Raw genomic sequence first — 54323 nt, 5'->3', positions numbered from 1 at the left:
TCGGCGGCCCGTCGAACGGCAACCGCACCGCGGTGAAGGTGTGGGAGGCGCGCGCGTACCGCGACTACGACGATTCGGTCGAGATCGGCACGCGCAACATCAAGGTCGCGCTGCGGCGGCTGCGCCGCTTCGCGCGCGAAGGCGCCGCCGAGGAGCTCGACCTGCCCGGCACGATCCGCAGCACGGCCGCGAACGCAGGCTGGCTCGACCTGCGGATGGTGCCCGAGCGCCACAACAACGTGAAGGTGCTGATGCTGCTCGACGTCGGCGGCTCGATGGACGACCACATCAAGCGCACCGAAGAGCTGTTCTCGGCCGCGAAGGCCGAATTCAAGCACCTCGAATTCTTCTACTTCCACAACTGCGTGTACGACCACCTGTGGAAGAACAACCGCCGCCGCCACGCGGAACGCACGGCGACGTGGGACGTGCTGCACAAGTTCACGCCCGACTACAAGCTGATCTTCGTCGGCGACGCGACGATGAGCCCGTACGAAGTGCTGCAGCCCGGCGGCTCGGTCGAATACAACAATCCGGAAGCCGGCGCCGTGTGGCTGCGCCGGCTCGCCGACCAGTTCCCCCATCATGCCTGGCTGAACCCCGAGCCCGAGCGGCTATGGGAGTACCGGCAATCGATCGCGATCATTCGCGACGTGCTCGGCCAGCGCATGTATCCACTGACGCTCGCGGGCCTCGAAACCGCGATGCGCGCACTCAGCAAGTAACGACACCCACCCGCAGATACACAGGCCGCGTCCGAGCGGCCGCCCCGGAGATTGCATGAACCCTTCGCCCACCGCGAGCGCCGGCCGCGCCGGCGGCCGCCGCTTTTTCGCCGATACGTCCGTGTCCGCGCTCGTCGCCGGCTTCGTCGCGATGATGACCGGCTACACGAGTTCGCTCGTGCTGATGTTCCAGGCCGGCCGCGCCGCCCACCTCACCGATGCGCAGATCTCGTCGTGGATCTGGGCGCTGTCGATCGGCATGGCGCTGACGACCATCGGCCTGTCGCTGCGCTATCGCGCGCCCGTCGTGGTCGCGTGGTCGACGCCCGGCGCCGCGCTGCTGATCGCGTCGCTGCCCGGCGTGCCCTACCCCGAGGCGATCGGCGCGTTCGTCGTGTGCGCGCTGCTGCTGACGGCCGTCGGCGTAAGCGGGCTGTTCGACACGCTGATGAAGCGCATTCCGGCCGGCATCGCGGCGGCGCTGCTCGCGGGCATCCTGTTCGAGATCGGCATCGAGATCTTCCGCGCCGCGCAGTTCCAGACCGCGCTGGTGCTCGCGATGTTCTTCACCTACCTGATCGTCAAGCGCCTCGCGCCGCGCTATGCGATTCCGACGACGCTGATCGTCGGCACGGCCGTGGCCGGCGGCCTCGGCCTGCTCGATTTCAGCCGCTTCCACATCGCGCTCGCGCAACCCGTGTTGACGATGCCCGCGTTCTCGATCGCGTCGATCGTCAGCATCGGCATTCCGCTGTTCGTGGTCGCGATGGCGTCGCAGAACGTGCCGGGCATCGCGGTGCTGCGCGCGGACGGCTATCCGACGCCGTCATCGCCGCTGATCGCGACGACCGGCCTCGCGTCGCTGCTGCTCGCGCCGTTCGGCTCGCACGGCGTGAACCTCGCGGCGATCACGGCCGCGATCTGCACCGGCCCCGAAGCGCACGAGGATCACGCGAAGCGCTACACGGCCGCCGTGTGGTGCGGCACGTTCTACCTGATCGCCGGCATCTTCGGCGCGACGATCGCCGCGCTGTTCGCGGCGCTGCCGAAGGCGCTCGTCGTGTCGGTCGCGGCGCTCGCGCTGTTCGGCTCGATCATGAGCGGGCTCGCGAACGCGATGCAGGACGTGAAGCAGCGCGAGGCGGCGCTCGTCACGTTCATGGTGACCGCGTCGGGCCTCACGCTGCTGTCGATCGGCCCGGCGTTCTGGGGGCTCGTCGCGGGCGTCGTCACGCAGGTGATCCTGAACGCGCGGCGCCCCGCGTGACGCGGCTCGCCGGCCGCCGCGGCGCGTGCCCGGCACGCCAAAACGTGCTCGACACGAATCGGGCCTAAAATGATGGATCGGAGGCGGCGCCCGGCGCCGCTTCGCTTCGCCGCCGCGCTCGCGCGGCCCGTGAGAACCCGGCGCCCCGCGCGCTTCTTCCGAATCGCCATGACTACCGCACTCGACCAGCTGAAGCAGTACACGACCGTCGTCGCCGACACGGGCGACTTCCAGCAGCTTGCGCAATACAAGCCGCAGGACGCGACCACGAATCCGTCGCTGATCCTGAAGGCCGTCCAGAAGGATGCGTACAAGCCGATCCTCGAGAAAACCGTCCGCGATCATCGCAACGAAAGCACCGATTTCATCATCGACCGCCTGCTGATCGCATTCGGCACCGAAATCCTGAAGCTGATCCCGGGCCGCGTATCGACCGAGGTCGACGCGCGCCTGTCGTTCGACACGCAGCGCTCGATCGACAAGGGTCGCGAGCTCATCAAGCTGTACGAAGCAGCCGGCGTCGGCCGCGAACGCATCCTGATCAAGCTCGCGTCGACGTGGGAAGGCATCCGCGCGGCCGAGGTGCTGCAGAAGGAAGGGATCAAGTGCAACATGACCCTGCTTTTCTCGCTCGTGCAGGCCGCCGCGTGCGCGGAAGCCGGCGCGCAGCTGATCTCGCCGTTCGTCGGCCGCATCTACGACTGGTACAAGAAGCAGGCCGGCGCCGACTGGAATGAAGCGCGGGACGGCGGCGCGAACGATCCGGGCGTGCAATCGGTGCGCCGCATCTACACGTACTACAAGACCTTCGGCTACAAGACCGAAGTGATGGGCGCGAGCTTCCGCACGACCAGCCAGATCATCGAGCTCGCCGGCTGCGACCTGCTGACGATCAGTCCCGATTTGCTGCAGAAGCTGCAGGAGAGCAACGACACGGTCGCGCGCAAGCTGTCGCCCGACACGCTGCAGGACAAGCCGGCCGAGCGCGTCGCGATCGACGAGGCGTCGTTCCGCTTCCAGCTGAACGACGAAGCGATGGCCACCGAAAAGCTCGCCGAAGGCATCCGCGTGTTCGCCGCCGACGCGGTGAAGCTCGAGAAGCTGATCGACGCGCTGCGCTGAGCCATGCCGCGCGTCAGCGGCTGTCAGCAAGACTGACAACAGCCGTCAGCACTTGCTGCACACGGTCGCGAACGTGATGTTCGCGGCCGTTTTTATTTTTCATTCCATCGTCAAGCGCGCGCACTACAATCCACGTCACGGGTGCGACGGCCGCCTCCCGATGCACCCTTTCCCCCCAGTCAGTCTTGCACGACGCCGTGCCAGCGCCGCCGCGCCGGCACGGCTCATCCCAGGAGACAACGATGCAAGTTCAACCGTACCTGACGTTCTACGGTCGCGCCGACGAAGCCCTTCAGTTCTACGAAAAGGCACTCGGCGCGAAGACGATGTTCAAGATGCACTTCAAGGACGCCCCGCCGAATCCCGATTACCCGATGTCGCCGGAGATGGCCGACAAGGTCATGCACGCGAGCTTCACGATCGGCGACTCGATGATCATGTGCTCGGACGGCGATTGCAGCCAGCCGGCGGGCGCCGCGCATGCCGGCTATTCGCTGTCGCTGAACCCGGCGACGGTCGACGAAGGCCAGAAGCTGTTCAATGCGCTCGCCGACGGCGGCGAAGTGACGATGCCGTTCGGCAAGACGTTCTGGGCGCTCGGCTTCGGGATGGCGAAGGATCGTTTCGGCGTGCACTGGATGGTCAACGTCGAGGACCTGTCGCAGCGCGAGGATCTCGCGAAACGCGCGCAGGGCTGACGCAAAACGAACGCCCGCCACCTTGCGGTGGCGGGCGTTTTCGTTGCCGGGCAGCCACGTAATGCGTCGTGCGCGGCGAGCGGCCGTATCAGCCCTCGACGACGTCCAGATAATCCTCCGGCCGCGTGCGATCCTCCGCATGCGCCATGCCCATCACCCGCACCAGCACACTCACCGCCACCGATACCACCAGGTTCACGACCAGCGACCACACGGCCGCATAACCGGGGATCGCGAGACCGAACAGGTGGATCGTGAAGATCGAGCTGGCCAGCTTCAGCGAAATCGCCATCCACGTACCGCACACGATGCCGGCCGCCCAGCCGGCCAGCAAGCCGCGATGGTCGAGCACGCGCGTGTACAGGCCGAGCACGATCGCCGGCAGCGTCTGGATGATCCAGATCCCGCCGAGCAGTTGCAGCTGGATCGCGTAGGTCAGCGGCAGCCCGAGGATGAACGCGACCGCGCCGACCTTCACGATCAGCGACACGAGCTTCGCGACGTGCGTTTCCTGGTCGTGCGACATGTTGCGGTTCACGAATTCGCGGTGGATGTTGCGCGTGTACAGGTTCGCGGCCGCGATCGACATGATCGCCGCCGGCACCAGCGCGCCGATGCCGATCGCCGCGAACGCGACGCCGACGAACCACGACGGGAAATACTCGAGGAACAGCGCGGGCACCGCGAAGTTCGGGCCGAACGCCTTGAAGTACGGCGCGTACTGCGGCATGTCCTTCACGCCGGAGGCGAGCGCCATGTAGCCGAGCAGCGCGAGCAGGCCGAGCACGAACGAGTACGCGGGCAGCATCGCCATGTTGCGGCGGATCGAGTTGCCCGACGACGACGACAGGATCGCCGTGACCGAGTGCGGATACAGGAACAGCGCGAGCGCCGAGCCGATCGCGAGCGTCGCGTACGCGCTGTAGCCGTTCAGGCTCGTCGCGTCCGGCGCCTTCAGCAGCAGCTTCGCGGGCGGCACCGCGGAGAAGATGTGCCCGAAGCCGCCGAGCTTCGCGGGGATCACGATGACCGCGGCCGCGATCGTGACGTAGATCAGCACGTCCTTCACGATCGCGATCATCGCGGGCGCACGCAGCCCCGACGTGTACGTGTACGCGGCGAGGATCGCGAACGCGATGATCAGCGGCAGATCGCCGACGAACCCGGTCGTGTCGAAGCCGAGCGCGCCGATCACCACCTCGATGCCGACCAGTTGCAGCGCGATGTACGGCATCGTCGCGACGATGCCCGTCACCGCGATCGCAAGCGCCAACATCCGGCTGCCGTAGCGTGCGTTGACGAAATCGGCGGCCGTCACGTAGCCGTGCCGCTTCGCGATGCTCCACAGTTTCGGGAACACGACGAACGCGAACGGATAGATCAGGATCGTGTACGGCAGCGCGAAGAAGCCCATCGCGCCGGCGCCGAATACGAGCGCGGGCACCGCGACGAACGTGTAGGCCGTATAGAGGTCGCCGCCGAGCAGGAACCACGTGACGATCGTGCCGAAGCGGCGTCCGCCGAGGCCCCATTCGTCGAGATGAGCGAGATCGCCGCGCCGCCAGTTCGCGGCCAGGAAACCGATGATCGTGACGCCGATGAACAGCAGGACGAAGACGAAGGTCGCGCCGAGATTCATTGCGCACCTCCTTGCGTGCCGCTCGCCTTCCACGCGTTCTTGGTCTTGAAATACACGAACGCGGTGATCACCGCGCTGATGAAGACCCAAAGCAACTGGTACCAGTAGAAAAACGGAAAACCGAGCCATTGCGGTTCGATCTTGCTGTACGACGGCACCCAGACCATCGCGATCAGCGGCAGTACCAGCAGCCAGAGCCAGCGCTTGGCGGCCCGGTTGGCGTCGGCATCGTGAGCCATGACGTCTCCTCTTGTTTCCCGGTTATCGATCTTGTTGAGCGGGTACGGCACCGAGAGGAGCGGCAAAACGGGTAGGCTGCGGCTCCCCTGGCTTCGCGCCAGTATAGGAGCCGCGAGCACGCGGTCAAGCAGGGGCGAACCCGAGGTGATCCGCCCCTTGTCGCGGGTTGCACCGGCCTGCCGCCGGTGCATCCGGCGTCAGATCGCGAACGCGGTGTCGCGTGCGCCGGCCGTTGCTTTCAAAGCTTTCACCCACTTGCGCGCGGGCAGCTTCAGCGTGTCCTCGATCAGCTTCGCGCGGGCGTCGAGCTGCGCGAACGGCACGTCGAGCGCGGGGCCCGAAAACGCGATCGCGATGCGGTTGCCGTCGTGCACTTCGGGCAGCGCGATCACGCGGTGGTCGAACGCCGCGTTCAGGTGCTTCATGTTGCGCACGAAGCTCGGATGATCGCCGAACAGGTTGATCGTCGCGATGCCGGCATCGGCCAGGCAGCCGCGCACCGCGCGGTAGAACGCGACGCTGTCGAGCACGGGGCCGCGCGCGGTCGCGTCGTACAGGTCGATCTGGATCGCGCCGGTCGTGCCGCGGTTGGCCGGGTCGTTGACGAAGTCCCAGGCGTCGGCTTCGTGCACGACGAGGCGCGCGTCGTCGGGCGGCAGCGCGAACATCGTGCGCGCGGCGACGATCACGGCCGGGTTCAGCTCGACGGCCTCGACCTTCGCGTGCGGCAGGAAACGGTGCGAGAACTTGGTCAGCGCGCCGGTGCCGAGCCCGAGCTGGACGATCCGCTCGGGCGTTTCGAGGAACAGCAGCCACGCCATCATCTGCTGCGCGTATTCGAGCTCGATGTGCAGCGGCTTCGAGATCCGCATCGCGCCCTGCACCCACTCGGTGCCGAAGTGCAGGAAGCGCACGCCGCCTTCTTCGGAGAACGTAACGGGCGCGAAGCGCGGCTTGCGCGGCGCTTCGAGCACCGGCACGTCGTCGTGCTCGTCGATGTCCGGGCGGCGCTTCACGCGTGGCGGCTGGAGTTTTTCGGAGCCGTTGTAGGCGGACGCCTTGCGTTGCTTGAACGCGCGCGCCTCGGCGGACGCGCGCTTGATCAGTCGGGTCATGATGATTGAATCTCGCTGGGTGACGCTGGATGAGCGGACGAGAGGATAGCATTGGTGGGAGACGGAGGCCGCGACGAACGCGCGGCCCTGCGTGACGCCGAATCACGTCGGCGCTACGCTGCACTTGCGGATCACGGGAGCGCGCATGACCTCGAACGACAGGAAGATCTGGTTTCCAGCGAAGCGCTACGGCTGGGGATGGGGATTGCCGGTGGCGTGGCAGGGCTGGGTCGTGCTGCTGCTGTTCGCGTTCGGGATCGTCGCGAGCGCGTGGCTGCTGCCGCCGCAACGCTCGCCGGCCGCGTACGGCGCGTGCATCGTGGTGCTGGTCGCCCTGCTCACCGCGGTGTGCTGGATCAAGGGCGAGAGACCGCGGTGGCGCTGGGGCAACGACGATTGAGCGTCGCCGGCAACGGCGCGCGACGGGCGCCATGCGTGCCTGCGGCCGGTACGTGCCGATGTCCCAGTCCATTCGACTGCTGATACGACGACCGTCGAAATCCACGAACCCGCCAGCCTGATTCGCAGACGTGACCGGTCATTTACTTTCTTGCAATAAAAAGGCCGTTCGGTCGACCGAACCTATGCCAAACTGAAACGGCATTCGGGGAGGCTCATAGCGGCCATGACGCACACTGCGACGGACCACGCATCGCCAGATCGCCGGGGATGGCTCTCCCGAGAGCGGCTCGTGCTGTACAGCGCGGCCATCTTGCTGTTTCAGCTCGCGTTGCTGGGTATCTGGGCATTTTCGTGCTGGGTGCTGCATCTCCCCGGCGTGCCGCCTCCCGGCATCGACTTCCGGGTTTTCTGGAGCGCGTCCTTCGTGTCGCTCCACAGCGGGCCGCTCGCTGCCTTCGACCTTCATCAGATGTTCGCGGCGGAAGCCCGCTTGCTGCCGGATTGGCCGCCCGCGCGGATCGCCGCGCCGTGGGTTTATCCGCCGACCTTCCAGTTGCTGGTGTATCCGCTGGCGTTGCTGCCCTACGCCGCTTCGTACGGCCTGTTCGTCGGCATCGGCATCGCTGTCGCGCTGGCGGCGTGCACGCTCGCGATGAAGGATCGCCCGCTGCCGTGGATCGCGCTCATCGCGTTCCCCGGCATCTGGGTCGCGACGATCTGCGGCCAGAATTCATTGCTGACCCTGGCGTGCGCCGCCGGCGCGCTGGGATGGCTCGAACGACGTCCGGTCGCCGCCGGCGTATGCGCTGGCCTGCTCGTCATCAAGCCGCAGCTCGCGCTCCTGTTCCCGGTGCTGTTCCTCTGCGGCGGACATGTCCGCGCGGTTGGCGCGATGGCCGTCACGGCCGCGCTGTTCTGCGCGGTCAGCGCGCTGGTGCTCGGCGTGCCGCCGTGGATGCGTTTTTTCGACACGCTGTCGTGGTTCAGCCACTTGATCCTGGCGAACAACGCCGGCGGAATCTGGAACGCGATGCCGACGCCGTTCGCGATGTCGCGACGGTCGGGCGCCAGTCTGCCGACCGCCTTTGCCGTGCAGGCGGCCGTCGCGATACCGGCCGTCGTTGCGACCGCGGGTCTATGGGCGAGGAAGAAGCATGCCGACCTGTGCGCGGCGGCGGCGATCGTTGCGACGCTGCTGACGCAGCCGTACCTCGTCTACTACGATCTCGCGTGGCTGCTGCTCGCGATCATTTACATGTGCAGGTACGACCGGGCAACCCGCGCGCTCGGGCGGGTGGACCATGCGGTCATGGCGTTGGCGTGGGTCCTGCCGGGCCTTTCGTTTTTCTTCGTGTTCAAGCCCGCGATGGGACAACCGGGCGCCGTCCTGTTGCCGATTTTGCTGATCCTGATCGTCTACCGCGCCTTGCATCCGCGCGCGGCTGACGCGAGAACCTCGGTTGCCGTACGACAGTCGCCCGGCTAGCGCGGCGACGCTCCGACGCGACGCTATCGAACGGCGATCGCGCGCCACTGCGCGAGCTTCTGCTCGAACGACAGCATCGCATTCGCCGGGCTCGACGACGGCAACACGAGCGTCTCGTATCCGGCCTGGCCGATCACGTCCGCGAACCGCCCCGCCGTCTTGCCGTTGAAGCACACGCGCTTCAGCAACGGCGCATGCTCGCGCAGCGACGCGAAGTCGTTCGGCTTCGCATTGCGAATCGCGGAATCGAGACTGCCCTGACGATGGCACGCATCGAGCACATCCCAGATGCCGATGCCGTGCGACAGCACGCGCGCGAGCCGCGCGTCGTACGGCAGTTCATGCAGCGTCGGCTCGCCGAGCACCGCGCCGAGCAGCCGCCAGAACTGGTTGCGCGGATGCGCGTAGTACTGCGCGGCGTCGAGCGACGCCTCGCCCGGAAAGCTGCCGAGAATCATCGTGTGCGTATGCGGCGCGACGACCGGCGGAAAGCCCTGCAGCATCACGCGCCTCCGTGCGGCCCGACCGACCCCGGCCCGTCGCCGTGCGCGGCGAGATGGCGCCACAGCGCCGGCAGCATGCACTCGGTGACCATCAGCGGCTTGCCCTGACGCTGGAACACCGAGCGGCGCGCGGCAAACGCATGCGGCGCACGCGCGCCCTGCAATGCATGGCTCGCGAGCGCATACAGCGGATGACCGGCGATCACGCGCCGGCTCACGAGCGCCGAGCGCTCGACCTGCGGATCGCTGTACAGCAGCTCCGCGAGCGGCCGCGTGCGCAGCCGCCGCATGGCCTGCCACACGCCCTTGCTGGCCGCGAGCGGCGCAATGCTGTGCGCGGCGACGTACGGCGTGCCGTCGACCGACAGGATCACCTCGCGCACCCACATCGGCGCGCGCGGCGAACTGGCGAGCGCGTCCGGCTCGTCGAACCACGGCGAATCGACGGCCTCGCGCGTCACGCGCACGTTCACGCGGCCGAGCCGCGCGAGGTGCGCGGTCAGCGATCCGCCGCGCGTCAGCCAGTCGCGCTGGTCGAGCGTGCAGCCAGGCCGCGGCGTCTCGCGCCAGCCGGCCTGGGCGCCGTCGAATCGCATGCGCGCGTTCACGCGGCGCGCGACAGCAGCAGCGCGTTGGTCCGCTTCACGAAGCTCGCCGGATCGTCGAGCATGCCGCCTTCGGCCAGCAGCGCCTGATCGAACAGCAGATGGCACCAGTCGCCGAAATCGGCGCTGTCGGCGTTCAGTTGCTTCACGAGCGCGTGCTCAGGATTGATCTCGAGGATCGGCTGCATCGCCGGCGCGTTCTGGCCGGCCGCCTTCAGCATCCGCTGCAGATAGCCGCTCATGTCGTTGTCGTCCGCGACGAGGCACGACGGCGAATCGGTCAGGCGGAACGTGACGCGCACTTCCTTCACCTTGTCGCCGAGCGCTTCCTTCATCTTCTCGACGACCGGCTTGATCGCCTCGCCGGCCTGCTCCTGCGCCTTCTTCTCCTCGTCGTTCAGCTCGCCGAGATCGAGATCGCCGCGGGCCACGCTCGCGAGCGGCTTGCCGTCGAATTCGTGCAGGAACGACAGCATCCATTCGTCGACGCGGTCGGTCAGCAGCAGCACCTCGACACCCTTCTTGCGGAACACTTCGAGATGCGGGCTGTTCTTCGCGGCCTGCCAGGTATCGGCGGTCACGTAGTAGATCTTGCTCTGCTCGGGCTTCATGCGCGACACGTAGTCGGCGAGCGACACGTCCTGCGCGTCGGTGTCGCCGTGCGTCGACGCGAAGCGCAGCAGCTTCGCGATGCGCTCGCGGTTCGCGTGATCCTCGCCGAGGCCCTCCTTCAGCACCTGGCCGAACGCGCCCCAGAACGTCTTGTACTTCTCCTTGCCGGCATCCTCTTCCGCGTTCGCGAGTTCCTCGAGCATCGACAGCGCGCGCTTGGTCACGCCCTCGCGGATCGCCTTCACGTCGCGGCTTTCCTGCAGGATTTCACGCGACACGTTCAGCGGCAGGTCGGCCGAATCGACCACGCCCTTCACGAAGCGCAGGTATTGCGGCAGCAGTTGCTCGGCGTCGTCCATGATGAACACGCGCTTCACGTACAGCTTCAGGCCGCCGCGATAATCGCGGTTCCACAGGTCGAACGGCGCGTGCGCCGGCACGAACAGCAGCTGCGTGTATTCGCTGCGGCCCTCGACGCGGTTGTGCGTCCACGTGAGCGGATCCTGGTGATCGTGCGCGATGTGCTGGTAGAACTGCGTGTACTGCTCGTCGGTGACGTCGCTCTTCGAACGCGTCCACAGCGCGCTCGCCTGGTTGACGGTTTCGTCCTCGTCCTTCAGGACCATCTCGCCCTTTTCCTGATCCCACTCTTCCTTGCGCATCAGGATCGGCAGCGCGATGTGGTCGGAGTACTTCTGGATGATCGACTTCAGGCGGTGCGACGACAGCAGGTCGTCCTCGCCTTCGCGCAGGTGCAGCGTGATCGTCGTGCCGCGCTGCGCGCGCTCGATCGCGTCGATCGTGAAATCGCCCTCGCCGGCGCTTTCCCAGCGCACGGCCTGGTTCGCCGGCAGGCCCGCGCGGCGCGTCTCGACGGTGATCTTGTCGGCGACGATGAAGCCCGAGTAGAAGCCCACGCCGAACTGGCCGATCAGCGCCGCATCCTTCTGCTGGTCGCCCGACAGCTTCGTGAAGAATTCCTTGGTGCCCGACCGCGCGATCGTGCCGAGGTTCGCGATCGCCTCGTCGCGGCTCATGCCGATGCCGTTGTCGTCGATCGTGATCGTGCGCGCGGCCTTGTCGTAGCCGATGCGGATGCGCAGGTTCGGATCGTTCTCGTACAACGCGTTGTCCGCGAGCCCCTCGAAACGCAGCTTGTCGGCCGCGTCGGACGCGTTCGACACCAGTTCGCGCAGGAAGATTTCCTTGTTGCTGTAGAGCGAATGGATCATCAGGTGGAGGAGTTGCTTGACCTCTGCCTGAAAGCTCATCGTTTCGTGTGCCATGGATGCTGTTTCCTCTTACTAGAACTGAAAAGGGGTGACGCCGGCGCCCGGCGCGCGATGCCGGCGGCCCCGCGAAAGACGGCGCGTCCGGGACGGCCCGTGTGGGACGGCCCGTGTGGGACGACCGCCTGGCGCCGGCGGTTTGCGCGCGTATCTGGGGACGGCTCGGACAATTTCAAGAGCCGGCCTTGCCGCGCCGCGTCACGACGCGCGCCGCACCGCCGAGTCGATATAGCTCGCCAGCAGCCCCGGCAGCGCCGGATCGCCGCAGTTCGCGACGTTGAAGCGCATCCACGTGGACGGCGACTGCTGCGGCGAGAACAGGCTGCCCGGCGTCAGCAGGAAGCCGGCTTCGTGCGCGACCGCCGCGAGCGCGTCCGAATCGACGCCCGTGTCGGCCCACAGGAACATCCCGGCCGCGGGCATCGTGAAGAGCCCGAGCCCGGTGCGCTCGAGCATCCGCGCGGTCTTGTCGCGCACGCCGTCGAGCCGGGCGCGCAGCCGCTCGACGTGGCGCCGGTAATGCCCTTCGGTCAGGATCTTGTACAACACGCGCTCGTTGAGCTCGGGCGTGGTCATCCCGACCAGCATCTTCTGGTCGGTGATCGCTTTCGCGATCTCCGGCGCGCACGCGACGTAGCCGACCCGCAGGTTCGCCGCGAGCGTCTTCGAATAGCTGCCGAGATAGATCACGCGCTTCAGCTGGTCGAGGCTCGCGAGCCGCGTGGCCGGATAGCTGGGCGGGCACAGGTCGCCGTATATGTCGTCCTCGACGACCAGGAAATCGTAGGCCTCCGCGAGCTTGAGGATCCGGAACGCCTGCGCGGCCGACAGCGACGTGCCGGTCGGGTTCTGCAGCACCGAATTGATCACGAGCATCTTCGGCCGCCACATCTGCACCAGGGTTTCGAGCGCGTCGAGGTCGGGGCCGTCGGGCGTATACGGCATCCCGACGAGCTGCGCGCCCTGCGCCGCGAAACGGCCGAACATCTGGAACCACGCGGGATCGCCGACGATCACCGCATCGCCCGGGCGCATGTAGATCCGCGAGATCAGGTCGATCGCCTGCGTGATGCCCGACACCAGCACGATCTGTTCAGGCTTCGCGCCGATCTCGACTTCGGCGAGACGCGTCTGCAGTTGCTGGCGCAGCGGCAGGAAGCCCTGCGCGGTGCCGAAACCGAGCATCTGCGCGCCCGACTGGCGCCCGAGCGCGCGCAGCGCGCCGGTGATCAGCTCGCCGTCGAGCCAGCGCCCCGGCAGGTAGCCGAGGCCGGGACCCTTCTCCGGGCTGACGGTATGCAGCATGTTGCGCAGCAGCCAGACGACGTCGATCGTGTTGTGCACGGGCGCGGCCTCGGCCACCCGCGCGACGCTGTCGGCCGGCTGCGGGCCGGCGCCCGTGCGCTCGCGCACGTAGAAGCCGGAGCCGCGCCGCGAGTCGAGGTAACCCTGCGCGACGAGGCGCTCGTAGGCCTCGACGACGGTGAAGCGCGACACGCTCTTGTCGAGCGCGAGCTTGCGGATCGACGGCATGCGCATGCCGGGACGGAACACGCGTTCGTCGATACGCCGCCGCGCCCACTGGACCAACTGGTCGACGAGCGTGAGCGTGGCCGTGTCGTGCGGCGCGGGAATCTGGGCGAGTGGGACGGTGGACATGGGCGGCAGCTCCAACTGTACCGAAGGCTATCGCGCCGATTGTACCGTTACTGTGCCGGTAGCGACGATTACAGTTGACCGGAATGGCGATCGTGCGGCCGCCGTTGCGGCCCCGCCGCACCCGGCGCTGCGCCCGCCGGCCCGCTTCGCGGCCGGTGCGCCGGCCGGTCCGGCCCGCGCCCGGCCCGCCGTCCGCCTACCATGACACTTTCGCTTCCCGACCGACGCTCATGCCAGCCCGCTCCCTGACACTCGACCATCTCGTGATTGCCGCGCGCACCCTCGACGAAGGCGTGCGCCATGTCGCCGACGCACTCGGCATCGAGCCGGCCGGCGGCGGCCGCCATCCGCTGATGCGGACCCACAATGCGCTGTTCGGCGCGTGGGGCGGGCTCTACCTCGAAGTGATCGCGATCGACCCCGATGCGCCCGCGCCGGACGACGGCGCGAAGCCGCCGCGCGCGCGGCTGTTCGGGCTCGACGATCCGGCGCTCCAGGCGCGGCTCGCGCAGGGCCCGTTTCTCGCGCACTGGGTGGCGCGCGTCGACCGCCCGCGCCAGCTTGCGTTGTGGCAGCGCCAGTACCCGGCGCGCATCGCGCCCGTCGTCGCGATGCGGCGCGGCGACCTGAGCTGGGGCCTCACGGTGCCCGACGACGGCAGCTTCCCCGCATGGCAAGGCGCCGGCGACGGCCTCGTGCCGTCGCTGATCCAGTGGGACAGCCCGCGTCATCCGGCCGAATCGCTGCCGGCCGACGGCGTCGCGCTGAAGGCGCTCAAGGGCGCCCACCCGCACGCGGATACGGTCCGCGAGCAACTCGACTGGCTCGGCGCCGCGCACCTGCTCGACCTCGAATCGACCGACGGTCCGCCGGCGCTGATCGCCGAATTCGACACGCCGCACGGCGCACGCACGCTGCGCTGACCGCCCCGCCGCTTTCCCGACGACAACGACCTGCACGACGGAGACACCCACGACATGAATTCGCGCGAAACCCGGGGCATGCTGCTCGGCCTCATCGGCGTGATGATCTTCAGCCTGACGCTGCCGATGACGCGCATCGTCGTATCCGAGCTCAATCCGCTGCTCAACGGGCTCGGCCGCGCGCTCGCCGCCGCCGTGCCGGCCGGCCTGCTGCTGTGGTGGCGCCGCGAGCCGCTGCCGAGCCGCGCGCAACTGAAAAGCCTCGCGATCACGTCGGCCGGCGTGATCATCGCGTATCCGGTGTTCTCGGCCTGGGCGATGAAATCGGTGCCCGCCTCGCACGGCGCGGTGGTCAACGGCTTGCAGCCGCTGTTCGTCGCGCTGTATGCGGCCTGGCTGTCGCACGAACGGCCGTCGAAGGCGTTCTGGGCCAGCGCGGTGGCCGGCAGCGCGCTCGTGATCGCGTTCGCGCTGCGCGACGGCGGCGGCACCGTGCAGGCCGGCGACGCGCTGATGCTCGTCGCGGTCGGCATCGGCGCGCTCGGCTATGCGGAAGGCGCGCGCCTCGCGCGCCAGATCGGCGGCTGGCAGGTGATCTGCTGGGCGCTCGTCGTGTCGGCGCCGTTCCTCGTGCTGCCGGTCGGCTGGCTCGCGTGGATGCAGCACGCCGCGCATCCGGGCCCGCTCGCGCTGCGCACGTGGCTCGCGTTCGGCTACGTGACCCTCTTTTCGCAATTCATCGGCTTTTTCGCGTGGTATGCGGGGCTCGCGATGGGCGGCATCGCGCGGGTCGGCCAGGTGCAACTGCTGCAGATTTTCTTGACGATCGCCTTTTCCGCGCTGCTGTTCGGCGAAACGGTCACGTCGTCGACGTGGCTGTTCGCGGCCGCCGTGATCGCGACCGTGGTGCTCGGGCGCCGCTCGGCGGTCGCCACGGCCCCGCGTCCCGCTCGCGCCGGCTGAACAGCTGCGCCATAATGGACGTTTTGCCTGATCGGTTTGCCCACCCGGCCGCGAAGGCTTCATCGCGTTCGCGCTCGCCCACCCGGCGGCGTCGAAGCGATTCGCCCGAACGACCTTTCTTGACTGACCACGATATCCGAACGAGGAGACTATGAATCCGAGCGACCTGCATCCGCCGCACTGGCAGCTTTCCGAACGCGCCCGCAAGCTGACGAGCTCTGCGATCCGCGAGATCCTGAAGGTCACGGAACGCCCCGAGGTCATCTCGTTCGCCGGCGGCCTGCCCGCCCCCGCGACGTTCCCGGCGGAACGCATGCGCGCCGCCGCCGACCGCGTGCTGCGCGACGCGCCGGCCGCCGCGCTCCAGTACAGCGCGACCGAAGGCTACCTGCCGCTGCGCGAATGGATCGCCGAGCGCTACAGCGTGCGCGTGTCGCAGGTGCTGATCACGACCGGCTCGCAGCAAGCGCTCGACCTGCTCGGCAAGGCGCTGATCGACCCGAACAGCCCGATCCTCGTCGAAACGCCGACCTACCTCGGCGCGCTGCAATCGTTCTCGCTGTACGAGCCGCGCTACGTGCAGGTGCCGACCGACGAGCAGGGCCTGCTGCCGGAAGGCCTCACGCCCGGACTCACACAAGGCGCGCGCCTGCTGTACGCGCAGCCGAACTTCCAGAACCCGACCGGCCGCCGCCTGCCCGTCGAGCGCCGCCGCGCGCTCGCCGCGTTCGCGCAGACGAGCCCGTTCCCGGTGCTCGAGGACGATCCGTACGGCGCGCTGAACTACCAGGGCGAGCCGCTGCCGACGATGCTGTCGATGGCGCCCGACCACGTCGTGCACCTCGGCACGTTCTCGAAGGTGCTCGCGCCGGGCCTGCGGATCGGCTACATCATCGCGCCCGAGGAACTCCACTTCAAGCTCGTGCAGGCCAAGCAGGCCACCGACCTGCACACGCCGACGCTCACGCAGCGCATCGCGCACGAAGTGATCAAGGACGGCTTCCTCGACGAGCACATCCCGACGATCCGCGCGCTCTACAGCGCGCAATGCGACGCGATGCTCGGCGCGCTCGCGCGCCACATGCCGGAAGGCGTCACGTGGAACCGCCCGGAAGGCGGGATGTTCATCTGGGTGAACCTGCCCGCGCAGATCGACAGCATGAAGCTGCTCGCCGCGGCCGTCGACAACCACGTCGCCTTCGTGCCGGGCGCGCCGTTCTTCGCGGAGAACGCGCAGCAGAACACGCTGCGCCTGTCGTTCGTGACGGTGCCGCCCGAGAAGATCGAGGAAGGCGTCGCGCGCCTCGGCAAGCTGCTGCGCGAGCGCCTCTGATCCCCTTTTTCCTGTCACGACTCTCTACGAGGAATCGAACACATGGCAAACGTCTACGACAAACTGAAATCGCTCGGCATCGAACTCCCGACCGCCGGCGCCCCGGCTGCCGCCTACGTGATGAGCGCGCAAAGCGGCAATACGGTCTACCTGTCGGGCCACATCGCGAAGAAGGACGGCAAGGTCTGGGCCGGCAAGCTCGGCGCGGATCTGCAAACGGAAGACGGCAAGGCCGCCGCCCGCTCGATCGCGATCGACCTGCTCGCGACGCTGCACGCGCACACCGGCGACCTGAACAAGGTCACGCGCATCGTCAAGCTGATGAGCCTCGTCAACTCGACGCTCGACTTCACCGAACAGCACGTCGTGACGAACGGCGCGTCGGAGCTGATCGCGGAAGTGTTCGGCGACGCGGGCAAGCATGCGCGCTCGGCATTCGGCGTCGCGCAGATCCCGCTCGGCGCGTGCGTCGAGATCGAACTGATCGCCGAAGTCGCGTAACGGGCACATCGCGATGTCCGGCCGTCTCGTTCGTTTCCAGCAGGTCGACGTGTTCACGTCGGCGCCGTTCAAGGGCAATCCGCTTGCCGTGGTGTTCGACGCCGATTCGCTCGGCGACGACGCCATGCTCGAGATCGCCCGCTGGACGAACCTGTCGGAAACGACGTTTCTCTGCACGCCCACCGATCCGGAAGCCGACTATCGCGTGCGGATCTTCACGACGGGCGGCGAACTGCCGTTCGCCGGTCACCCGACGCTCGGCACCGCGCATGCGTTCCTCGAAAGCGGCGCGCGGCCGCGCACGCCGGGCCGGCTGATCCAGCAGTGCGGAGTCGGCCGGGTCGCGCTGCGCGAGCAGGCCGACGGCTGGGCGTTCGCCGCGCCGCCGGCACGCGTCACGCCGCTCGACCGTTCGGACTACGCGGTACTGGCCGCCGCGCTGCGCAGCGACGCGCTCGACCTCGATGCCGAGCCGTGCGCGGTCGACAACGGCGCGCCGTGGCTGGTCGTGCGGCTGAAGTCGGCCGATGCGTGCATCGGCCTGTCGCCCGATCCGGCCGCGCTGGCCGCGCTCACCCGGCGTTACGGCGTGGACGGCCTCGCCGCCTACGCGCCGCATGCCGAAGGCGGCCCCGCGACGTTCGAGATCCGCTGCCTGATGACGGGCGGCCAGTTCGGCACGCCCGGCGAGGATCCCGTCACCGGCAGCGCGAACGCCGCGCTGGCCGGACTGCTGACGCGCCAGGCACGCCGCCCCGGCCCGTCGTATACGGCCCGCCAGGGCACGGCGATCGGCCGCGACGGCCGCATCTTCGTCAGCTACGACGAAGACGGCACGACCTGGATCGGCGGCCGCGTCGTCACGGTCGTCGACGGCACGTTTCGGTCACCCGACTGACATTTCGCGATGTGCGATGGCGCCGGCTCGTCCGGCGCCCTACGCTTCACCCAACTATCGCAAAAACGTTCCAGCCAGTAATATCGGGCCTAATCCGTTGTTTCGGAGGTCTGTCCATGGTTGCGCGTCCCGCGAACGAACAGACGTCGGGACAATCCGAACCATAGCCGGCCATCCAGACGGATGGCGCACGCGAGCAGGACGCCGCCCTCTTCGATGAGCTCCGCCCGGTCCAACCACACGCCGCCGAACCGGCCGCTGCGCGCGCCGCGCAAATCGCGCCGGCGTGCGCTGTTTGCCATCCCGCTGCTCGGGATGCTGGCGCTCGCGCTGCTGTGGGCCGTGATCATCGCGCGTCTGTCCGTTGAAAAGGACAGCGCGTACAAGGAAGCGGCGGCCTCCGCGGCGATCCTGTCGTCCGCGCTCGAGCAGCATACGGTCAAGGCGATCCACCAGGTCGACCAGATCACCCGCTTCGTCAAGTTCGAATTCGAGAAATCGCCGGCGCGCTTCAATCTCGCGAGCGCCGTCGAGAAAGGCGTCGTGCCGAGCGACACGCTGATCCAGGTGTCGCTCGTCAACGCGAAGGGCATCCTGTTCGCGAACACCGCCGAACTCCATCCGCAGCCGATCAACCTGTCCGACCGCGAGCACTTCAAGGTCCACCTCGCGCACAACGATGATCGCCTGTTCATCAGCAAGCCGGTGCTCGGCCGCGTGTCGAGCCACTGGACGCTGCAGATGACGCGGCGCCTGAACAACCCGGACGGCAGCTTCGCGGGCATCGTCGTGGTGTCGGAAGACCCGAGCTACTTCACGAACGATTTCTACAACAACGCGGCCATCGGCAAGGAAGGCGTGATCGCGGTCGTGTCCGACACGGGCGCGGTGCTCGCGCGGCGCACGGGGTCGGTCAACAACGCGCCGGGCGCGTTTTCGGCCTCGGGCGTCTACCCGATCGCGGAGCGGGTGACCGGCACGATCATCGATCCGATCGACGGCGTGACGCGCATCGTGTCGTACCGCCACCTCGACGGCTACCCGCTCGCCGTGATGGTCGGGCTGTCGCAGACGGAAGAGTTCGCGGACTACACGCACACGCGCAACGTCTACCTGCTGATGACGAGCTTCATCACGCTCGCGATGCTCGCGTTCTTCGGCGTCGCGACGGGCCTGATCGGCAAGCTGCTCGGCCGCGAGCGCGAAATGACGCAGCTCGCCGAATACGACCTGCTCACCGGCCTCGCGAACCGCTATGCGACGCTGCGCGGGCTGCGCAACGACGTGTCGATGCCCGCGAGCCTGTCGCGGCTCGGCCTGCTGTTCATCGATCTCGACAACTTCAAGACCGTCAACGACACGCTCGGCCACAACGCCGGCGACATCGTGCTGCAGATGACCGCATCGCGCCTCGCCGACGCGGTCGACGACGAAGGCTCGCTCGCGCGCATCGGCGGCGACGAGTTCGTGGTCGTGATGAAGGGCGACGACGTCGAGCGGCGCGCGGTGCGGCTCGCGGAAGCGATCATCCGGATGTTCAGCGAGCCGTTCGACGTACGCGGCAGCTCGTTCGTGCTGCATGCGAGCATCGGCATCGCGCTGCACACCGTCGCGAACGAAAGCGAGATCGACCTGCTGAAAAAGGCCGACCTCGCGATGTACAGCGCGAAGGACGCCGGCAAGAACTGCTACCAGTTCTATGCGCCGCACCTGTCGCACCGCGCCGACCACCTGATGCGCTGGGAGCAGCAGTTGCGCGTCGCGCTCGCCGAGGGGCAGCTGTTCCTCGCGTACCAGCCGAAGATCGACCTCACGCACCGTACGATCACCGGCTTCGAGGCGCTGGCACGCTGGGATCACCCCGAGCACGGCGTCATCTCCGCGAACGAATTCATTTCGATCGCCGAATCGACCGGCCTGATCGTGCCGATCGGCGACTTCGTGATCCGCACCGCGTGCGAGCAGATCGCGCGCTGGCGCGACGAAGGCCACGACACGCTGACGCTCGCGGTCAACATCTCGCCCGTGCAGTTCTGGCGCGGCGACCTGATCGAGACGATCTCGCAGGCGCTGCAGGACACCGGCATCGACGCGAACCGGCTCGAGATCGAGATCACCGAAACCGCGATGATGGAATATCCGGAGCTCGTGTCCGAAAAGATCGTCGCGCTGAAAAAGCTCGGCATCCGGATCGCGCTCGACGATTTCGGCACCGGCTATTCGTCGCTGTCGTACCTGCACCGCTTCTCCGTCGACACGCTGAAGGTCGACCGCTCGTTCGTGCAGGCGATCCCGAACGATCGCAGCGTGTGCGTGATGGTGTCGTCGATCGTGCATCTCGCGCGCTCGCTCGGGCTGACCGTCGTCGTCGAGGGCACGGAGACCGAGGAGCAGATCACGTGGCTGTCCGCGCTCGGCGAAATCGAGGCGCAGGGCTTCCTGTTCTCGCGCCCGGTGCCGGCCGACGCGATTCCCGCGCTGATCGCACGCTTCGGCGTGCGCGGCGATCGTCCGAACGTCGTCGCGCATCGCGCGACCGGCAGCACCGGCGCCTGAACAGCCGCACCGCTGCTGCCGCGGCGCGCGTTGCGCACCGCCGCAATTGTTTCGTGTTCCGATCCGATCGTTTAGTTCATTAACTGGTGTTTTCGCGCATGGCAGTGTCATGATGCGCGGCGGACAATCGGGAGGGCCGACGTGTCGGCGGGCCGCCGGCACGGCCCTACGCGAGAGATCTGGCCCTGCGCCAACCACACAATCATGACAACCGTCGAAGTCGAAGCGACCACGCGTGTCGAAGAGGCACCCGCCTCCCTGTGGGCCTTGTTCAAGGTCGTCGCCGGCATTTCGGCCGTCTCGTGGGGCGGGCTTTCGATGATGGCGCAACTCGAACGCCATTACGTGGAGCGGCTGCAGCGCATCGAGCCGCACGTTTTCGGCGATCTCGTCGCGCTCGCGTGGCTCGTACCGGGCCCCGTCGGCTGCAACGTCGCCGTGCAGGTCGGGCAGACGCTGCACGGCCGTGCCGGCGCATGGGTCGCCGGCATGGCGAGCGTGCTGCCGTTCTCGATCCTGATGACGCTGTTCGCGATCTTCTATCAGACGCCGCTCGTGCGCTCGCTTGCCGCGCCGATGCTGATCAATCACTTCGGGATGGTGCTCGCCGCGCTGATCGGCGTCACGTGGGTCAAGCAGTTGCGCTCGCTCGCGCGCACGCGGCTCGAACAGGCGATCGCCGCGCTCTCGACGATTCTGCTCGCTTTCGCGCATAGTCCGGCCGCTTTCGTCGGGATTCTGTTCGCCGCGTTTGCAGCGGGCTGGCTGACGGGGCCGCCGCAACGCGACGCGGTCGATTTCACGCTGTCGAAGCGCGACCGCAGCCTGCTCGTGCTGCTCGGCGTGCTGGTGCTGCTGTTCGCGGTGCCGTTGCCCGGCGATTACCAGGCGCAATTGCTGTGGCCGCGGCTCGCGGGCGCCGGCATGACGCTGTTCGGCGGCGGCTTCTCCGCGCTGCCGGTGCTCAAGACGCTGTTCGTCTCGCCGGCGACCGGCATCTCCGATCACGACTTCACGCTGGCGTTCGCGCTGTCGCCGGTCGCGCCGGGGCCGTTGCTGAACGTGGTGCCGTTTCTCGGCTACCTGACCGACGGCTGGGTCGGCGCGCTGCTCGCCACCGCCGCGCTGTTCATTCCGTCGGGATGCCTCGTCGTGTTCGCGCAGAACCACCTGCTCCGGCTCAAGCGCCATTCGCGCTTCGAGCACGGGATGCGCCTGCTGCGCGCGGCGACGACGGGCTTTCTCGTGGTCGCCGTCGTCAAGATCCTGCATCGCGAACCGGCCGACCCGGTTTACTGGCTGACGGGCGCCTTCGCGACGCTGTGCTTCACGCGCTTCAAGGTGCCCGTTTATGCCGTATACGGCGCGGTCGCCGTGGCCTGCAGCGTGTGGCTGTGGGCCGCCGCGCACTGACGGGCGGCGGCCGTCGCGCTGCCCGGCCCGGTTCGCCTCACCGGCTCAACCGGCCCGCATCGCGACCCGGCGTGCCATCCAGCGGGCGCGCAGCGCGTCGTACGCGAGGTTGAAGCAGAACGTGTAAGGCAGGAAGAACAGCACGATGCCCAGGTCGAGCAGCAGCGCCTCGACGAGGCTCACGTTCAGCCACCACGCGGCCACCGGCACCACCATCGCGACGAGGCCGAGTTCGAACATCACCGCATGCGCGATCCGCATGCCGAGCGTGCGCGACAACCCGGCCCGCCGCTCGAAGCGGTCGAACAGCGCGTTGAAGGTCATGTTCCACGCCATCGCGATCAGCGACACCATCACCGTCAGCACGCCGACGTGCGACACCGGCATGTCGAGCAGCCACGCGCCGATCGGCGCGCACAGCGCGATCGCCACCAGCTCGAACGTCAGCGCGTGCAGCAGGCGCTCCGTCACCGTTTTGTTGATCTGTTTCATGATTCGCTCCAATGCGTTAGCTGATCCATGGCGGCCATTTTGATCGGCAATACCGTATGAATCCAGTTTGATATCATCGGTTTTACCGATATATAACCGCCTGGAGCACTGCATGCACCACGCCCCCGAAGCCCTGCTCGCATTCGCCGAAGCGGCGCTGCTCGGCTCGTTCACGGCCGCCGCGCGCAAGCTCGGCAAGCGCCAGTCGACCGTGTCGGAAGCGATTGCGAACCTCGAAATCGATCTGGGCGTGCAGTTGTTCGATCGCTCGACGCGCACGCCGACGCTCACCGACGCCGGCCGCGCGCTGCTGCCGCAGGTGCAGCGCGCGCTCGAGGCCAGCGCGGCGATCGACCGCACGGCCGCCCGGCTCGCCCACGGCGAGGAAGCGCGGCTCACGCTCGTCGTCTCCGATACGTACCAGTCGAAGCGCTACGAAGAGACGCTGATGGCGCTCGAACGGCGCTTTCCGGCGCTCGAGCTCGAATGCCAGATCGCCGAGCACGACGACGTGCTCGACCTGATCCAGCAAGGCCGCGCGCAACTCGGGCTGATGGCCGCGCGCGCGGCCTACCCGGCCGATATCGGCGCGGCGACGGTGGCGGAGGAATCGGAGATCGGACTGTTCGTCGGCCGCACGCACGTGCTTGCCGAATACGGCGACGCCGAGGTGCCGCACGCGGCGCTGCGCGACGTGCGCGAACTGCGCCTCAATACCTACGTGAAGACGGAAGGTCGCGGCACCGACGACCGGATCGTCGTCGGCACGCAGCACTGGCTGGCGCCGAGCTACCTGATGCTGCTGGAGATGGCGGTGCTGGGGTTCGGCTGGGCGGAACTGCCGCGCTGGATGGTCGAGCACTTCGCGCGCGACCGCCTGTGCGAGCTGCGCTCGCGCGGCTGGCCGCGCCGCGTGCGGGTGGATGCGGTGTGGTCGCGCAACCGGCCGCTGGGGCCGGCCGGTTCATGGCTGCTCGACGCGATGCTGGCCGCGTAGCGCCGCGTGCCGCCAGGCCCGCGGCGACCCGGCAGCGGCCGGACGCCGGCCGGTCAGAAACCGCGCGACAGCACGGCCGCACCGATCGTGACGACGCCGAGCACGAGATTCACGACGACGAGCAGGCGCACCGCGTTCACCGCGCGCGCGCCGTCCGGCCAGTTCTGCGCCTGCACCGCACGGCGAATGCGCGGGAACAGCGCGAAGCGGATGTGCCCGAAGATCAGCATCATCACGACGCCGAGCCCGGCCATCGCATGCAGCGACCACGTCGCATGTGCGCCGCCGAAGCTCGTCAGCAGGAAACCGCCGGACAGCAGGATCACGATCACGGCCCCCGACACCCAGTTGAAGAAGCGGCCGAACACGCCTTCGATCAGCGGCAACCGCAACTGCGGCGACAGGTCGGACAGCGCCGGGCGCAGGCAGAAGTGCGCGAAGACCATCCCGCCCACCCACACGGCGACGGCCAGCAGGTGAAGAAACAGCGCGACGGCAACGGCGTGGGACATGGCGACGATCCTGTATGAGGGGGGCAGCGAACGGCCGCGTCGCGCGCGGCATCAAGCGACGTTCGACCAGCCAGTCGCGTCGCGGTTCAGACCCTCGGCGCGATTTCACACTATTTTGCAAATTCCGCGTGACAGCGCCACGCTTGCTTACCCGAATCTCCGCGTCAAAAAAGAAAAAGCCGCACGGCCGCCGAAGCGGACGTGCGGCCTTCGATCGCGGCCGAACCGTCGAACCGGACGATCCGGACGCCCCGCGCGGCGTCAGCTGAGCAGCGGGCGCAGCTCGTTGACGACCTTGAGCTTCGTCTCCGGCGTGCGGCCCTTGCGTGCGCGCTTGCCGATGTGCGGCGCGAGCCCGGCGTACGACAGCGTGTCGTCCTGCGCCTTGCCGCCGCGGCCGGTGCCGATCAGCACGACGCCGGCCGGATCGATCGCCAGCGCCTGCACGAGCGTTTCCTTGTCGTCGAGCGCCATCAGGATCACGCCGCGGCCGCCGCCGGACAGCGTCTTCATCTCGTCCATCCCGAACACCAGCAAGCGCCCGCCGCTCGACAGGCACGCGACCTGCGTCGCGTTCGGCAGCACCGGCATCGGCGCGAGCGGCACCGCGCCCGCATCGATCGTCATGAAGGACTTGCCGGCCTTCACGCGGCTCACCATGTCGCCGACCTTCGCGAGGAAGCCGAAGCCGTTGCTCGACGCGAGCAGCAACTGCTGGTCGGCCGGCGCCGCGTAGTAGTGCATCAGGTGCGAGCCCGATTCGAGCTCGATCAGCGACGTGACCGGCACGCCGTCGCCGCGCCCGCCCGGCAGCACCGACACGTCGACCGAATACACGCGACCGCTGCTGCCCCATGCGATCAGGCGATCCGGCGTGCGGCACTGGAACGCCGCGTACAGGTGGTCGCCTGCCTTGAACGTGAAGCCGGCCGGGTCGAGCCCGTGGCCCTTCAGCGCGCGCACCCAGCCCTTCTGCGACACGACGACCGTCACCGGCTCGTCGACCACCTTCGCCTCGAACGTCGCGCGCTTTTCCTGCTGGATCAGCGTGCGGCGATCGTCGCCGTACTGCTTCGCGTCGGCCTCGATCTCCTTGATCATCAGCCGCTTCATCGCGCTGTCGTTGGCGAGCAGCTCCTCGAGCTTCGCCTTCTCGTCGCGCAGCGCTTCGAGTTCCTTCTCGATCTTGATCTTCTCGAGCCGCGCGAGCTGGCGCAGGCGGATTTCGAGAATGTCCTCGGCCTGCCGCTCGCTGAGGCCAAACGCGCTCATCAGCGCGGCCTTCGGCTCGTCCGACTCGCGGATGATGCGGATCACCTCGTCGATGTTCAGGAAGACGATCATCCGCCCTTCGAGGATGTGGATGCGGTCGTCGACCTTCGCGAGACGATGGCGGCAACGGCGCGTCATCGTCAGCTGGCGGAACTTCACCCATTCGTCGAGGATCGTCAGCAGGCCCTTCTGGCCCGGCCGGCCATCCGCGCCGATCATCACGAGGTTCAGCGTCGCGTTCGATTCGAGGCTCGTGTACGCGAGCAGCGTGTTCACGAATTCCGTCTGGTCGATCGTGCGCGACTTCGGCTCGAACACGAGCCGCACCGCCGCTTCCTTGCCCGACTCGTCGCGCACCGCGTCGAGCAGGTCGAGCATCGCCTTCTTCGTGTTGAGCTGCTCGGGCGTCAGCGTCTTCTTGCCGAGCTTGAGCTTCGGGTTGGTCAGTTCCTCGATTTCCTCGAGCACCTTCTGGCCCGACGTGTTCGGCGGCAGTTCGGTCACGACGAGCTGCCACTGGCCGCGCGCGAGATCCTCGATCTTCCACTTCGCGCGCACCTTCAGGCTGCCGCGCCCCGTTTCGTACGCCGCCGAGATTTCGGTGTCGCTCGAGATGATCTGGCCGCCACCGGGGAAATCCGGACCGGGAATCAGGCTCATCAGCTCCGCGTGCGTGAGCTTTGGATTGCGGATCAGCGCGACCGCCGCGGCCGCGACTTCGCGCAGGTTGTGCGACGGGATTTCGGTCGCGAGGCCGACCGCGATGCCCGACGCGCCGTTCAGCAGCACGAACGGCATGCGGCTCGGCAGCGTCTTCGGCTCCTCGAACGAGCCGTCGTAGTTCGGCATGAAGTCGACCGTGCCCTGGTCGATCTCGTCGAGCAGCAGCTTCGCGATCGGCGTGAGGCGCGCTTCCGTGTAACGCATCGCCGCCGCGCCGTCGCCGTCGCGCGAGCCGAAGTTGCCCTGCCCGTCGATCAGCGGATAGCGCAGCGAGAAATCCTGCGCGAGCCGCACGAGCGCGTCGTACGCCGACTGGTCGCCGTGCGGGTGGTATTTACCGAGCACGTCGCCAACCACGCGCGCCGACTTCACCGGCTTCGCGTCGGGTCCCAGGCCCATTTCGTTCATCGCGAACAGGATCCGGCGCTGCACCGGCTTCTGGCCGTCGCACACGTCGGGCAGCGCGCGGCTCTTCACGACGCTGACCGCGTAGCTGAGATACGCCTGCTCCGCGTAATTGCCGAGCGTCAGCGCTTCGGCATCCGGTGCATCGGACCCGGCAAAGAGATCGGAAGTATTGTCGTCCATCTGAATTCCGTATTCGTAAGTGGCGTGAGGCCGGGCCGGGCGTCATGCCCGGCCGCGCGGATGCTCCGCTTAAATGTCCGCTTCGACGTCGTTGCCCTTTTCCTCGAGCCAGCCGCGCCGCGCGGCTGCCTCGCCCTTGCCCATCAGCATCGTCATCCGCGCGACGGTCGCCTCGTAGTCGAGCTCGCCGAGCTTCACCGGCATCAGGCGGCGCGTGTCGGGGTTCATCGTCGTGTCCCACAACTGCTCGGCGCTCATTTCGCCGAGGCCCTTGAAGCGGCTGATGCTCCACTGCGTGTCGCGCACGCCGTCCTTGCGCAGCTTGTCGAGGATCGCCTCGAGCTCGCCGTCGTCGAGCGCATAGAGCTTCTGTGCCGGCTTCTTGCCGCGCGCGGGCGCATCGACGCGGAACAGCGGCGGGCGCGCGACGTACACGTGGCCGCGCTCGATCAGCTGCGGGAAATGCTTGAAGAACAGCGTGAGCAGCAGCACCTGGATGTGCGAGCCGTCGACGTCAGCGTCCGACAGGATGCAGATCTTGCCGTAGCGCAGGTTCGACAGGTCGACGCCGTCGTCCGGGCTGTGCGGATCGACGCCGATCGCGACCGAGATGTCGTGCACCTCGTTGTTCGCGAACAGGCGGTCGCGCTCGGTTTCCCACGTGTTCAGCACCTTGCCGCGCAGCGGCAGGATCGCCTGGTATTCCTTGTCGCGGCCCATCTTCGCGGAGCCGCCCGCCGAGTCGCCCTCGACGAGGAACAGTTCGTTGCGCGCGATATCTTCCGTCTCGCAATCGGTCAGCTTGCCGGGCAGCACCGCGACGCCCGAGCTCTTGCGCTTCTCGACCTTCTGGCCCGCGCGCGTGCGCGCCTGCGCCTGCTTGATCACGAGTTCGGCGAGCTTCTTGCCGTGCTCGACGTGCTGGTTCAGCCACAGTTCGAGCGCCGGACGCGAGAACGACGACACGAGCTTCACCGCGTCGCGGCTGTTCAGCCGCTCCTTGATCTGCCCCTGGAACTGCGGATCGAGCACCTTCGCGGACAGCACGAACGACACGCGCGCGAACACGTCTTCCGCGAGCAGCTTCACGCCCTTCGGCTGCAGGTTGTGCAGCTCGACGAAGCTCTTCACCGCCTGGTAGAGACCGTCGCGCAGGCCCGACTCGTGCGTGCCGCCGGCCGGCGTCGGAATCAGGTTCACGTACGACTCGCGCACGAGCGAACCTTCCTCGCTCCATGCGACGACCCACGACGCGCCTTCGCCCTCGGCGAAGGTTTCGTCGGTCGAACGCGAATCGGCGAAACGCTCGCCTTCGAACAGCGGGATCAGCAGCTCGCTGCCGTTCATTTCGTCGAGCAGGTAGCCGCGCAGGCCGTCTTCGTACTTCCACGTCTGGCGCTCGCCCGTCTTTTCGTTGACGAGCACGACCTCGACGCCCGGCAACAGCACCGCCTTCGAGCGCAGCAGGCGCTGCAGCTCGCCGAGCGGCAGGTTCGGCGAATCGAAGTACTTCGGATTCGGCCACACCTGCACGCGCGTGCCGGATTTCTTCTCGCCGCGGCCCGCGCCTTGCGTGGACAGCGGCTTCACGACGTCGCCGTCGGCGAAGCCGAGTTCGGCGATCTTGCCGTCGCGCCACACCGTCACGTCGAGTCGCGTCGCGAGTGCGTTCGTCACCGATACGCCGACGCCGTGCAGGCCGCCCGAGAACGTATACGCGCCGCCCGCGGCCTTGTCGAACTTGCCGCCCGCGTGCAGGCGCGTGAACACGATCTCGACGACCGGCACGCCTTCTTCGGGGTGCATGCCGAACGGGATGCCGCGGCCGTCGTCCTCGACCGAGACCGACTGGTCGGCGTGCAGCGTGACCGTGATCTGCTTGCCGTAGCCGCCGAGCGCCTCGTCGGACGCGTTGTCGATGACTTCCTGGATGATGTGCAGCGGATTCTCGGTACGGGTGTACATGCCGGGCCGCTGCTTGACCGGCTCGAGACCCTTGAGCACCTTGATCGATGCTTCGCTATAGGCCGCGCTGGGTTTCTTCGTTGACATAGGCGCTGAATTTCGTCATTCATCGGGACGTTGTCCACACCTCGTGTGGATAACGTCGTGGACAAAACGTTGAGTTCCGTAAAAAAGCGAATCGAAACAACGGTGTGCTTGGACTGCTCCGAAAGCGGGCGCGCGGCGTGCGCTGCGCGCCCCTGAACGCGCGGTATTTTACTGGTTCCGCGTGGCGCGCCAATCGCGGGATCGGCGCGCGCGGCACGCGTCACACTGGCTTGCGCTTCGCCTCGAGCGTTTCCCACCGTTCGAGCGCGGCGAGCAATTCGTCGTCGATCGCCGCGAACCGCTCGGTCAGGCGCGTGCCTTCCTGCGGGTCCTTCGCGAAAATCGAGCCGTCCTCGAGTTGCGCATTGATCGTCTTCTGCTCGGCTTCGAGCGCGGCGATCTTCTCCGGCAGCGAATCGAGCTCGCGCTGCTCGTTGAACGACAGCTTCACCGTGCGCTGCGCGTTGCGGCCGGCCGCGCTCTTCGCCGGCTCGTCCTTCGCGGGCGCCGCTTCCTTGACCGCGCGCTTCGCCGCTTCCTGCTGCGCGAGCTGCTCCGAGCGCTCGCTCTGGATCTGCCAGTCGGTGAAGCCGCCGACATATTCGCGCCACTTGCCGTCGCCCTCCGCCGCGATCACCGACGTCACGACGTTGTCGAGGAACGCGCGATCGTGGCTGACGAGCAGCACCGTGCCGTCGTAGTCGGCCAGCAGCTCTTCGAGCAGTTCGAGCGTCGGGATGTCGAGGTCGTTGGTCGGTTCGTCGAGCACCAGCACGTTGGCCGGGCGCGCGAACAGGCGCGCGAGCAGCAGCCGGTTGCGCTCGCCGCCGGACAGCGACTTCACCGGCGAACGCGCGCGTTCCGGCGCGAACAGGAAATCGCCGAGATAGCTCATCACGTGCTTGCGCACGCCGCCGATCTCGACCCATTCGCTGCCGGGGCTGATCGTATCCGCGAGGCTCTTCTCCTGGTCGAGCTGCGCGCGCATCTGGTCGAAATACGCGACCTGCAGGTTCGTGCCGGTGCGCACCGTGCCTTCGTCGGGCTTCAGGTCGCCGAGGATCAGTTTCAGCAACGTGGTCTTGCCGGCGCCGTTCGGGCCGACGAAGCCGATCTTGTCGCCGCGCATGACCGTCGTCGAGAAGCGGTCGACTACCGTGCGGCCGCCGTAACGCTTCGTCACGTCGGTCAGCTCCGCGACGATCTTGCCGGACTTCTCGCCCTGCGCGACGTCCAGCTTCACGTTGCCCTGCGCATTGCGGCGCTCTGCGCGCTCGTTGCGCATCTGCACGAGCCGCGCGATGCGGCCCACGCTGCGCGTACGGCGCGCTTCGACGCCCTTGCGGATCCACACTTCTTCCTGCGCGAGCAGCTTGTCGAACTTCTCGTTCTCCACGCGCTCGACTTCGAGCTGCTGCGCCTTGCGCGTCTGGTACGCGGAAAAATTGCCCGGGTACGACAGCAACCGGCCGCGATCGAGCTCGACGATGCGCGTCGCGACGCGGTCGAGGAATGCGCGATCGTGGGTGATGAACAGCAGGCCCGCGCGCTGCGCGACGAGCAGCTCTTCCAGCCAGCGGATGCCGTCGAAGTCGAGGTGGTTGGTCGGCTCGTCGAGCAGCAGCACGTCGGGCTGCAGCACCAGCGCGCGCGCCAGCGCGACGCGCTTCTGCATCCCGCCCGACAGCGCGTCGACGCTTGCGTCGACGTCCTGCAGGCCGATCTGCGCGAGCGTCATCGACACGCGGGTGCGCCAGTTCCACGCGTCGTGCGCGTCCAGCGACGACTGCAGCGCGTTCATCCGCGCGAGCAGCGCATCGTGTTCGGCGCCTTCCGGGATCTCCGCGAGGCGGTGCGCGATCGAATCGTATTCTTCGAGCAGTTCGCGCGTATGCGCGAGCCCTGACGCGACCGCGTCGAACACCGTCGCGCCCGGCTCGAATTCGGGCTCCTGCGGCACGTAGACCGTCACGAGCTCCTGCTGGCGCGTGACCAGCCCGTCGTCGGGCTTCGCGAGATCGGCGACGATCTTCAGCAGCGACGACTTGCCCGCGCCGTTGCGGCCGATCAGGCCGACCCGCTCGCCGGCTTCCAGCGAGAAATCCGCGTGATCGAGCAACGCGACGTGACCGAACGCGAGCTGCGCGCCGGTAATGGAATAGAGCGACATGGGGAGACGGCGAAGAGAGAAATCGGAAGCGCCCATTGTACCGGGCGCGCGGGCCGGGATCGGCTTGGCTGGACGGACGAGCGCCGCAGGTTGCGCCTGAAGTGCGTCGGCGCGGGGCCGTGAGCGGGTTGCGGGCGGTTTTTCGCTTTGGTGCCAGTCGCCGTTTACGTGCCCGCGTAAACAGCCGAACGCCGGCCGGATGCCCGCGGCCGGCCGATCGGTCGATCCCGTGCGCGGCGCGGCGAGCGCCGGCGCGGGACGTGCGGTTATTTCACGTTGATCGTGATCGTCGAGCTCAGTTCGGGACCGTACGAACGGTGCGCGCCGTCACCGAGCTGCAGCGTCAGCGTGTGCTGGCCAGGCGGCAGCTTCACGTCGGTTTCGGTCTGGGCCTTGCCGAAATGCAGCGAATGGTCGGTCGCCGGGATCACGTCGCCCTTCGGCACCGGCTTGCCGTCGATCAGCAGATGATGATGACCGGTATCCGGGGTCATGTCGCCGGCCGGCTTGAGCGCCATGCCTTCGAGACCGAACTTCACGTGCACGGGGCTCGACACCGTCGCGCCGTCCTGCGGCTCGACGAAGAACACACGCGCTTCGGCGCGCGCGAGCGTCGATACGGCCAGCGCCGCGACACAGACTGCACCCGCGATCCACTTTCTGTTGAGCATCGTTTCCTCCTTCAGATTGACAGGCTCACGAAGCATACACTGCATGCCCGACCGACGCGACGGCGCCGGTTGTTCGCGATGCGTACGTTTAAAACGACGTTGCGCAGGCGTTCGGCGAAATTCCGGTACCATTGCGCCTTTCGTCCGCCGGCCAGGCTGCGGACGGCATCGCCGAATTTTCATTATCCCGAGCGCAACATGAGCGAAGTAACCGAATACCAGAGCTGGGTCTGCCTGATTTGCGGGTGGGTCTACAACGAAGCGGAAGGGCTGCCCGACGAAGGCATTCCGGCCGGCACGCGTTTCGCCGACATTCCGGCGGACTGGCGCTGCCCGCTGTGCGACGTGGGCAAGGAAGATTTCGTCGTCGTCGATTTCTGATTTTCCGTTTCGATCGCGGTTGATTACGCGATACGCGCGTCGCGGGGGCATTCCGCCCCGCCGACGCGCCGCGCGTTTGCTATACTCTGCGCGCTGTCCACACCGCCGTCCGGTTCGCCATCTCTTGCGCGAATGCCCGGACTTGGCTCTCCCCGTAGTTCAATGGATAGAACAAGCGCCTCCTAAGCGCTAGATACAGGTTCGATTCCTGTCGGGGGGACCAGACAAGCTCCATGCCTCCCCGGATTCACAAGAACTCCCCGCTCAAGCAACGACAACCGTAAACTCGACCCCCGACTCAAAATCCAGCGTCGTGGTCGAAAACCGCGGCTCCTCGTCGAGGTATTGCTTGTACGGTCGAACGGCGTCCTCGGCCGTGTACATGTTGTCGGCCAACACGACCGATCCCGGACGCAGCAAGCGCTCGATCTGCTTGAACAACTTCAGATAGGCGTCGGCCCATACGTCGATAAACACCATGTCGACGGTACCGTCCAGCGCGGCAACCGTCTCGAACACATCGCCCTCCCGCAAGTCGACATAGCCGTCCAGGCCCGCAGCTTCGACATGAGTCCGCAAACGCGCGCACTTGAGCGCATCGCCTTCGGTCGCGATGACCACACCACGGCCCAACGTCCGCAGCGCGTCGGCGAAATACAGGGTCGACACACCGCAGGAACTGCCGAGTTCGAGAATTCTGGTCGGCCGTTGCGCGAGCACCATGTTGCGCAAGAACCTTCCCGTTTCCGCCGACACGGCCAACGATAGCGCACTGCCCGCCGACGACTCGAAATCTTCGGTGAACAGGCCGAACGTCTCGAGAAAACGCCCCCTCAACCGAGGGGCGAGTGCTTCGTATTCGTCGACGAGCGTCGGAAACGCCTCGTTCGGCCCCTGGAACTGCGCGCGGGCGCGGGCGATGATTTCGCGCTGGCTCTCTTCATGAAGCCGTTGCAAAAGAGCGTGGGTGGTAGAAACCAAGTGCGTTCCTTGATGAGTTTGATCACGTAGACGGCGTATCCAGCGACTGCTATCCGCCATCAGGCCTGCGGCGCTACCGCTCCATCATCGGCGAGCACGGGCGACGCTATGCCCTTCTCGCGAGCGTGATCGCGCGCTCGGGACACGCCGTCACGCAAAGCCCGCATGACCGACAGGCTTGCGCATTCGGCGTGTACGCGACCTTCATTCCATGCACGCGCAGCTTCAAGCGATGCATCAGACCGAGGTCGAGATAATCGGCCTCGTCGATGCGCCGGACCTCGAACACGTTTTCGGGGCAAACGGTGACGCAATCGCCCTTGCCTTCGCAACGCTTCAGATCGACGACCGGCGCAATCACGCCCGCCTTCTGCTTGCAGTCGGCCGCTGATTTCTCGCGCATGGTCACTCCTCCGTGGGCCGCTTGCCGCGCGATCGCCATGCGGCCCGGAACTGCTCGCGTTCTTCCGGCGTCATGGCTTCCCACTTGCGCCAGTGGCGCCGGCCGTGCCAGCCGCGGTGTCCGCGGAATCCGCCGAACAGGATGCGGCTCAACACGAGCAGGCCCAGCGCGTGAGCGAAGTCGATCGTCCGGGCGCCAACGAATAGCGCCGGCATCACCCAGTTCCACAACATCATCACGACCCCACCGAGCACCCCGATGGCCACCACCACGAGCAGCGCCTTGCCCGCACATCTGATTCGAAAATTCATCCGTCGACTCCTCTAGATATCCAGTTCGTCGTAAATGGGTTGCAGTCGAGCACGCAGATGCAGGACCGCGTAGCGTTTGCGCGCGAGCAGCGTATTGAGCGTGACACCGCTTTGCGCGGCCATCTCCTTGAAGGACTGTCCTTCCAGCTCGTGCGCGATGAAAACCTCGCGCTGATTCGCCGGCAACTCGTCGAGCGCATCCTGCAACGCCTTGAGCAACAGCGTGCGAGCGTAGAGCGCCTCGGGGCCGGCATCGTGCGCCGGCAGCGCCAGATCCAAGCGATACTCGCTGTCCGCTTCGTCGTCGGCATCGAGCAGATCGGTCAGCGGTTGCTCCTTCTTCTTGCGAAAACGATCGATGATGCGGTTGCGCGCGGTACGGAACAGCCACGCGCTCGCCTGTTCGATTGGCGCGGGAAGTCGATAGGCCTGTACGAATTCGTGAAGCACATCCTGCAGAACGTCCTCGGCATCGTCCGGGTCGCGGATCCGGCGCCGAATGAAATTCCCTAGCCTCGTTCGTTCACGCATCACCGTCGCAGTGATGTCGCGGTCTGGGTCGGTCATCGTTTGCGAAGTGGGTGGCGGTTCCATGCGTCTGAAGACGTTTCAGGCGCGTGAATATTGTGGCGAGCGTGAAAAATTTTCGGTTGTACGCGTCGGCTTCACTGCGCTGCAGTCGTTTCAAGGAACAGGCCCGATATGGCACCAGCCCGTCGTCGCAGGAATCGATTGACTCCCCGCATCAACCCGAAGTACACTTCGCGCCGCGGGGTGGAGCAGTCTGGCAGCTCGTCGGGCTCATAACCCGAAGGTCGTAGGTTCAAATCCTACCCCCGCAACCAAATGCCGAAGCCCGCTTTGCGAAAGCAAGCGGGCTTTTTGCTGTCCGGCGGTCCGGGGATGTGGCTTGCATGTGCAGCGCAACTAAGGTATGCGAACGGCGATGCAATCGCGCGTTCACCACGACGTGCGACACGTAATCGCAGCTCGTCCATTCGCCGCAGCCATGCAGCGAACATTGCGTAGAATTCCGAACCTTCTTCGGTTCAGCACACGGACTTCTCGAATGATTCGAACGATCGCGGCACTCGTCGTGCTTTCGGCGATGACCGCCGTGGCCAACGCCGCCGACACCGGCACGGCCCCCACCAAGCAACGCTACGTCAGCCCGGGCATCGCCAACGTCACTGCCTCGGCAGCCCCGCGCCCGGAAAGCACCGCCTCCAACGCCCGCTGTCGGGAACTGGCCGCCGGCATCGACGCGGTCACGCACTCACCGGACCGCGGCCAGAAGGTCGTGCGCGGGATGGGCCCGGACGGCAAGCCACGCAACGAACTGCGCGCCTACGACAAACGGGCCGATCTGGAAGCCGAGCACCAGCGCCTCGGCTGCCAGTAACGAACAACGCCGCACCCGCCCCCACCCGGCCAATCCGCGCCGGGCAGCGGCCTTACGCGTTCGCGCCGCCGTCGATCGTCAATCCGGTCCCGTTGATCGACCGCCCTTCCGGTCCGACGACGAACGCCACGAGCGCGGCCACGTCGTCGGCCTTGCCGTACTGCTGAATCGCCATCCGCGAACGCTGCGCATCGGCATGCGCGCCATCGGCCGGGTTCATGTCGGTATCGGTCGACCCCGGATGCACGATGTTGACCGTGATGCCGCGCGGGCCGAGATCGCGCGCGAGCCCCTGCGTCCAGCCGATCAGCGCGGCCTTGCTCGCCGCATAGAGGCTCATCCCCGCATCGGGCACGCGCGTCGCGAGGCAACTGCCGGTCGACACGATGCGCCCGCCCTCGCCGAGATGCCGCGCCGCCGCCTGCGACGCGACGATCACCGCGCGCACGTTCACGTTCAGCGTCGCGTCGATGTCGTCGAGCGTGAGGTCGTCGAGCGATCCGGCCCGGAAAATCCCCGCGTTGTTGACGAGGATGTCGAGTCCGCCGAATGCCTCCGCGGCACGATCGACCGCGTTGCGCACGGCGACCGGATCGGCGCTGTCGGCCTGGATCGCGATGGCGCGCCGGCCCAGCGCCTCGATGCCGGCAACCACGGCCTGCGCCCGCTCGGCCGATTTTTCATACGTGATCGCCACGTCCGCGCCATCGGCCGCCAGCCGTTTCGCGATCGCCGCGCCGATGCCGCGGCTGCCGCCCGTGACGAGTGCACGCTTGCCCTGAAGTCGGTTCATGTCGGTTCCTTTCCTCATTTATGTAACGACCGACACAGAATGTGGCAAGTTGCGCCGCACAGTCAATTGATTTATTTTATCGATCGATACAGATATCGACGAAGGAACGGACGCAATGGCTGAACGAGGCCGACCGAGAAGCTTCGACAAGGAAGCGGCGCTGGATCGCGCGATGGAGGTGTTCTGGCGTCTCGGCTACGAAGGAGCGTCGATGACGGACCTGACGACCGCGATGGGCATCGCGTCGCCGAGCCTGTATGCGGCCTTCGGCAGCAAGGAAGCGTTGTTCCGGCAAGCGCTCGAGCATTACGGCGCAACCGAGGGGCGGGAAATCTGGGGGGGCGTCGAACGGGCGGCCAGTGCGCACGACGCCGTGCAGCGCTACCTGATGGATACCGCGCGCGTGTTCACGCGGCGCTCGAAGCCGGCCGGCTGCCTGATCGTGCTGTCGGCGCTGCATCCGGCCGAACGTTCCGATACGGTCCGGCAAACGTTGATCGCGATGCGCGAGCACACGGTCGACGCGCTGCGGGAGCGGCTCGCGCAAGGCGTCGCGACCGGCGAAATATCCGCGCACGCGAATCTCGACGCGATCGCCCGCTACTACGTGACGGTCCAGCAGGGCATGTCGATTCAGGCGCGCGACGGCGCGAGCCGCCGCGATCTGGAGGCCATCGCGCAGGCCGCGCTGGCCGCCTGGCCGGCGCTCGTCGGCACGAGCGGCGCGGCCGGTGCGTAGCGGCAGGCGCCGCCGAAAGGTTACTGCTTCGCAGCTTGCTGCACGTCCTTCGACGCATGCCACACGCGATAGCGCACGTCGAAGCCGTCCGGCACATAGACGACGAGCGGCAGGCGGCTGTTGTAGCGCAGCAGCTGGCCGTCACCGCGCACCTGCACGAAGCGTTGCTGCGGCGCCTGGCCCGGGCATGCCATCAGCGTCGATGCCGGCCCTTTCACGTCGGTGAGCCGGTAATACGTGTAGCCCCAGCCCTTCACGTCCTCGGCGGTCAGCTCGCCGCCGAACCACTGCTGGTTGCAGTCGGTCTGCAGCGTCTTGCCGATCATCAGCTCGACGCGCGCATCGCCCTCGTTCTCGAGCGCGGGCAGCGCGATCACGACGCGCTGCTGGCCGGCCGCGGCCTGCGGGAACATCTTGATCGACTCCGCCGGCACGGCGGGCGCGGAGGCCGGCGCGGCCACGCAGGCGGCGGCCGTCGTCACGCAGAAAGCGGCCAGCGCGGCCCGGATCGCGAATTTCATCGATGTGCTCCTGAAAAACAAATGAGCCCCGGATGCTAACACTTTCGTCGCAAGACCTTACGAGCCTGTAATTTGGCGACACAATTGCAAACAGCCGGCAATCCCCGGGCGCGGTACTTATAGCGCAACGAACGGAGAACATCATGCTGAAGCTCATTGCTGCCGCCGGCGTCGCCACCCTGCTGGCCGGCTGCGTCGTCGCCCCGGACGCCGGATACGGCTACGGGCAGCCCTACTATTCCGATCCCGGCTACGCGTACGCGCCGTCCCCCGTGTACGGCACGGTCAATATCTGGGGCGGTGGCGGCGGACGCGACTGGGATCGCGGCCGACGCGACTACCATCACTGGGACGGCGATCGCGGCAACCGCGGCAACGGCTGGTGGCGCGGCGGCGGACGCCGCGGCGACTGGAACGAAGGCGGCGGTGGCGGACACGGTCGCGGCGACGGCGGCGGGCATCGCCACTGACGCGCAATTGCAACCGTTTGTATCCACGCACGGCCCGCCGATGGCCGGCGGCGCGCCATGCAGGGGTACGGACGACCACACAAAAGACGAAGGCCCTCGCATCGAGCGAGGGCCTTTCGTCGTCCGGCGCGGCGAAACGATCGTCGGTGGGTGCCGGCCGACCGGCACCCACCCCGCGCGCACGCCGCGCGCCGGCGCTTACCAGCCGGCCGGCTGCACGTAGCCACCCTGCTGCACCGGCGCCCCGCAGACGTACGCACGCTGGTAGCGGTCGTAGCAATAGTTCGGACCGTCGTCCTGGTACTGCGCCTGCTGATAGGTCGGGTAGGCCTGCTGCTGGTACGCGGGCGCCTGATAGTACGTCGGCGGCTGATAGGCCGGCACCTGGTACGCGGGTGCCTGATAGGCGACGGGCGGATTCATCGCCGACGTCACGATCGCGCCCAGCACCGCGCCGCCGATCAATGCGCCGATGACGGCGCCGCCGTCGCGGCCATGCGCGGACGCCGGCCCCGCCACCGCGAGCGAACCGGCAAGGACACACACTGCGGCAATCTTTTTCATGATGGACTCCCACGCGAAGTGGTACTGGATGCGAAGCATTGTGGCGGTGCGCGGCCGTAATAGATGCAGCAAGTGGTAACGCGCGATTACCGGTATCGCATCCGCCGAAACGCGGCGTCGCCGTGCTACGATTTTCGGCGTACAGGAGACGCCTTCATGCAGCCCGAAACCGCCCGCCGTTTCGATACCGAATTCGCGCCGCGCATCGCGCAGGCGATCGCCGCGTTCTTCGCCGATCACGTGCAGACCGACGTCGTCCCCTACGGCGGGCACGGGCACCCGACGCGCGTGCAGATCCGCAGCGCGCCGCACGAGCACGTGAGCGGCTTCGTGCATCCGTTGAATCTCGAACTGACGTGGGACTCCGACGAGATCGAGCGGCTGATGGAACCCGACGGCCCGCAGCGCTTCGAGCACTACCTGGCCGCACTGCCGAGAAAGCTGGGCGCGTGGCAGGGCGCGCGCGACATCGATCTCGCGTCGCGCACGCAGGCCGACCCGCTCGTGCGGCTCGGCGGTCTCGACTTCGAAGGCTGAATGCGCGCGCCAATCGGCGGCCGCGCGGCTCGGCGTCGCGCGATGCGGCCCGGTGATACACTCGACCGGCCCCGTTCCGGTGCCGCCATGCCGGCCGGGCCGTTCATCGCCGCCTGCGCCCCCGCACATGGTTGCGCACGCAACCGGCAAGCGGGCACGCGGACAACCACGCTCTCGCTCCCGTCATGAACGCCGATACCGGCCTGCCGCTTCCGCAACGCTACTGGGCGATCGTCTGCGTCGCCCTGGGCATCACGCTCGCCGTGCTCGACGGCGCCATCGCGAACGTCGCATTGCCGACCATCGCGCGCGACCTGCACGCATCCGACGCCGCGTCGATCTGGATCGTCAACGCATACCAGCTCGCGGTCACGATCACGCTGCTGCCGCTCGCGTCGCTCGGCGAGCGCATCGGCTACCGCCGCATCTACATCGCCGGACTCGCGCTGTTCACCGCGGCGTCGCTCGGCTGCGCACTGGCCGGCTCGCTGCCGATGCTGGCCGTGATGCGCGTGATCCAGGGGTTCGGCGCGGCCGGCATCATGAGCGTCAACGCGGCGCTCGTGCGGATGATCTACCCGTCGTCGTTGCTCGGGCGCGGGCTGTCGATCAACGCGATGGTGGTCGCGCTGTCGTCGGCGATCGGGCCGACGGTCGCGTCCGCGATCCTGTCGTTCGCGTCATGGCCGTGGCTCTTCGCGGTCAACGTGCCGATCGGCATCGCGGCCGTGCTCGGCAGCCTGCGCGCGCTGCCAGCCAATCCGCTGCACGACGCGCCGTACGACTTCCCGAGCGCGCTGATGAACGCGTGCGTGTTCGGCCTGCTGATCACGGCCGTCGACGGGCTCGGTCACGGCGAAGGTCATGCGTACGTCGCGGCCGAACTGGCCGTCGCATTCGTGGTCGGCTACTTCTTCGTGAAGCGTCAGTTGTCGCAGCCGGCGCCGCTCCTGCCGGTCGACCTGATGCGCATCCCGATGTTCGCGCTGTCGGTCTACACGTCGACGGCGTCGTTCACGTCGCAGATGCTCGCGTTCGTCGCGCTGCCGTTCTGGCTGCAGCATTCGCTCGGTTTCTCGCAGGTCGAAACCGGCCTTTACATGACGCCGTGGCCGCTCGTGATCGTGTTCGCCGCGCCGCTCGCAGGCGTGCTGTCGGACCGCTATTCGGCCGGCATTCTCGGCGGGATCGGGCTTGCACTGTTCGCCGCCGGCCTGCTGTCGCTCGCGACGATCGGCGCGCACCCGGGCACGGTCGACATCGTGTGGCGGATGGCGCTGTGCGGCGCGGGCTTCGGGCTGTTCCAGTCGCCGAACAACCGCGCGATGCTGTCGTCGGCGCCGCGCGAGCGCAGTGGCGGCGCCGGCGGCATGTTGAGCACCGCGCGCCTGACGGGCCAGACGCTCGGCGCCGCGCTCGTCGCGCTGATTTTCGGGCTCGCGCCCGACCGCGGGCCGACGATCGCGCTCTATGTCGCCACGGTGTTCGCGGCGGTGGCCGCGGTCGTCAGCCTGCTGCGCATCGCATCGCCGCGGCCGGACACGGCGGCCTGACACCATCGCGCGCCGTACGCGCGGCGGGCGTCAGGCGGCGTCGAGCGCGTCCATCACGAAGCGCACGCGCGCCTTCACGCTCACACGCGGCAATTCGATCAGCCGATAGCCATACGACGTATAGCAATCGACCATCGCGTCATAGGTCCGCACCGCTTCCGCGAAATCCTGCCGGCGCTCGGTGTCCTGCGCATAGATGTCGGGCCATGGCGGCGCGATGAACACGCGCCGGTGGTAGCGGAACCGCCGCGCCGCGGCTTCCGCGTGCGCGGGCACCGTCAACCCGGTCAGCTTCAGGTAACCGATCACGTCCGGCACGCCGCGATCGAAGAACACCGGTCCGCGCGCCTGCCGCGCGAGATGGTAGGACCGCATCTCCCAGCTCAGCATCAGCTCCGCGAACGCTGCCGGGTCGCGCCACGGCAGCGCTTGGCCATCGACGGCCATCTGGTCGCGGATCACGCCGCGCCCGGCTTCCTGCGAACGTGCGTAGCCGGCACGTTCGAGCGCATCGAGCAGCGTGCTCTTGCCCGAACCCGGCCCGCCCGTCACGACGAAGAAACGGCCGGCGGGATCGTCGGCCACTTCGTCGTCGCTATCGGCGCCGGGCGCGCCATCACGCATGCGCCACCCGCCGGCCCGCGCGCCGCGTGACCGACGCCGCCGCCGCGACACTGCGCAAATCGGCGACGAACGTGTCGCGCCAGACCGACAGGTCGTTCTCGCGCAGCCGCGCGAGGTTCTCCTCGTGACGCGCCTGCCGCTCCGCGAGCGGCATCGACAGCGCGCGTTCGAGCGCCTCGGCCATCTGCGACAGGTCGTACGGATTGACGAGCAGCGCGCCGGTCAGCTCGGCCGCCGCGCCCGCGAACTCCGACAGCACGAGCACGCCCGGATCGGCCGGATCCTGCGACGCGACGTATTCCTTCGCGACGAGATTCATCCCGTCGCGCAACGGCGTCACGTAGCCGACCTGCGACATCCGGAAGAACGCCATCAGCAGGTTGCGCTCGTACTTGCGGTTCAGGTACTGGATCGGCGTCCAGTCGAGTTGCGAGAAGCGGCCGTTGATGCGGCCGGCCTCGCCTTCGAGCGTTTCGCGGATGTGCTGATAGGTCTGCACGTCGGAACGTGTCGGCGGCGCGATCTGCAGGAGCGACACGCGCTCCTGCCAGCCCGGTGCATTCGCGAGCATCCGCTCGAACGACTGAAAGCGTTCGACGAGCCCCTTCGAGTAATCGAGGCGATCGACGCTCATTACCAGCTTGCGGTCGCCCAGCGCCTCGCGCAGCATCTTCACCGGCTTGCGCGTGCCGTACTGAACGGCCGCCTGCGCGATCGCGTCGGGATGCACGCCGATCGGATAGGCGGCGACCTTCACGACACGGCCATGCGCATGCAGCATCCCGTCGTCGCTCGCCGCGCCGATGCCGCGCCGCTCGATGTAGTCGGTGAAGGCCTGCTTGTCGGCTTCGGTCTGGAAGCCCGCGACGTCGTACGCGCACATGAACTTCACGAGTTCCTCGTGCGGCGGCACGAGGCGCAGCATGTCGGGCGACGGAAACGGGATGTGCAGGAAGAAGCCGATCGGGTTCTTCACGCCGAGCTCGCGCAGGCAGTGCGCGAACGGCAGCAGGTGATAGTCGTGCACCCAGATCAGGTCGTCCGGACGCAGCAGCGCGGCGAGCTGCTTCGCGAGCATCGCGTTCACGCGCAGATAACCGGCGTACTCCTGCCGATCGAAGCGCGCGAGATCGCCGCGGTAGTGGAACACCGGCCACAGCGTCGCGTTCGAGAAGCCGCGGTAGTACTGGTCGTAGTCGCGCCGGGTGAGCCCGACCGTCGCATACGTCACGTTGCCGTCCCGCTGGATCGCGGGCTCGGCATCGGGCGCGCCGACGATCTCGCCGTTCCAGCCGAACCAGACGCCGCCCGTTTCCCGCAGCGCGTCCATCACGCCGACAGCCAGGCCGCCCGCGCTCGGGCGCGTATCCTCGCCGGCGGCGACACGATTCGATACCACGATCAATCTGCTCATGCGACTTCCCCTCCTCGATTCGATTGGCTGGCGCGCGACGCACGCCAAAGCAGGCGCGGCGGCCCGAAGGCGGCCGCGCGGCGACTCAGTTCCGAGAATTGCAATGAAATACGGCGGTGGAATGCGGCGACGACCGTATCAAGCGTCCTGCTCCTGACCGAGGTCGCGTTGATAGTCGAGCCCTTCCGGGCGAGCACCACCCTGGTTGTGATCGCCGTCCGACGGCGTCTCGTCCGGCGCGCCCGCGGGCGGTGCCGATGGCGCGTCGGTCTGCGGACGCGAGCGGTCTTCCGGATGGCTGGCCGCCGCGTCAGGCGGCCGGTGTGACAACCGTTTCGAACGGCGCATGGCTGGGTGTCTCATGTGCGGCGCGGCTCGAGGCCGTCGTAGAAACATTCCATAGCAAAACAGTCTAGGTCGCTTCGTCGCACCCAAAGGTAACAATTACCTTCAATTTGTAACGTTTCGACCCTGCTCCGATCATCTATCCGACAATAACGCCGCCCGCGCGCACGCGGCCTGCCGCTCGGCGATTTGTCAAAGCTTTGCAGTTTTCCTATGACAATTGCGAAACAATGACGCGGCATCAGGGCGTGCATGCGTCGCCGCTCACCCAGACAGGACTTGCACTCAGGGATGAACATTCGTTTCGAATCGCCGCGCCGGGCCACGCCGGCGCGCGTCGTGCTGGCCGTGATCGCCACGGCCGCACTGCTGTCCGGCTGCAATTCGTTGTACAGCGAAGGCGCGACAGCCGGCGCCGGTATCGCGGGCGCCGCGATCGCTTCCAAGGTCACCAACAACGCCGCCGTCGCGACCGGCATCGGTCTCGGCGCCGTTGCCGGCGCGCGGGCTGGCGTCCAGTACACGCAACGCGTCGCGCACCGCTACACGCAGGAGCAGATCGCGAAGGCAGCCGGCCCGCTCGACGTCGGCGGCGTCGCGCCGTGGTCGACGCACCATTCGTTCCCGATCGAGGACGACGAGCAGGGCCGCGTGACGGTCAGCCGGATGATCAGCATCGGTCCGCTCGACTGCAAGGAAATCGTGTTCGCGGTCGACACGCCGGCGAAGGCCGACAAGGCCGCGCAATCGGCGTTCTACGTCGCCACCATCTGCCGCGACGGGCCCGTATGGAAATGGGCATCGGCCGAACCGGCGACCGAACGTTGGGGCGCGCTGCAATGAGCGTCGCGATCCGTATCGCGGCGATCGGCACGCTGTGCGCGGCGACGGTCGCGCTGTCGGGCTGCGGGTCGGTCGGCGCGGCGAGCGGCGCGCTGGCCGGCGCGGCGACGGGCCTCGTCACCGCGAACCCGGCAGTGGGCGTCGGCGTCGGGATCGCCGTGCAGGCGGCGACCGACGAAGCCGTCAACCGCACGATGAAGCAGCTCCATCAGAACCAGCAGGACGCGATCGCGAAGACGGCCGGCAGTCTCGCCGTCGGCGAAGTGAAGCCGTGGAAGGTGAAGAACACGTTGCCGCTGGAGAACGGCGAAGGCGAAGTGCGCGTCACGCGCGCGTACGCGTCGGCGCTCGCGCTGTGCAAGGAATTCGCGTTCTCGGTGAAGGACGGCGACAAGGCCGACTGGTATTTCGCGAATGCGTGCCAGCAAGGCACGCACTGGAAGTGGGCGTCGGCGGAACCGGCCGTTGATCGGTGGGGGAGTTTGCAGTAACGGTGCGGTGCGCCGCACCCGTGGCGTTCTGCGCCGCGCGGTTATACCGAGCGCCCCACCCGCATCAGGACTCGACGTCCTCGAGGCTGAAGATTTCGGTCTGGTCGTTGTACGAGAAGATCTCGCCGTAACGGCCCCAGTCGATCACCGCGTCGAGCGTTTCCTCGGCCGCGCCGTCCGACAGGAAGTCCTCGAGCTCCTGCTCGAAGCGCACGCGCGGCGCGCGGTGCCCCGGACGCTCGTTCAGCACCTTCTTGATCCGCGCGGCGAGCGGCACGTGCTTCAGCAGGTGATCCGCGAACATCAGCTTGCGCTCCTGCGTACCGAATTCCGCGAACACGCGCCCCGGCGGCGTCAGGAACACGTCACCTTCGCGCACGTCCGCGAAGCCGAGGTACTGCAGCACTTCCGCGATCGGGAACAGGTCGTCGACCTCGAGGTGCAGCGTGCGGGCGATTTCCGGCATGTCGGCGCGACCATGGTACGGCGCCATCGCGAGCGTCTCGATCAGGCCGGCCATCAGGTTGGTCGACACCTGCGGCAGCCAGCTGCCGAGCTCGAGTCCCTTCTTCGTCGCTTCGCCGGTCTGGCGTGCGGTCATCTTCGCGTAGATGTCGTCGACGAGCTTGCGGAACGCGGGGTCCAGACGATTGCGCGGATGCTTGAACGGCACCTTGATTTCTGCGATCACGCGCCCCGGATTCGACGACAGCACGAGAATCCGGTCGCACATGAACACCGCTTCCTCGATGTTGTGCGTGACGATCAGCACCGACTTGATCGGCATCCGGCCTTGCGTCCACAGGTCGAGCAGATCGGTGCGCAGCGTCTCGGCCGTCAGCACGTCGAGCGCGGAGAACGGCTCGTCCATCAGCAGGATCGTCGGGTCGACGACGAGCGCGCGCGCAAAACCGACGCGCTGGCGCATCCCGCCCGACAGCTCGCGCGGATACGCGTTCTCGAAACCGTCGAGACCGATCAGGTCGATCGCGGCGAGCGCACGCTCGCGCCGCTCGCGCGCGCCGACGCCGAGCGCTTCCAGCCCGGCTTCCACGTTCTGCAACACGGTCAGCCACGGGAACAGCGCGAAGGTCTGGAACACCATCGCGACGCCTTCGGCCGGGCCGCGCAGCGGCTGGCCGAGGTAGGTCACTTCGCCGCCGGTCGGCTCGATCAGGCCGGCGATGATGCGCAACAGCGTCGATTTGCCCGAGCCCGAGCGGCCGAGCAGGCCGACGATCTCGCCTTCGCGCAGCGACAGGTTCGCGTCGTCGAGCACGAGCAGCTCGCCCTGCGTCTTGTTGAAGCCGCGGCAGACATGATCGACGCGCAGGATTTCTTCACCGAGGCGCGGGGGCTGGGACGTCTGGACGGGGGCGTTTACAGCATTCGGATTGTGCATCGCGTTTCGCTCTCAATCGGTCTCAGTCGAGCCGCAGCTTCGCTTCGGCGAAGGCATACAGCGGGCGCCACAGCAGGCGGTTGAACAGGGTGACGAACAGGGACATCACGGCAATGCCCAGGATAATCTTCGGAAAATCGCCGGCGGCGGTGGTCTGCGCGATGTAGGCGCCGAGGCCGTGCGCCTCGATCTTGGTGCTGCCCCACTGCACGGCTTCCGACACGATGCTCGCGTTCCACGCGCCGCCCGAGGCGGTGATCGCGCCCGTCACGTAGTACGGGAAGATGCCGGGCAGGATTGCCTGGCGCCACCACTGCCAGCCGCGGATGCGGAAGTTGGTCGCCGCTTCGCGATAGTCGTTCGGGTAGGACGTTGCACCGGCGATCACGTTGAACAGGATATACCACTGCGTGCCGAGCACGATCAGCGGCGACAGCCAGATGTCCGCGTTCAGGTGGAAGCGCGCGATCACGATCACGAACACCGGGAACAGCAGGTTGGCCGGGAACGCGGCGAGGAACTGCGCGAGCGGTTGCAGCTTCTCGGCCAGCTTCGGGCGCAGCCCGACCCACACGCCGATCGGCACCCAGATCACCGACGCGATCGAGATCAGCACGACCACGCGCAGCAGCGTGATGAGGCCGAGCACCAGCACGTGGCCCACCTCGGCCATCGTCACGCCGGTCGCGACGAAGCTGACGACGCGCCACACGATGTAGGCCGTGCCGATCAGCACGAGCCCGGCCCATGCGATGTCGACCGTGCGCGACGCCTTCTTCTCGACTTTCGGCAGCGTGAAACGCATCGCGCCCGACAGCGGCAGGCGCAGCGGGATCCGCGCGGCCTTCGCGAAGAACCAGCCGGCCGGCACGAGCAACTGATGGATCAGCCGCGTGCGGCGCACGAGGTCGAGCAGCCACGACTGCGGCGCATCGCCCGACGCGGTGTTCTCCATCCGGAACTTGTCGGCCCACGCGATGAGCGGGCGGAACAGGAACTGGTCATACGCGAGGATCACGACCGTCATCGTCAGGATCACCCAGCCGATCGCGCCGAAGTTCTTGTCGGAGATGGCCTGCGCGAGATACGCGCCGATGCCCGGCAGCGTGATCGTCTGGTTGCCGACGGTGATCGCCTCCGACGCGACGACGAAGAACCAGCCGCCCGACATCGACATCATCATGTTCCAGATCAGGCCCGGCATCGAAAACGGCACTTCGAGCTTCCAGAAGCGCTGCCAGGACGTCAGGTGGAAGCCGCGCGACACTTCGTCAAGGTCGCGCGGCACCGTGCGCAGCGACTGGTAGAAGCTGAACGTCATGTTCCACGCCTGGCTCGTGAAGATCGCGAAGATCGCGGCCAGCTCGGCGCCGAGCACGCGGCTCGGGAACAACGCGAGGAAGAACGTGACCGTAAACGAGATGAAGCCGAGCACCGGCACCGACTGCAGGATGTCGAGGATCGGGATCAGCACCATGCCCGCGCGGCGGCTCTTGGCCGCGAGCGTGCCGTAGACGAGCGTGAACGCGAGCGATGCGACCATCGCGGCGAGCATCCGCAGCGTGGTGCGCAGCGCGTATTCGGGCAGGTTCGACGGATCGAGCGAGATCTTCTGCGTCTGCAGCACGCCGATCGGCGCCATCGTTTCGTGAAAGCCGACCACCGCCATCGCGATCAGGCAGATGATCAGCGGAAATGCGATGAAGTCCCACCGGTTCGGCAACACGCGCCACGCGGATGCGTTGGCGGTCCGGTTCGGATTGAAGAATCCGACGTTCATCAGGCGCCCTCCCCGGTAAGGCCGAACGAAGCCGGCAGTCGATGTTGATTCATGGCAAAGCGCACGGGCGCGGTAATTCGATTGACTGGCGATCTCGCGCACGCGGCGCGCCGTGCGCGCATGCGCTGCCGCGGCCGGGCGAGTCGGGCCGCGACGGCACGACACTACACCAACCTGTATTTCAGGTACAACCGTCCGGGGACGGCGCAGGCAGCGCATGGATCGTGCCCGGCGCGTGGGCGGATGGCGGGCGCGCGGTACGGAACAGCCCGGCCGCAGTCCTGCGGCCGGCACGCAGGCCCGAATTATGCCGTGATCCGGCCCGGCCGTGAACCCGCCCGCCGCACGCGGGCACAAACCGTGTCCGGCATCAGCAGCCGGATACGACGAAGCAGGTATGATCGGGGCTAGCCCCCGGGTTCGTGTCGGCGGTGCCGCTGCCATGCGCACGCGCCCTCTGTATACAGGCCCCGGGCATCGACCGACGAGCGGGAGGAAGGGAATGGCAGGAAACTTGGTGATCGTCTGTCGCGATCAGGATGCCGACGCGTTCTATGAACTCATGCAGGAGTACGGGTCGTTCCAGACGCGGCTGTCGTCTACGGCGTGGTACCTGAACATGAACGTCGTGCCGGAATCGCTGCAGGAGGAAATCCTGGAGCGCCTCGGCCGGTATACGACCGTCTATATCTTCGAGGCCACCACGGTGACCTACAACACGATCGACAGCAACGCGGCCGAGACGCTCGGCACGCTGTTCGGCGAATGACGCCGCGCGGCGCATGCCCGGCCGGGCGGGCGCCGCGGCCGCTCAGGCGGCCTCGGCGTGGGGTTCGTCCTTCGGCACGGCCTCGAACGGAAACGTCATCGATACCCGCAGGCCGCCTTCGGGGCGATTGCCGATGTCGCACGCGCCCCCCAGCCTGAGCACCAGCCGCTCGACGATCGCGAGCCCGAGCCCGCTGTGCCCGTTCCCGCCGCGTGCCGGGTCGAGCCGCACGAACGGCCGCGTGGCGGCCGCGAGGTCGCGCGGTGCGATGCCGCCGCCGCTGTCGCTGACCGACAACACGTAGCCGGTCGGCGCGCGCGCCGTCTCGACGAGCACCGGCGGCGCGCCGTACGCATGCGCGTTGTCCAGCAGGTTCGACAGGATCCGGTCGAGCGTCGCCGTCGGCAGCCGGAAGCCGGGATCGGCCTCCAGCCGCGTCTGGACCGCCGGCGCGTTCGGCGCGACCGCACGATAGCTGCGCGCGATCCGCTCGCACGCCTGGTCGACCGGCACCGGCTCGCTGCGGTCGGCGCCGCCATGCGCAAACACCAGGAACTGGTCGACGATGTGCGACATCGAGTCGACGTCGCGCACGACGCCGTCGCGCAGCCGTGCGTCGTCCATCATTTCCGCGCGCAGGCGCATCCGCGCAAGCGGCGTGCGCAGGTCGTGCGCGACGCCGGCCAGCATCACCGCGCGATCGCTTTCGGCCTGCGACACCTGTTCCACCATCTGGTTGAAGCCGTGCGTGAGCTGGCGCAGCTCGCGCGGGCCGCGTTCGCGCAGCGGCGGCACCGGCTGCCCGCGGCCGAAACGCGCGACCGCACGTGCGAGCGAGCGCAGCGGTTGCTGCAACTGCCAGGCCGCGAACAGCGCGGCGATCACGCCGGCCGAGAAGATCGTGCCGAGCCACAGCAGCATCCGGTCGAGCGAGCGCGGCGGCCGCAGCGGCTGCACCGGCACCACGATCCAGTTGCGGTCGGCCGGCTCCTTCACCCACAGCACCGGCGGATGGCCGGGCGTACCGATCTCGACCTGCGTGCCGGGCGGCATGCGCTCGCTCACGTCGTCGCGGAACCGCTTCAGCGGCGGCGGCAGTCCCGAATCGCCACCCTTCGGCACATCGGGGCTGTCGGGCGCCACGAGCCGCACGCGCGACGGCAACGGCTGGTCAGGCGTGCGCTCGACGTGCTGGCGCACCGCATCGACGAGGAACGCGGCCTCCTCGACCGCATAACGCGTCTGCATCTGGTTGCGCTCGAGCCGCATCGCGAAGAACCACGCGAAGTGCGACAGGAGCAGGACACCGACGACGAGCAGCGCCAGCCGCCCGAACAGCGAATCAATGGGTTTGCGCATGAGCCTCGCCGTCGGGCACGAACACGTAGCCGCGCCCGCGGACCGTCTGGATGAAGCGCGGCGTCGACGGATCCGTTTCGAGGATGCGGCGCAGGCGCCACACCTGGACGTCGATGCCGCGGTCGGTGCCGTCGTACTCGGGCCCGTGCAGCAGCTCGAGCAGCCGCTCGCGCGTGAGCGTGCGCAGCGCATGGTTCACGAAGATCTTCAGCAGCGCGAATTCGCTGCTCGACAGCGTGGCCGGCTTGCCGTCGACCGACAGCGTGCGCGCCTGGAAGTCGAGCAGGAAGCGGCCGAACGCGAACGGCTCGCGCTGCTCGGGCGCGGCCGCCGACGGCGTCGCGCGGCGGCGGCGCAGTACGGCCTGCACGCGTGCGAGCAACTCGCGCGGGTTGAACGGCTTGCCGAGGTAGTCGTCCGCACCGAGCTCGAGCCCGACGATGCGGTCGACGTCGTCCGCCCGCGCGGTCAGCATGATCACGGGGATGTCGTCGCCGGCCGCGCGCAACTGGCGCAGCGCGGTCAGGCCGTCCACGCCCGGCATCATCAGGTCCAGCACGATCAGGTCGGGCCGCTCGCGCTCGAGGCGCTTCTCGAGCGTCGCCGCGTCGTGCAGCACGGACACTTCCATCCCCTGGCGCACGAGATAGTCGCGCAGCAGGTCTCGGAGTTCTTGGTCGTCGTCGACGATGAGGATCTGGGTAGTCATGGCTCGAAGTTTACCGCGCGAGGGCGGAGTCGAAGAACGAAACAAAGGGACGAAAGGGTTACTGCGGGTTACCGCGCAAGGGAACTGTAATGCTCGGTAACCGGGCCGCCACCCCGCGTAACACCCGCCGGGGCCTGCATCGCTAACCTGCGTCTTACCGGATGCGGCACCCGACTTTCCCGGCGCCGCATCGCCGGACCCTTTGGATACAAGGAGTTTCTGAAATGTATAAGAAGACTTCCCGCGTGGCCATCGCGGCCGCCACCGTGCTCGCTCTCGCATTCGGCACCGCGCATGCCGCGCCGCCCGACGACATGCCGCCGCCGGGCGGCCCCGGCATGCACCGGATGCACGGCGGGCACGAAGGCGGCCCGTTCGGCGCGATCATGAAACTGCACGACCAGCTGAAGCTCAACGCGTCGCAGGAACAGCAGTGGCAGGCGGCCGTCAACACGATGAAGCAGAACCGTGACGCGATGCGCAAGAGCCACGAGCAGATGCGCGAGCAGTTCAAGGCACAGCAGAACCAGCCGATCCTGGACCTGAGCGCGATGCATTCGGCGCGCCAGCAGGCCGAGCAGCAGAACGCGCAACTGCGCGAGCAGACGTCCGCCGCGTGGCTCACGTTCTACAACGGGCTGAACGACTCGCAGAAGACGATGGTCAGCACGGCGCTCAAGCAGCAGTTCGCGAAGATGGAACAGCGCCACGAGAAGATGAAGGAGCGCTGGGAACAGCACCGCGCGGTCGCCAAGGGCGCATCGGCGCCGGCGCAGTAAGCCGGCGGGCCGCTCCCGCAGCGGCCTCGAACGGGGACGCAGGCACCGGCCTGCGTCCCCTTTTTCATTTCAGGCGACGTCGAACAGCAGCACCTCGGCGGTCCGGCCGCGCGCGAACGCCACCGCGTCCACGCCGCCGATCCGCGCGCCGTCGCCGGCGGCCAGCGCGCGGCCGTTGACCTCGACCTCGCCGCGCGCCACGTGCACATAGACGCTGCGCCCGGCCGGCACGTCGAACGCCGCCGTCTCGTCGCCGTCGATCAGTCCCGCGAAGATGCGGGCGTCGGCCCGCATCGACAGCGCGCCGTCGCCGCCGTCGGGCGCCGCGACGAGCCTGAGCCGGCCGCGCTTCTCGTCGTCGGCGAAGCGCCGTTCCTCGTAGCCGGGCCGCCCGCCCGGCTCGGCCGGCTGCAGCCAGATCTGCAGCAGATGCAGCGGCCGGTCGCGCGATGCGTTGGTTTCGCTGTGCTGGAGCCCCGTGCCGGCGCTCATCCGCTGGATGCCGCCGGGCCGGACGATCGCGCCGCAGCCGAGGCTGTCGCGATGCGCGAGCGCGCCATCCAGCACGTACGTGACGATCTCCACGTCGCGGCGCGGCTGCATCCCGAAGCCGCGCGTCGGTGCGATCAGGTCCTCGCTCAACACGCACAGCGCACCAATGGGCGGACGTACCGGCGCATGCTCGGTGTGGCAGGCGGACGAAAAGCTGTGACTCGATTCGAGCCAGCCGTGGCGCGTGCGGCAGCGGTCTTCGGCGCGCAGGATCTGGAACATTGGGGAGGACGCTCGGGGGCGCAGATGTTCTGTTCGGGTTTACCTCCACTGTAGGGGGAGACCGAAAGCGCCACAATCCGCCGCCGGCGCACCGCATCGTTGCACCCGCGCAAACAATTGCCAAAATATTCGTTGCGAATACCACGATTGCCGCAACAGCCGAATCGAGGAATCGGTCGATCGCGCCGGATTGCCGTTTTCCGGATATCGCGTTCGGGTAAAATACCGCCCTTTTGGCGTTCGCCGTTCCGGCGGCCGCCAGCGCCAGAGCGCCGATCGGCGATTTTTGGCCGTCTAGAATACGCCGCGGCGCCCGGTCCGACCGGCCGCGAGCGCCCCCGGAAAGTCAGCAACAGAAGGATGGAAATGAAGAAGGCCGCCCTGTGCGCCGCCCTCGCCCTCGTGGCGGGCAGCGCCTTCGCGAAGGAGTGGAAGACCGTGCGGATCGGCGTCGATGCCAGCTACCCGCCGTTCGAGTCGACCGCACCGAGCGGCGAGATCGTCGGTTTCGACGTGGATCTCACCAAGGAAATCTGCAAGCGGATCAACGTGAAATGCGTGTGGGTGGCGCAGGATCTCGACGGGATCATTCCGGCGCTGAAGGCGAAGAAGTACGACGTCATCGTGTCGTCGCTGACCGTCACGGACAAGCGCCGCGAACAGATCGACTTCTCCGACAAGGTGTACGACGCGCCCGCGCGGATGATCGCGAAGACCGGCTCGCCGCTGCTGCCGACGGTCGCGTCGCTGAAAGGCAAGCGCGTCGGCGTCGAGCAGGGCTCGACGCAGGAGACCTTCGCGAAAGCGTACTGGGAACCGCAGGGCGTGACGATCATTCCTTACCAGAACCAGGACCAGGTCTATGCCGATCTCGGCTCGGGGCGCCTCGACGCGACGCTGCAGGACGAGTTGCAGGCCGACTACGGCTTCCTGCGCACGCCGCGCGGCAAGGGTTTCGCGTTCGCCGGCCCGGAAGTGAAGGATCCGAAGACGATCGGCGACGGCACCGCGATCGGCCTGCGCAAGGAAGATACCGATCTGAAGCTCAAGATCAACCGGGCGCTGGCCGACATGCACAAGGACGGCACGTACGACCGGCTGTCGCACAAGTATTTCTCGTTCAGCGTCTATTCGGCGCCGGCCCGCTGAACGCCGACAACGAGAAGCAGCGGATGCGGGGGCGGCCCCGCGGCCGCGCAGTACAGGCAGTCAACCACGCGCCGCCCGCCCCCTTGCCCGCCGCTCGCGCGACGGGCAGGCCCGGCACCGTTGCCGGGGCGGACGGTCATGATACGTACGGGGCGTTCCGCGCAGCTTGGCGGGCGCGTCTTTCGCGGCGCACTGCGTGCGCCCTCAGGGACCACACCAGGGACCACATATGTTTCTACAAGGTTACGGCCCGCTGATCCTCGCTGGCACCTGGCAAACCGTCAAGCTGGCGGTGCTTTCGCTTGCGCTGTCGTTCCTGCTGGGGCTGCTCGGCGCCGGCGCGAAGCTGTCGCGCAACCGCGTGACGAACGGCGTCGGCACCATCTACACGACGCTGATCCGGGGCGTCCCCGATCTGGTGCTGATGCTGCTGCTGTTCTACAGCCTGCAGATCTGGCTGAACATGGCGACCGACGCACTCGGTTGGGACCAGATCGACATCGACCCGTTCCTCGCCGGCGTGCTCGTGCTCGGCTTCATCTACGGCGCGTACTTCACCGAGACGTTCCGCGGCGCATTCCTGTCCGTGCCGCGCGGCCAGCTCGAGGCCGGCAGCGCGTACGGGATGACGAACTGGCAGGTGTTCACGCGGATCATGTTCCCGCAGATGATGCGCTTCGCGCTGCCGGGCATCGGCAACAACTGGCAGGTGCTCGTGAAGTCGACCGCACTCGTGTCGATCATCGGCCTGGCGGACGTCGTGAAGGCGTCGCAGGACGCCGGCAAGGGCACGCTGCGGTTCTTCTTCTTCACGCTGATCGCGGGAGCGGTCTACCTCGCCATCACGACGATCTCGAACTTCGTGCTGATGTGGCTCGAAAAGCGCTACTCGACCGGTGTCCGCAAGGCTGACCTATGATCGAACTCATCCAAGAATACTGGCGCAACTATCTCTACACCGACGGTTATCGCATCACCGGTGTCGCGATCACGCTGTGGCTGCTGGTCGTGTCGATCGGCCTCGGCTTCTGCCTGTCGGTGCCGCTCGCCGTCGCGCGCGTGTCGAAGCGGAAGTGGCTGTCGGGCGCGGTGTGGCTGTACACGTACGTGTTCCGCGGCACGCCGCTCTACGTGCAATTGCTGCTCTGCTACACAGGCCTCTACAGCCTGCAGGCCGTGCGCGGCACGCCGATGCTCGACGCGTTCTTCCGCGACGGGATGCACTGCACGCTGCTCGCATTCACGCTGAACACCTGCGCGTACACCACCGAAATCTTCGCGGGCGCGATCAAGGCGACGTCGTACGGCGAGATCGAAGCCGCGCGCGCATACGGAATGTCCACGTTCACGATGTATCGCCGCGTGATCCTGCCGTCGGCGCTGCGCCGCGCGCTGCCGCTCTACAGCAACGAAGTGATCCTGATGCTGCACGCGACGACGGTGGCCTTCACCGCGACCGTGCCGGACATCCTGAAGATCGCGCGCGACGTGAACTCGGCGACCTACATGTCGTTCCACGCGTTCGGCATCGCCGCCCTGCTCTACCTCGTGATCTCGTTCACGCTCGTGTGGCTGTTCCGCCAGGCCGAGCGCCGCTGGCTCGCGTATCTGCGCCCGCAAGGCAAGTAAGTTTTCGCAGGACTATTGATGAATTCCCAGACCCAGAAGCTTTTCGTCGACGATCTCCACAAGCGGTACGGCGACAACGAGGTGCTCAAAGGCGTGTCGCTGAAGGCGAACTCGGGCGACGTGATCAGCGTGATCGGCTCGTCCGGCTCCGGCAAGAGCACGATGCTGCGCTGTA

At 67.4% G+C, this 54323-nt stretch carries 56 protein-coding genes and 2 tRNA genes (2 of these 58 running past the window's edge); 30 read left to right on the top strand and 28 right to left on the bottom strand.

What is annotated here, in order from left to right; all coding sequences use genetic code 11:
* The 4 genes from DFS13_RS14310 to DFS13_RS14295 all read left to right on the top strand — a co-directional run.
* A protein-coding gene (locus tag DFS13_RS14310; protein ID WP_006497060.1) for a VWA domain-containing protein crosses the window boundary here: on the top strand, nucleotides 1–725 show its 3' portion. The gene continues 451 nt to the left of window position 1, outside the view; the window shows 725 of its 1176 coding nt (coding positions 452–1176); the start codon falls outside the window, past its left edge; it ends in the stop codon at nucleotides 723–725.
* Between the two features lie 55 nt (nucleotides 726–780).
* Entirely contained in the window at nucleotides 781–1992 is a 1212-nt protein-coding gene (locus tag DFS13_RS14305) for a benzoate/H(+) symporter BenE family transporter (protein WP_062884401.1), read from the top strand.
* A gap of 168 nt (nucleotides 1993–2160) precedes the next feature.
* On the top strand, nucleotides 2161–3114 hold the full coding sequence (tal, locus tag DFS13_RS14300) for a transaldolase (RefSeq protein ID WP_012492750.1): 954 nt from the start codon (nucleotides 2161–2163) through the stop codon (nucleotides 3112–3114).
* Between the two features lie 242 nt (nucleotides 3115–3356).
* Nucleotides 3357–3812 (top strand): VOC family protein, encoded by a 456-nt coding sequence (locus DFS13_RS14295; protein WP_006490663.1) that lies wholly within the window; start codon nucleotides 3357–3359, stop codon nucleotides 3810–3812.
* Between the two features lie 88 nt (nucleotides 3813–3900).
* Here DFS13_RS14295 and mctP read toward each other — a convergent pair whose 3' ends face one another.
* From mctP to DFS13_RS14280, 3 genes are all read right to left on the bottom strand, one after another.
* The gene (gene mctP / locus DFS13_RS14290; protein ID WP_006490666.1) at nucleotides 3901–5451 is read right to left on the bottom strand and encodes a monocarboxylate uptake permease MctP; all 1551 of its coding nucleotides are present in this window, start codon (nucleotides 5449–5451) and stop codon (nucleotides 3901–3903) included.
* Nucleotides 5448–5690, bottom strand: coding sequence for a DUF3311 domain-containing protein (locus DFS13_RS14285; RefSeq protein ID WP_006490660.1), 243 nt, complete (start codon nucleotides 5688–5690; stop codon nucleotides 5448–5450). Before DFS13_RS14285 ends, mctP begins: the two co-directional genes overlap by 4 nt.
* 198 nt (nucleotides 5691–5888) lie before the next feature.
* A complete protein-coding gene (locus DFS13_RS14280; RefSeq protein ID WP_111441831.1) occupies nucleotides 5889–6806 on the bottom strand; it encodes a spermidine synthase in 918 nt (305 codons plus the stop codon).
* A gap of 145 nt (nucleotides 6807–6951) precedes the next feature.
* Here DFS13_RS14280 and DFS13_RS14275 point away from each other — a divergent pair, with 145 nt between their 5' ends.
* Complete coding sequence (locus DFS13_RS14275) at nucleotides 6952–7206, top strand: hypothetical protein (protein ID WP_006493699.1); 255 nt, start codon at nucleotides 6952–6954, stop codon at nucleotides 7204–7206.
* 225 nt (nucleotides 7207–7431) lie between these two features.
* Nucleotides 7432–8694: a glycosyltransferase family 87 protein gene (locus DFS13_RS14270; protein ID WP_230878177.1), complete on the top strand. Its 1263-nt coding sequence runs from the start codon at nucleotides 7432–7434 to the stop codon at nucleotides 8692–8694.
* Nucleotides 8695–8717: 23 nt separating this feature from the next.
* Here the strand turns inward: DFS13_RS14270 and DFS13_RS14265 are convergent, their stop codons facing one another.
* The 4 genes from DFS13_RS14265 to DFS13_RS14245 all read right to left on the bottom strand — a co-directional run bounded on the left by DFS13_RS14265 (nucleotide 8718) and on the right by DFS13_RS14245 (nucleotide 13362).
* Nucleotides 8718–9197: a DNA-deoxyinosine glycosylase gene (locus DFS13_RS14265; RefSeq protein ID WP_006490664.1), complete on the bottom strand. Its 480-nt coding sequence runs from the start codon at nucleotides 9195–9197 to the stop codon at nucleotides 8718–8720.
* Nucleotides 9197–9793, bottom strand: coding sequence for a chorismate lyase (locus tag DFS13_RS14260; protein ID WP_111441856.1), 597 nt, complete (start codon nucleotides 9791–9793; stop codon nucleotides 9197–9199). Before DFS13_RS14260 ends, DFS13_RS14265 begins: the two co-directional genes overlap by 1 nt.
* Before the next feature lie 8 nt (nucleotides 9794–9801).
* A complete protein-coding gene (gene htpG / locus DFS13_RS14255; RefSeq protein ID WP_006497068.1) occupies nucleotides 9802–11700 on the bottom strand; it encodes a molecular chaperone HtpG in 1899 nt (632 codons plus the stop codon).
* A gap of 201 nt (nucleotides 11701–11901) precedes the next feature.
* A complete protein-coding gene (locus tag DFS13_RS14245) occupies nucleotides 11902–13362 on the bottom strand; it encodes a PLP-dependent aminotransferase family protein (protein WP_006483766.1) in 1461 nt (486 codons plus the stop codon).
* A gap of 230 nt (nucleotides 13363–13592) precedes the next feature.
* Here DFS13_RS14245 and DFS13_RS14240 point away from each other — a divergent pair, with 230 nt between their 5' ends.
* The 7 genes from DFS13_RS14240 to DFS13_RS14205 all read left to right on the top strand — a co-directional run bounded on the left by DFS13_RS14240 (nucleotide 13593) and on the right by DFS13_RS14205 (nucleotide 21949).
* Complete coding sequence (locus DFS13_RS14240) at nucleotides 13593–14285, top strand: VOC family protein (RefSeq protein ID WP_080322645.1); 693 nt, start codon at nucleotides 13593–13595, stop codon at nucleotides 14283–14285.
* A gap of 54 nt (nucleotides 14286–14339) precedes the next feature.
* On the top strand, nucleotides 14340–15248 hold the full coding sequence (locus tag DFS13_RS14235) for a DMT family transporter (protein WP_111441830.1): 909 nt from the start codon (nucleotides 14340–14342) through the stop codon (nucleotides 15246–15248).
* A gap of 151 nt (nucleotides 15249–15399) precedes the next feature.
* Nucleotides 15400–16581 carry a PLP-dependent aminotransferase family protein gene (locus tag DFS13_RS14230; protein ID WP_006497073.1) on the top strand — a complete coding sequence of 394 codons (1182 nt, stop codon included), beginning with the start codon at nucleotides 15400–15402 and terminating at the stop codon, nucleotides 16579–16581.
* Nucleotides 16582–16623: 42 nt separating this feature from the next.
* Nucleotides 16624–17082 carry a RidA family protein gene (locus DFS13_RS14225; RefSeq protein WP_006478174.1) on the top strand — a complete coding sequence of 153 codons (459 nt, stop codon included), beginning with the start codon at nucleotides 16624–16626 and terminating at the stop codon, nucleotides 17080–17082.
* A 13-nt stretch (nucleotides 17083–17095) separates the two neighbouring features.
* Nucleotides 17096–17980, top strand: a complete 885-nt coding sequence (locus tag DFS13_RS14220) for a PhzF family phenazine biosynthesis protein (protein ID WP_111441829.1) — start codon at nucleotides 17096–17098, stop codon at nucleotides 17978–17980.
* Nucleotides 17981–18196: 216 nt separating this feature from the next.
* The gene (locus DFS13_RS14210) at nucleotides 18197–20536 is read left to right on the top strand and encodes an EAL domain-containing protein (protein WP_006487653.1); all 2340 of its coding nucleotides are present in this window, start codon (nucleotides 18197–18199) and stop codon (nucleotides 20534–20536) included.
* 204 nt (nucleotides 20537–20740) lie between these two features.
* Nucleotides 20741–21949 carry a chromate transporter gene (locus tag DFS13_RS14205; RefSeq protein WP_006487623.1) on the top strand — a complete coding sequence of 403 codons (1209 nt, stop codon included), beginning with the start codon at nucleotides 20741–20743 and terminating at the stop codon, nucleotides 21947–21949.
* Between the two features lie 45 nt (nucleotides 21950–21994).
* Here the strand turns inward: DFS13_RS14205 and DFS13_RS14200 are convergent, their stop codons facing one another.
* Entirely contained in the window at nucleotides 21995–22441 is a 447-nt protein-coding gene (locus DFS13_RS14200) for a multidrug/biocide efflux PACE transporter (protein ID WP_034201481.1), read from the bottom strand.
* Nucleotides 22442–22553: 112 nt separating this feature from the next.
* Between DFS13_RS14200 and DFS13_RS14195 the strand changes: the two genes are divergently transcribed.
* A complete protein-coding gene (locus tag DFS13_RS14195; protein WP_006487670.1) occupies nucleotides 22554–23438 on the top strand; it encodes a LysR family transcriptional regulator in 885 nt (294 codons plus the stop codon).
* 53 nt (nucleotides 23439–23491) lie between these two features.
* On the opposite strand, the gene DFS13_RS14190 is transcribed toward DFS13_RS14195, so the two are convergent.
* The 5 genes from DFS13_RS14190 to DFS13_RS14170 form a co-directional block, all read right to left on the bottom strand.
* Nucleotides 23492–23950 (bottom strand): CopD family protein, encoded by a 459-nt coding sequence (locus DFS13_RS14190; protein ID WP_006487629.1) that lies wholly within the window; start codon nucleotides 23948–23950, stop codon nucleotides 23492–23494.
* 261 nt (nucleotides 23951–24211) lie between these two features.
* Complete coding sequence (parC, locus tag DFS13_RS14185) at nucleotides 24212–26533, bottom strand: DNA topoisomerase IV subunit A (protein WP_111441828.1); 2322 nt, start codon at nucleotides 26531–26533, stop codon at nucleotides 24212–24214.
* 69 nt (nucleotides 26534–26602) lie between these two features.
* Nucleotides 26603–28585: a DNA topoisomerase IV subunit B gene (gene parE / locus DFS13_RS14180; protein WP_077188887.1), complete on the bottom strand. Its 1983-nt coding sequence runs from the start codon at nucleotides 28583–28585 to the stop codon at nucleotides 26603–26605.
* 220 nt (nucleotides 28586–28805) lie between these two features.
* A complete protein-coding gene (locus tag DFS13_RS14175; protein WP_171984060.1) occupies nucleotides 28806–30791 on the bottom strand; it encodes an ATP-binding cassette domain-containing protein in 1986 nt (661 codons plus the stop codon).
* A 230-nt stretch (nucleotides 30792–31021) separates the two neighbouring features.
* Nucleotides 31022–31426 (bottom strand): DUF4399 domain-containing protein, encoded by a 405-nt coding sequence (locus tag DFS13_RS14170; RefSeq protein WP_011694346.1) that lies wholly within the window; start codon nucleotides 31424–31426, stop codon nucleotides 31022–31024.
* Between the two features lie 198 nt (nucleotides 31427–31624).
* Here DFS13_RS14170 and DFS13_RS14165 point away from each other — a divergent pair, with 198 nt between their 5' ends.
* Both DFS13_RS14165 and DFS13_RS14160 read left to right on the top strand, forming a co-directional pair.
* Nucleotides 31625–31807 (top strand): rubredoxin, encoded by a 183-nt coding sequence (locus DFS13_RS14165; protein WP_006478164.1) that lies wholly within the window; start codon nucleotides 31625–31627, stop codon nucleotides 31805–31807.
* A 148-nt stretch (nucleotides 31808–31955) separates the two neighbouring features.
* A tRNA-Arg gene (locus tag DFS13_RS14160) sits at nucleotides 31956–32030 on the top strand.
* 41 nt (nucleotides 32031–32071) lie between these two features.
* On the opposite strand, the gene DFS13_RS14155 is transcribed toward DFS13_RS14160, so the two are convergent.
* From DFS13_RS14155 to DFS13_RS14140, 4 genes are read right to left on the bottom strand one after another with little or no spacing between them, the layout of a single operon-like run.
* Complete coding sequence (locus DFS13_RS14155) at nucleotides 32072–32848, bottom strand: O-methyltransferase (RefSeq protein ID WP_373863188.1); 777 nt, start codon at nucleotides 32846–32848, stop codon at nucleotides 32072–32074.
* 46 nt (nucleotides 32849–32894) lie between these two features.
* Nucleotides 32895–33191: a 4Fe-4S dicluster domain-containing protein gene (locus tag DFS13_RS14150; protein ID WP_006487655.1), complete on the bottom strand. Its 297-nt coding sequence runs from the start codon at nucleotides 33189–33191 to the stop codon at nucleotides 32895–32897.
* A gap of 2 nt (nucleotides 33192–33193) precedes the next feature.
* A complete protein-coding gene (locus tag DFS13_RS14145; protein ID WP_006487637.1) occupies nucleotides 33194–33502 on the bottom strand; it encodes a hypothetical protein in 309 nt (102 codons plus the stop codon).
* 12 nt (nucleotides 33503–33514) lie between these two features.
* Nucleotides 33515–34096 (bottom strand): RNA polymerase sigma factor, encoded by a 582-nt coding sequence (locus tag DFS13_RS14140; protein WP_006487651.1) that lies wholly within the window; start codon nucleotides 34094–34096, stop codon nucleotides 33515–33517.
* Between the two features lie 174 nt (nucleotides 34097–34270).
* Here DFS13_RS14140 and DFS13_RS14135 point away from each other — a divergent pair.
* Nucleotides 34271–34347: transfer RNA gene (locus DFS13_RS14135), tRNA-Met, on the top strand.
* Between the two features lie 224 nt (nucleotides 34348–34571).
* The gene (locus DFS13_RS14130; RefSeq protein ID WP_006487649.1) at nucleotides 34572–34904 is read left to right on the top strand and encodes a hypothetical protein; all 333 of its coding nucleotides are present in this window, start codon (nucleotides 34572–34574) and stop codon (nucleotides 34902–34904) included.
* A gap of 52 nt (nucleotides 34905–34956) precedes the next feature.
* Here the strand turns inward: DFS13_RS14130 and DFS13_RS14125 are convergent, their stop codons facing one another.
* Nucleotides 34957–35697: an SDR family NAD(P)-dependent oxidoreductase gene (locus tag DFS13_RS14125; protein WP_048985630.1), complete on the bottom strand. Its 741-nt coding sequence runs from the start codon at nucleotides 35695–35697 to the stop codon at nucleotides 34957–34959.
* Between the two features lie 115 nt (nucleotides 35698–35812).
* On the opposite strand from DFS13_RS14125, the gene DFS13_RS14120 reads away from it, so the two are divergent.
* A complete protein-coding gene (locus tag DFS13_RS14120; RefSeq protein ID WP_006487662.1) occupies nucleotides 35813–36436 on the top strand; it encodes a TetR/AcrR family transcriptional regulator in 624 nt (207 codons plus the stop codon).
* Between the two features lie 20 nt (nucleotides 36437–36456).
* Here the strand turns inward: DFS13_RS14120 and eco are convergent, their stop codons facing one another.
* Nucleotides 36457–36957: a serine protease inhibitor ecotin gene (gene eco, locus DFS13_RS14115; protein WP_006497142.1), complete on the bottom strand. Its 501-nt coding sequence runs from the start codon at nucleotides 36955–36957 to the stop codon at nucleotides 36457–36459.
* 143 nt (nucleotides 36958–37100) lie between these two features.
* Here eco and DFS13_RS14110 point away from each other — a divergent pair, with 143 nt between their 5' ends.
* A complete protein-coding gene (locus DFS13_RS14110; RefSeq protein ID WP_006478153.1) occupies nucleotides 37101–37427 on the top strand; it encodes a hypothetical protein in 327 nt (108 codons plus the stop codon).
* A gap of 198 nt (nucleotides 37428–37625) precedes the next feature.
* Here DFS13_RS14110 and DFS13_RS14105 read toward each other — a convergent pair whose 3' ends face one another.
* Nucleotides 37626–38030: a hypothetical protein gene (locus tag DFS13_RS14105; protein ID WP_077188834.1), complete on the bottom strand. Its 405-nt coding sequence runs from the start codon at nucleotides 38028–38030 to the stop codon at nucleotides 37626–37628.
* A gap of 117 nt (nucleotides 38031–38147) precedes the next feature.
* On the opposite strand from DFS13_RS14105, the gene DFS13_RS14100 reads away from it, so the two are divergent.
* Nucleotides 38148–38528, top strand: coding sequence for a DUF5594 family protein (locus tag DFS13_RS14100; RefSeq protein WP_006487642.1), 381 nt, complete (start codon nucleotides 38148–38150; stop codon nucleotides 38526–38528).
* A 185-nt stretch (nucleotides 38529–38713) separates the two neighbouring features.
* A complete protein-coding gene (locus DFS13_RS14095; RefSeq protein ID WP_006497144.1) occupies nucleotides 38714–40081 on the top strand; it encodes an MFS transporter in 1368 nt (455 codons plus the stop codon).
* Between the two features lie 30 nt (nucleotides 40082–40111).
* Here the strand turns inward: DFS13_RS14095 and DFS13_RS14090 are convergent, their stop codons facing one another.
* From DFS13_RS14090 to DFS13_RS14080, 3 genes are all read right to left on the bottom strand, one after another.
* Nucleotides 40112–40705: an AAA family ATPase gene (locus DFS13_RS14090; protein ID WP_111441826.1), complete on the bottom strand. Its 594-nt coding sequence runs from the start codon at nucleotides 40703–40705 to the stop codon at nucleotides 40112–40114.
* A complete protein-coding gene (gene otsA, locus DFS13_RS14085) occupies nucleotides 40698–42119 on the bottom strand; it encodes an alpha,alpha-trehalose-phosphate synthase (UDP-forming) (protein ID WP_111441825.1) in 1422 nt (473 codons plus the stop codon). The genes DFS13_RS14090 and otsA overlap by 8 nt, the downstream gene beginning before the upstream one ends.
* A gap of 138 nt (nucleotides 42120–42257) precedes the next feature.
* Nucleotides 42258–42467, bottom strand: coding sequence for a hypothetical protein (locus DFS13_RS14080; RefSeq protein ID WP_006487640.1), 210 nt, complete (start codon nucleotides 42465–42467; stop codon nucleotides 42258–42260).
* Nucleotides 42468–42755: 288 nt separating this feature from the next.
* On the opposite strand from DFS13_RS14080, the gene DFS13_RS14075 reads away from it, so the two are divergent.
* On the top strand, nucleotides 42756–43307 hold the full coding sequence (locus DFS13_RS14075; protein ID WP_006497146.1) for a hypothetical protein: 552 nt from the start codon (nucleotides 42756–42758) through the stop codon (nucleotides 43305–43307).
* A complete protein-coding gene (locus tag DFS13_RS14070) occupies nucleotides 43304–43798 on the top strand; it encodes a hypothetical protein (protein WP_111441824.1) in 495 nt (164 codons plus the stop codon). Before DFS13_RS14075 ends, DFS13_RS14070 begins: the two co-directional genes overlap by 4 nt.
* 64 nt (nucleotides 43799–43862) lie before the next feature.
* Here the strand turns inward: DFS13_RS14070 and DFS13_RS14065 are convergent, their stop codons facing one another.
* Entirely contained in the window at nucleotides 43863–45200 is a 1338-nt protein-coding gene (locus DFS13_RS14065) for an AAA-associated domain-containing protein (protein WP_006497149.1), read from the bottom strand.
* Between the two features lie 22 nt (nucleotides 45201–45222).
* Entirely contained in the window at nucleotides 45223–46980 is a 1758-nt protein-coding gene (locus tag DFS13_RS14060) for an ABC transporter permease subunit (RefSeq protein ID WP_006497150.1), read from the bottom strand.
* Between the two features lie 502 nt (nucleotides 46981–47482).
* Here DFS13_RS14060 and DFS13_RS14055 point away from each other — a divergent pair.
* Nucleotides 47483–47749: a hypothetical protein gene (locus DFS13_RS14055; protein WP_011545926.1), complete on the top strand. Its 267-nt coding sequence runs from the start codon at nucleotides 47483–47485 to the stop codon at nucleotides 47747–47749.
* Between the two features lie 42 nt (nucleotides 47750–47791).
* Here DFS13_RS14055 and DFS13_RS14050 read toward each other — a convergent pair whose 3' ends face one another.
* The gene (locus DFS13_RS14050; protein WP_006497151.1) at nucleotides 47792–49108 is read right to left on the bottom strand and encodes an ATP-binding protein; all 1317 of its coding nucleotides are present in this window, start codon (nucleotides 49106–49108) and stop codon (nucleotides 47792–47794) included.
* The gene (locus DFS13_RS14045; RefSeq protein ID WP_006493394.1) at nucleotides 49092–49817 is read right to left on the bottom strand and encodes a response regulator; all 726 of its coding nucleotides are present in this window, start codon (nucleotides 49815–49817) and stop codon (nucleotides 49092–49094) included. The genes DFS13_RS14050 and DFS13_RS14045 overlap by 17 nt, the downstream gene beginning before the upstream one ends.
* 224 nt (nucleotides 49818–50041) lie before the next feature.
* Between DFS13_RS14045 and DFS13_RS14040 the strand changes: the two genes are divergently transcribed.
* Complete coding sequence (locus DFS13_RS14040; protein WP_060264717.1) at nucleotides 50042–50596, top strand: periplasmic heavy metal sensor; 555 nt, start codon at nucleotides 50042–50044, stop codon at nucleotides 50594–50596.
* A gap of 69 nt (nucleotides 50597–50665) precedes the next feature.
* Here DFS13_RS14040 and DFS13_RS14035 read toward each other — a convergent pair whose 3' ends face one another.
* On the bottom strand, nucleotides 50666–51370 hold the full coding sequence (locus tag DFS13_RS14035) for a pirin family protein (RefSeq protein ID WP_006497153.1): 705 nt from the start codon (nucleotides 51368–51370) through the stop codon (nucleotides 50666–50668).
* A 366-nt stretch (nucleotides 51371–51736) separates the two neighbouring features.
* On the opposite strand from DFS13_RS14035, the gene DFS13_RS14030 reads away from it, so the two are divergent.
* The 4 genes from DFS13_RS14030 to DFS13_RS14015 form a co-directional block, all read left to right on the top strand.
* A complete protein-coding gene (locus tag DFS13_RS14030) occupies nucleotides 51737–52519 on the top strand; it encodes an ABC transporter substrate-binding protein (protein WP_012492809.1) in 783 nt (260 codons plus the stop codon).
* 229 nt (nucleotides 52520–52748) lie between these two features.
* On the top strand, nucleotides 52749–53438 hold the full coding sequence (locus DFS13_RS14025) for an ABC transporter permease (protein WP_034201477.1): 690 nt from the start codon (nucleotides 52749–52751) through the stop codon (nucleotides 53436–53438).
* The gene (locus DFS13_RS14020) at nucleotides 53435–54148 is read left to right on the top strand and encodes an ABC transporter permease (protein ID WP_006489646.1); all 714 of its coding nucleotides are present in this window, start codon (nucleotides 53435–53437) and stop codon (nucleotides 54146–54148) included. Before DFS13_RS14025 ends, DFS13_RS14020 begins: the two co-directional genes overlap by 4 nt.
* 18 nt (nucleotides 54149–54166) lie before the next feature.
* On the top strand, nucleotides 54167–54323 hold the start of the coding sequence (locus DFS13_RS14015) for an ABC transporter ATP-binding protein (protein WP_006489654.1). It continues 623 nt past the right edge of the window; 157 of the gene's 780 nt are visible here — the first part of the coding sequence; its start codon is at nucleotides 54167–54169; its stop codon lies beyond the right edge, outside the window.

Source organism: Burkholderia sp. 28_3, from assembly GCF_003253915.1.
In the GTDB taxonomy this organism is placed as follows: domain Bacteria; phylum Pseudomonadota; class Gammaproteobacteria; order Burkholderiales; family Burkholderiaceae; genus Burkholderia; species Burkholderia cenocepacia.
This window is presented reverse-complemented; position numbering and strand designations above follow the sequence as displayed.

Coding starts and splice junctions, on each gene's coding strand:
- DFS13_RS14055 (WP_011545926.1), top strand. CDS start 47,483: ATGGCAGGAAACTTGGTGATCGTCTGTCGCGATCAGGATGCCGACGCG.
- DFS13_RS14220 (WP_111441829.1), top strand. CDS start 17,096: ATGTCCGGCCGTCTCGTTCGTTTCCAGCAGGTCGACGTGTTCACGTCG.
- DFS13_RS14140 (WP_006487651.1), bottom strand. CDS start 34,096: ATGGAACCGCCACCCACTTCGCAAACGATGACCGACCCAGACCGCGAC.
- parC (WP_111441828.1), bottom strand. CDS start 26,533: ATGGACGACAATACTTCCGATCTCTTTGCCGGGTCCGATGCACCGGAT.
- DFS13_RS14090 (WP_111441826.1), bottom strand. CDS start 40,705: ATGCGTGATGGCGCGCCCGGCGCCGATAGCGACGACGAAGTGGCCGAC.
- DFS13_RS14105 (WP_077188834.1), bottom strand. CDS start 38,030: ATGCTTCGCATCCAGTACCACTTCGCGTGGGAGTCCATCATGAAAAAG.
- DFS13_RS14060 (WP_006497150.1), bottom strand. CDS start 46,980: ATGAACGTCGGATTCTTCAATCCGAACCGGACCGCCAACGCATCCGCG.
- DFS13_RS14155 (WP_373863188.1), bottom strand. CDS start 32,848: ATGGCGGATAGCAGTCGCTGGATACGCCGTCTACGTGATCAAACTCAT.
- DFS13_RS14195 (WP_006487670.1), top strand. CDS start 22,554: ATGCACCACGCCCCCGAAGCCCTGCTCGCATTCGCCGAAGCGGCGCTG.
- DFS13_RS14210 (WP_006487653.1), top strand. CDS start 18,197: ATGAGCTCCGCCCGGTCCAACCACACGCCGCCGAACCGGCCGCTGCGC.
- DFS13_RS14125 (WP_048985630.1), bottom strand. CDS start 35,697: ATGAACCGACTTCAGGGCAAGCGTGCACTCGTCACGGGCGGCAGCCGC.
- tal (WP_012492750.1), top strand. CDS start 2,161: ATGACTACCGCACTCGACCAGCTGAAGCAGTACACGACCGTCGTCGCC.
- DFS13_RS14200 (WP_034201481.1), bottom strand. CDS start 22,441: ATGAAACAGATCAACAAAACGGTGACGGAGCGCCTGCTGCACGCGCTG.
- DFS13_RS14240 (WP_080322645.1), top strand. CDS start 13,593: ATGCCAGCCCGCTCCCTGACACTCGACCATCTCGTGATTGCCGCGCGC.
- DFS13_RS14070 (WP_111441824.1), top strand. CDS start 43,304: ATGAGCGTCGCGATCCGTATCGCGGCGATCGGCACGCTGTGCGCGGCG.
- DFS13_RS14280 (WP_111441831.1), bottom strand. CDS start 6,806: ATGACCCGACTGATCAAGCGCGCGTCCGCCGAGGCGCGCGCGTTCAAG.
- DFS13_RS14150 (WP_006487655.1), bottom strand. CDS start 33,191: ATGCGCGAGAAATCAGCGGCCGACTGCAAGCAGAAGGCGGGCGTGATT.
- DFS13_RS14295 (WP_006490663.1), top strand. CDS start 3,357: ATGCAAGTTCAACCGTACCTGACGTTCTACGGTCGCGCCGACGAAGCC.
- htpG (WP_006497068.1), bottom strand. CDS start 11,700: ATGGCACACGAAACGATGAGCTTTCAGGCAGAGGTCAAGCAACTCCTC.
- DFS13_RS14065 (WP_006497149.1), bottom strand. CDS start 45,200: ATGCACAATCCGAATGCTGTAAACGCCCCCGTCCAGACGTCCCAGCCC.
- DFS13_RS14110 (WP_006478153.1), top strand. CDS start 37,101: ATGCTGAAGCTCATTGCTGCCGCCGGCGTCGCCACCCTGCTGGCCGGC.
- DFS13_RS14265 (WP_006490664.1), bottom strand. CDS start 9,197: ATGCTGCAGGGCTTTCCGCCGGTCGTCGCGCCGCATACGCACACGATG.
- eco (WP_006497142.1), bottom strand. CDS start 36,957: ATGAAATTCGCGATCCGGGCCGCGCTGGCCGCTTTCTGCGTGACGACG.
- DFS13_RS14040 (WP_060264717.1), top strand. CDS start 50,042: ATGTATAAGAAGACTTCCCGCGTGGCCATCGCGGCCGCCACCGTGCTC.
- DFS13_RS14170 (WP_011694346.1), bottom strand. CDS start 31,426: ATGCTCAACAGAAAGTGGATCGCGGGTGCAGTCTGTGTCGCGGCGCTG.
- DFS13_RS14020 (WP_006489646.1), top strand. CDS start 53,435: ATGATCGAACTCATCCAAGAATACTGGCGCAACTATCTCTACACCGAC.
- DFS13_RS14075 (WP_006497146.1), top strand. CDS start 42,756: ATGAACATTCGTTTCGAATCGCCGCGCCGGGCCACGCCGGCGCGCGTC.
- DFS13_RS14120 (WP_006487662.1), top strand. CDS start 35,813: ATGGCTGAACGAGGCCGACCGAGAAGCTTCGACAAGGAAGCGGCGCTG.
- mctP (WP_006490666.1), bottom strand. CDS start 5,451: ATGAATCTCGGCGCGACCTTCGTCTTCGTCCTGCTGTTCATCGGCGTC.
- otsA (WP_111441825.1), bottom strand. CDS start 42,119: ATGAGCAGATTGATCGTGGTATCGAATCGTGTCGCCGCCGGCGAGGAT.
- DFS13_RS14035 (WP_006497153.1), bottom strand. CDS start 51,370: ATGTTCCAGATCCTGCGCGCCGAAGACCGCTGCCGCACGCGCCACGGC.
- DFS13_RS14190 (WP_006487629.1), bottom strand. CDS start 23,950: ATGTCCCACGCCGTTGCCGTCGCGCTGTTTCTTCACCTGCTGGCCGTC.
- DFS13_RS14145 (WP_006487637.1), bottom strand. CDS start 33,502: ATGAATTTTCGAATCAGATGTGCGGGCAAGGCGCTGCTCGTGGTGGTG.
- DFS13_RS14305 (WP_062884401.1), top strand. CDS start 781: ATGAACCCTTCGCCCACCGCGAGCGCCGGCCGCGCCGGCGGCCGCCGC.
- DFS13_RS14130 (WP_006487649.1), top strand. CDS start 34,572: ATGATTCGAACGATCGCGGCACTCGTCGTGCTTTCGGCGATGACCGCC.
- DFS13_RS14030 (WP_012492809.1), top strand. CDS start 51,737: ATGAAGAAGGCCGCCCTGTGCGCCGCCCTCGCCCTCGTGGCGGGCAGC.
- DFS13_RS14225 (WP_006478174.1), top strand. CDS start 16,624: ATGGCAAACGTCTACGACAAACTGAAATCGCTCGGCATCGAACTCCCG.
- DFS13_RS14100 (WP_006487642.1), top strand. CDS start 38,148: ATGCAGCCCGAAACCGCCCGCCGTTTCGATACCGAATTCGCGCCGCGC.
- DFS13_RS14205 (WP_006487623.1), top strand. CDS start 20,741: ATGACAACCGTCGAAGTCGAAGCGACCACGCGTGTCGAAGAGGCACCC.
- DFS13_RS14270 (WP_230878177.1), top strand. CDS start 7,432: ATGACGCACACTGCGACGGACCACGCATCGCCAGATCGCCGGGGATGG.
- parE (WP_077188887.1), bottom strand. CDS start 28,585: ATGTCAACGAAGAAACCCAGCGCGGCCTATAGCGAAGCATCGATCAAG.
- DFS13_RS14045 (WP_006493394.1), bottom strand. CDS start 49,817: ATGACTACCCAGATCCTCATCGTCGACGACGACCAAGAACTCCGAGAC.
- DFS13_RS14245 (WP_006483766.1), bottom strand. CDS start 13,362: ATGTCCACCGTCCCACTCGCCCAGATTCCCGCGCCGCACGACACGGCC.
- DFS13_RS14050 (WP_006497151.1), bottom strand. CDS start 49,108: ATGCGCAAACCCATTGATTCGCTGTTCGGGCGGCTGGCGCTGCTCGTC.
- DFS13_RS14285 (WP_006490660.1), bottom strand. CDS start 5,690: ATGGCTCACGATGCCGACGCCAACCGGGCCGCCAAGCGCTGGCTCTGG.
- DFS13_RS14025 (WP_034201477.1), top strand. CDS start 52,749: ATGTTTCTACAAGGTTACGGCCCGCTGATCCTCGCTGGCACCTGGCAA.
- DFS13_RS14095 (WP_006497144.1), top strand. CDS start 38,714: ATGAACGCCGATACCGGCCTGCCGCTTCCGCAACGCTACTGGGCGATC.
- DFS13_RS14275 (WP_006493699.1), top strand. CDS start 6,952: ATGACCTCGAACGACAGGAAGATCTGGTTTCCAGCGAAGCGCTACGGC.
- DFS13_RS14175 (WP_171984060.1), bottom strand. CDS start 30,791: ATGGGCGCTTCCGATTTCTCTCTTCGCCGTCTCCCCATGTCGCTCTAT.
- DFS13_RS14080 (WP_006487640.1), bottom strand. CDS start 42,467: ATGCGCCGTTCGAAACGGTTGTCACACCGGCCGCCTGACGCGGCGGCC.
- DFS13_RS14235 (WP_111441830.1), top strand. CDS start 14,340: ATGAATTCGCGCGAAACCCGGGGCATGCTGCTCGGCCTCATCGGCGTG.
- DFS13_RS14230 (WP_006497073.1), top strand. CDS start 15,400: ATGAATCCGAGCGACCTGCATCCGCCGCACTGGCAGCTTTCCGAACGC.
- DFS13_RS14260 (WP_111441856.1), bottom strand. CDS start 9,793: ATGCGATTCGACGGCGCCCAGGCCGGCTGGCGCGAGACGCCGCGGCCT.
- DFS13_RS14165 (WP_006478164.1), top strand. CDS start 31,625: ATGAGCGAAGTAACCGAATACCAGAGCTGGGTCTGCCTGATTTGCGGG.